Source organism: Marinobacter sp. C2H3 (assembly GCF_037080155.1).
Lineage (GTDB): Bacteria > Pseudomonadota > Gammaproteobacteria > Pseudomonadales > Oleiphilaceae > Marinobacter.
The window spans coordinates 229,804-286,873 of sequence record NZ_JBBBNZ010000001.1; the positions used below are offsets into that span (position 1 = coordinate 229,804).

General features: G+C 64.9%; 51 protein-coding genes (2 of these 51 running past the window's edge). 28 read left to right on the forward strand and 23 right to left on the reverse strand.

Annotation, left to right across the window (positions count from 1 at the left end; genetic code table 11):
* On the forward strand, positions 1 to 1,780 hold the 3' portion of the coding sequence (uvrD, locus tag V3388_RS00965; protein WP_336365649.1) for a DNA helicase II. Its footprint begins 386 nt before the window's first position; the window shows 1,780 of its 2,166 coding nt (coding positions 387-2,166); its start codon lies off the left edge, out of view; the stop codon is at positions 1,778 to 1,780.
* Between the two features lie 82 nt (positions 1,781 to 1,862).
* Here the strand turns inward: uvrD and corA are convergent, their stop codons facing one another.
* Positions 1,863 to 2,816: a magnesium/cobalt transporter CorA gene (corA, locus tag V3388_RS00970; RefSeq protein WP_336365650.1), complete on the reverse strand. Its 954-nt coding sequence runs from the start codon at positions 2,814 to 2,816 to the stop codon at positions 1,863 to 1,865.
* Between the two features lie 49 nt (positions 2,817 to 2,865).
* The gene (locus V3388_RS00975) at positions 2,866 to 3,666 is read right to left on the reverse strand and encodes an undecaprenyl-diphosphate phosphatase (RefSeq protein WP_336365651.1); all 801 of its coding nucleotides are present in this window, start codon (positions 3,664 to 3,666) and stop codon (positions 2,866 to 2,868) included.
* 168 nt (positions 3,667 to 3,834) lie between these two features.
* Between V3388_RS00975 and V3388_RS00980 the strand changes: the two genes are divergently transcribed.
* Entirely contained in the window at positions 3,835 to 5,022 is a 1,188-nt protein-coding gene (locus V3388_RS00980) for an MFS transporter (protein ID WP_336365652.1), read from the forward strand.
* A gap of 6 nt (positions 5,023 to 5,028) precedes the next feature.
* Here the strand turns inward: V3388_RS00980 and V3388_RS00985 are convergent, their stop codons facing one another.
* A complete protein-coding gene (locus tag V3388_RS00985; RefSeq protein WP_336365653.1) occupies positions 5,029 to 5,433 on the reverse strand; it encodes an acyl-CoA thioesterase in 405 nt (134 codons plus the stop codon).
* A gap of 300 nt (positions 5,434 to 5,733) precedes the next feature.
* On the opposite strand from V3388_RS00985, the gene phoU reads away from it, so the two are divergent.
* From phoU to pstB, 5 genes are all read left to right on the forward strand, one after another.
* A complete protein-coding gene (phoU, locus tag V3388_RS00990; protein WP_336365654.1) occupies positions 5,734 to 6,456 on the forward strand; it encodes a phosphate signaling complex protein PhoU in 723 nt (240 codons plus the stop codon).
* Positions 6,457 to 6,696: 240 nt separating this feature from the next.
* Positions 6,697 to 7,737: a phosphate ABC transporter substrate-binding protein PstS gene (pstS, locus tag V3388_RS00995; RefSeq protein ID WP_336365655.1), complete on the forward strand. Its 1,041-nt coding sequence runs from the start codon at positions 6,697 to 6,699 to the stop codon at positions 7,735 to 7,737.
* A gap of 132 nt (positions 7,738 to 7,869) precedes the next feature.
* Complete coding sequence (gene pstC / locus V3388_RS01000) at positions 7,870 to 8,847, forward strand: phosphate ABC transporter permease subunit PstC (RefSeq protein ID WP_336365656.1); 978 nt, start codon at positions 7,870 to 7,872, stop codon at positions 8,845 to 8,847.
* A gap of 1 nt (position 8,848) precedes the next feature.
* Positions 8,849 to 9,691 carry a phosphate ABC transporter permease PstA gene (pstA, locus tag V3388_RS01005; RefSeq protein ID WP_336365657.1) on the forward strand — a complete coding sequence of 281 codons (843 nt, stop codon included), beginning with the start codon at positions 8,849 to 8,851 and terminating at the stop codon, positions 9,689 to 9,691.
* 50 nt (positions 9,692 to 9,741) lie between these two features.
* A complete protein-coding gene (gene pstB, locus V3388_RS01010) occupies positions 9,742 to 10,611 on the forward strand; it encodes a phosphate ABC transporter ATP-binding protein PstB (RefSeq protein WP_336365658.1) in 870 nt (289 codons plus the stop codon).
* Positions 10,612 to 10,656: 45 nt separating this feature from the next.
* Here pstB and V3388_RS01015 read toward each other — a convergent pair whose 3' ends face one another.
* The 5 genes from V3388_RS01015 to mnmH form a co-directional block, all read right to left on the reverse strand.
* Positions 10,657 to 11,022, reverse strand: a complete 366-nt coding sequence (locus tag V3388_RS01015; RefSeq protein WP_336365659.1) for a histidine triad nucleotide-binding protein — start codon at positions 11,020 to 11,022, stop codon at positions 10,657 to 10,659.
* A 30-nt stretch (positions 11,023 to 11,052) separates the two neighbouring features.
* Positions 11,053 to 12,342: an FAD-dependent monooxygenase gene (locus V3388_RS01020; protein WP_336365660.1), complete on the reverse strand. Its 1,290-nt coding sequence runs from the start codon at positions 12,340 to 12,342 to the stop codon at positions 11,053 to 11,055.
* 66 nt (positions 12,343 to 12,408) lie between these two features.
* The gene (locus V3388_RS01025) at positions 12,409 to 12,966 is read right to left on the reverse strand and encodes an aminoacyl-tRNA deacylase (RefSeq protein ID WP_336365661.1); all 558 of its coding nucleotides are present in this window, start codon (positions 12,964 to 12,966) and stop codon (positions 12,409 to 12,411) included.
* A gap of 167 nt (positions 12,967 to 13,133) precedes the next feature.
* Positions 13,134 to 13,970 (reverse strand): mechanosensitive ion channel family protein, encoded by an 837-nt coding sequence (locus V3388_RS01030; protein WP_336365662.1) that lies wholly within the window; start codon positions 13,968 to 13,970, stop codon positions 13,134 to 13,136.
* Between the two features lie 73 nt (positions 13,971 to 14,043).
* Entirely contained in the window at positions 14,044 to 15,147 is a 1,104-nt protein-coding gene (gene mnmH, locus V3388_RS01035; protein ID WP_336365663.1) for a tRNA 2-selenouridine(34) synthase MnmH, read from the reverse strand.
* A 158-nt stretch (positions 15,148 to 15,305) separates the two neighbouring features.
* Between mnmH and V3388_RS01040 the strand changes: the two genes are divergently transcribed.
* A complete protein-coding gene (locus V3388_RS01040; RefSeq protein ID WP_336365664.1) occupies positions 15,306 to 15,968 on the forward strand; it encodes a class I SAM-dependent methyltransferase in 663 nt (220 codons plus the stop codon).
* A gap of 500 nt (positions 15,969 to 16,468) precedes the next feature.
* Here the strand turns inward: V3388_RS01040 and V3388_RS01045 are convergent, their stop codons facing one another.
* Positions 16,469 to 16,849: a VanZ family protein gene (locus tag V3388_RS01045; RefSeq protein ID WP_336365665.1), complete on the reverse strand. Its 381-nt coding sequence runs from the start codon at positions 16,847 to 16,849 to the stop codon at positions 16,469 to 16,471.
* Positions 16,850 to 16,946: 97 nt separating this feature from the next.
* Here V3388_RS01045 and cysZ point away from each other — a divergent pair, with 97 nt between their 5' ends.
* From cysZ to V3388_RS01115, 14 genes are all read left to right on the forward strand, one after another.
* Positions 16,947 to 17,708, forward strand: a complete 762-nt coding sequence (cysZ, locus tag V3388_RS01050; RefSeq protein WP_336365666.1) for a sulfate transporter CysZ — start codon at positions 16,947 to 16,949, stop codon at positions 17,706 to 17,708.
* Between the two features lie 259 nt (positions 17,709 to 17,967).
* The gene (gene rapA, locus V3388_RS01055; RefSeq protein ID WP_336365667.1) at positions 17,968 to 20,820 is read left to right on the forward strand and encodes an RNA polymerase-associated protein RapA; all 2,853 of its coding nucleotides are present in this window, start codon (positions 17,968 to 17,970) and stop codon (positions 20,818 to 20,820) included.
* Positions 20,821 to 21,005: 185 nt separating this feature from the next.
* Entirely contained in the window at positions 21,006 to 23,453 is a 2,448-nt protein-coding gene (locus V3388_RS01060) for an acyl-CoA dehydrogenase (RefSeq protein ID WP_336365668.1), read from the forward strand.
* A 272-nt stretch (positions 23,454 to 23,725) separates the two neighbouring features.
* Positions 23,726 to 23,932, forward strand: a complete 207-nt coding sequence (gene cspE, locus V3388_RS01065) for a transcription antiterminator/RNA stability regulator CspE (RefSeq protein WP_076724994.1) — start codon at positions 23,726 to 23,728, stop codon at positions 23,930 to 23,932.
* Positions 23,933 to 24,072: 140 nt separating this feature from the next.
* Positions 24,073 to 24,810 (forward strand): lysophospholipid acyltransferase family protein, encoded by a 738-nt coding sequence (locus V3388_RS01070; RefSeq protein ID WP_336365669.1) that lies wholly within the window; start codon positions 24,073 to 24,075, stop codon positions 24,808 to 24,810.
* Positions 24,811 to 24,899: 89 nt separating this feature from the next.
* The gene (locus tag V3388_RS01075) at positions 24,900 to 25,472 is read left to right on the forward strand and encodes a glutathione S-transferase family protein (RefSeq protein WP_336365670.1); all 573 of its coding nucleotides are present in this window, start codon (positions 24,900 to 24,902) and stop codon (positions 25,470 to 25,472) included.
* Positions 25,473 to 25,777: 305 nt separating this feature from the next.
* Positions 25,778 to 27,193, forward strand: a complete 1,416-nt coding sequence (locus tag V3388_RS01080) for a carbohydrate porin (protein WP_336365671.1) — start codon at positions 25,778 to 25,780, stop codon at positions 27,191 to 27,193.
* 32 nt (positions 27,194 to 27,225) lie between these two features.
* Entirely contained in the window at positions 27,226 to 28,494 is a 1,269-nt protein-coding gene (locus V3388_RS01085; protein ID WP_442915592.1) for an ABC transporter substrate-binding protein, read from the forward strand.
* A 5-nt stretch (positions 28,495 to 28,499) separates the two neighbouring features.
* On the forward strand, positions 28,500 to 29,492 hold the full coding sequence (locus V3388_RS01090; RefSeq protein ID WP_442915593.1) for a carbohydrate ABC transporter permease: 993 nt from the start codon (positions 28,500 to 28,502) through the stop codon (positions 29,490 to 29,492).
* Positions 29,489 to 30,331: a carbohydrate ABC transporter permease gene (locus V3388_RS01095; protein WP_336365672.1), complete on the forward strand. Its 843-nt coding sequence runs from the start codon at positions 29,489 to 29,491 to the stop codon at positions 30,329 to 30,331. Before V3388_RS01090 ends, V3388_RS01095 begins: the two co-directional genes overlap by 4 nt.
* 15 nt (positions 30,332 to 30,346) lie before the next feature.
* Positions 30,347 to 31,957 (forward strand): alpha-amylase family glycosyl hydrolase, encoded by a 1,611-nt coding sequence (locus tag V3388_RS01100; protein ID WP_336365673.1) that lies wholly within the window; start codon positions 30,347 to 30,349, stop codon positions 31,955 to 31,957.
* A gap of 50 nt (positions 31,958 to 32,007) precedes the next feature.
* Complete coding sequence (locus tag V3388_RS01105; protein WP_336365674.1) at positions 32,008 to 33,138, forward strand: ABC transporter ATP-binding protein; 1,131 nt, start codon at positions 32,008 to 32,010, stop codon at positions 33,136 to 33,138.
* A 34-nt stretch (positions 33,139 to 33,172) separates the two neighbouring features.
* Complete coding sequence (locus V3388_RS01110; protein WP_336365675.1) at positions 33,173 to 34,240, forward strand: LacI family DNA-binding transcriptional regulator; 1,068 nt, start codon at positions 33,173 to 33,175, stop codon at positions 34,238 to 34,240.
* A gap of 28 nt (positions 34,241 to 34,268) precedes the next feature.
* Positions 34,269 to 35,225, forward strand: a complete 957-nt coding sequence (locus tag V3388_RS01115) for a carbohydrate kinase family protein (protein ID WP_336365676.1) — start codon at positions 34,269 to 34,271, stop codon at positions 35,223 to 35,225.
* Here V3388_RS01115 and V3388_RS01120 read toward each other — a convergent pair.
* The 3 genes from V3388_RS01120 to V3388_RS01130 form a co-directional block, all read right to left on the reverse strand.
* On the reverse strand, positions 35,209 to 37,800 hold the full coding sequence (locus V3388_RS01120; protein ID WP_336365677.1) for an EAL domain-containing protein: 2,592 nt from the start codon (positions 37,798 to 37,800) through the stop codon (positions 35,209 to 35,211). The genes V3388_RS01115 and V3388_RS01120 overlap by 17 nt on opposite strands.
* Before the next feature lie 125 nt (positions 37,801 to 37,925).
* Positions 37,926 to 38,624 carry a 16S rRNA pseudouridine(516) synthase RsuA gene (rsuA, locus tag V3388_RS01125; RefSeq protein ID WP_336365678.1) on the reverse strand — a complete coding sequence of 233 codons (699 nt, stop codon included), beginning with the start codon at positions 38,622 to 38,624 and terminating at the stop codon, positions 37,926 to 37,928.
* Positions 38,624 to 39,874 (reverse strand): lytic murein transglycosylase, encoded by a 1,251-nt coding sequence (locus tag V3388_RS01130; RefSeq protein WP_336365679.1) that lies wholly within the window; start codon positions 39,872 to 39,874, stop codon positions 38,624 to 38,626. The genes rsuA and V3388_RS01130 overlap by 1 nt, the downstream gene beginning before the upstream one ends.
* A gap of 223 nt (positions 39,875 to 40,097) precedes the next feature.
* Between V3388_RS01130 and V3388_RS01135 the strand changes: the two genes are divergently transcribed.
* Positions 40,098 to 41,003, forward strand: a complete 906-nt coding sequence (locus V3388_RS01135; protein ID WP_336365680.1) for a response regulator — start codon at positions 40,098 to 40,100, stop codon at positions 41,001 to 41,003.
* Here the strand turns inward: V3388_RS01135 and phoR are convergent, their stop codons facing one another.
* The 5 genes from phoR to V3388_RS01160 form a co-directional block, all read right to left on the reverse strand.
* Positions 41,004 to 42,368: a phosphate regulon sensor histidine kinase PhoR gene (gene phoR, locus V3388_RS01140; RefSeq protein WP_336365681.1), complete on the reverse strand. Its 1,365-nt coding sequence runs from the start codon at positions 42,366 to 42,368 to the stop codon at positions 41,004 to 41,006. It abuts the gene before it with no gap.
* Positions 42,369 to 42,411: 43 nt separating this feature from the next.
* Positions 42,412 to 43,104, reverse strand: coding sequence for a phosphate regulon transcriptional regulator PhoB (gene phoB, locus V3388_RS01145; RefSeq protein ID WP_336365682.1), 693 nt, complete (start codon positions 43,102 to 43,104; stop codon positions 42,412 to 42,414).
* Positions 43,105 to 43,180: 76 nt separating this feature from the next.
* Positions 43,181 to 44,068 carry a 4-hydroxybenzoate octaprenyltransferase gene (ubiA, locus tag V3388_RS01150; RefSeq protein WP_336365683.1) on the reverse strand — a complete coding sequence of 296 codons (888 nt, stop codon included), beginning with the start codon at positions 44,066 to 44,068 and terminating at the stop codon, positions 43,181 to 43,183.
* Positions 44,069 to 44,137: 69 nt separating this feature from the next.
* The gene (locus V3388_RS01155) at positions 44,138 to 44,710 is read right to left on the reverse strand and encodes a chorismate--pyruvate lyase family protein (protein ID WP_336365684.1); all 573 of its coding nucleotides are present in this window, start codon (positions 44,708 to 44,710) and stop codon (positions 44,138 to 44,140) included.
* Positions 44,691 to 45,248 (reverse strand): hypoxanthine-guanine phosphoribosyltransferase, encoded by a 558-nt coding sequence (locus V3388_RS01160; RefSeq protein WP_336365685.1) that lies wholly within the window; start codon positions 45,246 to 45,248, stop codon positions 44,691 to 44,693. Before V3388_RS01160 ends, V3388_RS01155 begins: the two co-directional genes overlap by 20 nt.
* A 305-nt stretch (positions 45,249 to 45,553) precedes the next feature.
* Here V3388_RS01160 and V3388_RS01165 point away from each other — a divergent pair, with 305 nt between their 5' ends.
* From V3388_RS01165 to V3388_RS01175, 3 genes are all read left to right on the forward strand, one after another.
* Positions 45,554 to 45,721 carry a rubredoxin gene (locus V3388_RS01165; protein WP_336365686.1) on the forward strand — a complete coding sequence of 56 codons (168 nt, stop codon included), beginning with the start codon at positions 45,554 to 45,556 and terminating at the stop codon, positions 45,719 to 45,721.
* 17 nt (positions 45,722 to 45,738) lie between these two features.
* Complete coding sequence (locus V3388_RS01170; RefSeq protein ID WP_336365687.1) at positions 45,739 to 46,893, forward strand: NAD(P)/FAD-dependent oxidoreductase; 1,155 nt, start codon at positions 45,739 to 45,741, stop codon at positions 46,891 to 46,893.
* A 92-nt stretch (positions 46,894 to 46,985) separates the two neighbouring features.
* A complete protein-coding gene (locus tag V3388_RS01175) occupies positions 46,986 to 47,849 on the forward strand; it encodes an acyl-CoA thioesterase (protein ID WP_336365688.1) in 864 nt (287 codons plus the stop codon).
* A 39-nt stretch (positions 47,850 to 47,888) separates the two neighbouring features.
* Here V3388_RS01175 and V3388_RS01180 read toward each other — a convergent pair whose 3' ends face one another.
* From V3388_RS01180 to V3388_RS01190, 3 genes are all read right to left on the reverse strand, one after another.
* Positions 47,889 to 50,417, reverse strand: coding sequence for an EAL domain-containing protein (locus V3388_RS01180; protein ID WP_336365689.1), 2,529 nt, complete (start codon positions 50,415 to 50,417; stop codon positions 47,889 to 47,891).
* A 105-nt stretch (positions 50,418 to 50,522) separates the two neighbouring features.
* Entirely contained in the window at positions 50,523 to 50,993 is a 471-nt protein-coding gene (locus V3388_RS01185; protein WP_336365690.1) for a flavodoxin domain-containing protein, read from the reverse strand.
* A gap of 61 nt (positions 50,994 to 51,054) precedes the next feature.
* On the reverse strand, positions 51,055 to 52,161 hold the full coding sequence (locus tag V3388_RS01190) for a GGDEF domain-containing protein (RefSeq protein WP_336365691.1): 1,107 nt from the start codon (positions 52,159 to 52,161) through the stop codon (positions 51,055 to 51,057).
* Positions 52,162 to 52,341: 180 nt separating this feature from the next.
* Between V3388_RS01190 and V3388_RS01195 the strand changes: the two genes are divergently transcribed.
* Together V3388_RS01195 and V3388_RS01200 are read left to right on the forward strand one after the other, a co-directional pair.
* Positions 52,342 to 53,904 (forward strand): inorganic phosphate transporter, encoded by a 1,563-nt coding sequence (locus tag V3388_RS01195; RefSeq protein WP_336365692.1) that lies wholly within the window; start codon positions 52,342 to 52,344, stop codon positions 53,902 to 53,904.
* 126 nt (positions 53,905 to 54,030) lie between these two features.
* The gene (locus tag V3388_RS01200) at positions 54,031 to 54,297 is read left to right on the forward strand and encodes a hypothetical protein (RefSeq protein ID WP_336365693.1); all 267 of its coding nucleotides are present in this window, start codon (positions 54,031 to 54,033) and stop codon (positions 54,295 to 54,297) included.
* 19 nt (positions 54,298 to 54,316) lie between these two features.
* Here V3388_RS01200 and panP read toward each other — a convergent pair whose 3' ends face one another.
* From panP to V3388_RS01215, 3 genes are all read right to left on the reverse strand, one after another.
* Positions 54,317 to 55,975: a pyridoxal-dependent aspartate 1-decarboxylase PanP gene (gene panP / locus V3388_RS01205; protein WP_336365694.1), complete on the reverse strand. Its 1,659-nt coding sequence runs from the start codon at positions 55,973 to 55,975 to the stop codon at positions 54,317 to 54,319.
* A 183-nt stretch (positions 55,976 to 56,158) separates the two neighbouring features.
* Positions 56,159 to 56,503 (reverse strand): DUF503 domain-containing protein, encoded by a 345-nt coding sequence (locus V3388_RS01210; RefSeq protein WP_336365695.1) that lies wholly within the window; start codon positions 56,501 to 56,503, stop codon positions 56,159 to 56,161.
* 279 nt (positions 56,504 to 56,782) lie between these two features.
* Positions 56,783 to 57,070 carry the 3' end of an isovaleryl-CoA dehydrogenase gene (locus V3388_RS01215; RefSeq protein WP_336365696.1) on the reverse strand. Its footprint extends 1,398 nt past the window's final position, so only the last 288 of its 1,686 coding nucleotides appear in the window; its start codon lies off the right edge, out of view; the stop codon is at positions 56,783 to 56,785.

Below are 57,070 nucleotides of genomic sequence, written 5' to 3' on the forward strand. Positions count from 1 at the left end.
GAACCAGATTGACGAGAGCCAGTGGCCGCCGAAACAGGCCCAGTGGTTCATCAACGCCCAGAAGGACGAAGGCCTGCGGGCCGATCACATCCAGGAGAATCCGGGCGACCATTTCACCGCCACCATGCTGAAGATCTATCGGGGCTACGAGGCCCTGTGCCATCAGGGCGGGCTGGTGGATTTTGGCGAACTGCTGCTGCGTTCCCACGAACTCTGGCTGCACCGGCCTGAGCTGCGGGCGCATTACCAGTCGCGTTTCCAACACATTCTGGTGGACGAGTTCCAGGACACCAACACCATCCAGTACGCCTGGCTTCAGGTACTGGCCAGTAACCGGGTGCCGCTGACGGTGGTCGGTGACGACGATCAGTCCATCTACGGCTGGCGCGGGGCCCGGGTGGAGAACATTCAGCAGTACCAGCAGGATTTTCCCAACAGCCGGCTGGTTCGGCTGGAGCAGAACTACCGGTCCACCCGGACCATCTTGAGAGCCGCCAACGCGGTGATCGCCAACAACCAGGGGCGGCTCGGCAAGGAGCTGTGGACCGACGGCCCCGAGGGCGAGCCCATCAGCCTGTACGCGGCGTTCAACGAGCAGGACGAGGCCAACTACATCGCCGACAGCATCGGCGCCTGGGTGGACCAGGGCAACCTGCGCAGCGAGGTGGCCATCCTTTACCGCTCCAACGCCCAGTCCCGGGTGCTGGAAGAAGCCCTGATGCGCCAGGGCGTGCCGTACCGGGTGTATGGGGGCCTTCGTTTCTACGACCGGCAGGAAATCCGCAACGCCCTGGCGTACCTGCGCCTGGTGCACTATCGCCGGGACGATGCCGCCTTCGAACGGGTGGTGAACATTCCCACCCGGGGCATCGGCGCCAAGAGCCTGGCGGAGCTGCGGGCGTACGCCACCGAGCAGGGCATTTCCCTGTGGGAATCCGCTGAACGATTGCTGGCGGCGGGCCAGATCAAGGGCCGGGCCCGCACGGGCCTGGAGGCGTTTCTCGGCATCATCAACCGGCTAACGGACATGGCCGACGGCGCGTCCCTGCAGGGCCTGATGAAACAGGCGCTGGAGGAGAGCGGGCTGAAGGATTACCACGCCAGTGAAAAGGGCGAGAAGGGCCAGGCCAGGGTGGAAAACCTGGAGGAACTGGTCAACGCGCTCTCGGACTACGCGGTGGAGGAAGGCGTGGACCCGCTGGCGGAATTCATTGCCCAGGCGGCGCTGGACGCCGGCGAAGCCCAGGCGGATGCCCACGAAGACAGCGTGCAGCTGATGACCCTGCACTCCGCCAAGGGCCTGGAGTTCCCGCTGGTGTTCCTGGCGGGCGTGGAAGAGGGCCTGTTCCCCCACAGCATGTCGCTGGAAGAACCGGGCCGCATGGAAGAGGAACGTCGGCTGGCCTATGTCGGCATCACCCGCGCCATGAAACAGCTGGTGCTCACCTACGCGGAATCCCGTCGGCTATACGGCCAGGAAAAGTTCAACGCCCTGTCCCGCTTCGCCCGGGAGATTCCCGGCGACTGCCTGCAGGAAGTCCGGTTGCGAAACACCGTCACGCGACCGGCGATGGTCGAACGCCCGAACGAGAGCCTGTTCAGCCAGGACTCCGCCCAGCAGTCCGGCTTCAGCCTTGGCCAGCGGGTTCGCCATCCGAAGTTCGGTGAGGGCATTGTGATGAATTCCGAAGGCACCGGCCACCACACCCGGGTGCAGGTGAATTTTGATGAGGGCGCCAAGTGGCTGGTGCTGGCGTATGCGCCGCTGGAGGCTTGTTAGGTCAGAATCAACAGCCGGGGTCAGATGAAAACGGGGTCAGATGAACGCTTTCATCTGACCCCGTTTTCATCTGACCCCAGGTTCACAACCAACCCTTGCGCTTGAAGTACCAATAGGGCGCGATGCCCGCCAGCACCATCAGCCCGATCGCGCCCGGATAGGCGAACCGCCACTGCAGTTCCGGCATGTGCACAAAGTTCATGCCGTAGATGCTGGCCACCAGGGTGGGGGGCAGGAACACGACGGCGGCAATGGAGAAGATCTTGATGATCTGGTTCTGTTCGATGTTGATAAAGCCCTGGGTGGAGTCCATCAGGAAGTTGATCTTGTCGAACAGGAAGGTGGTGTGGGACATCAGGGTTTCGATGTCCCGGTTGATCTCCCGCAGGGTTTCCCGCAGCTCGTTGTCTTTACTCAGGTGGCGGAGCAGGAACGAGATGTTGCGCTGGGTGTCCATCAGGCACAGGCGGGTTTTCCCGTTGCTGTCCTCCAGCTTGGCCAGCCGATTGATGGCTTCATCCAGCTCGGCGTCTTCGTCCTCCAGCACCAGATAGCTGACGTCCTCCAACTGGCGATGCAGGTCTTCGAGGCCGTCGGCGTGGTTCTCCACCTTCTGTTCCAGCAAGGTCACCAGCAGTCCCGCCGGGTCCTGGGCTTCCACCTGGCCGCGCCGGGCGCGCATGCGCATCAGGCGGAAGTCCGCCAGTTCGCCCTCTCGCACGGTGATCAGGCAGTGGCGCTGGAGGATGCAGGCGACGGATACGGTGGAGTGCCGGCCGTCCGCCTGGGTCAGGAACAGGGAGTGCACATGAATGCCGGCCTGGTCGACGAAACAGCGGGCGGACGCCTCGATTTCCTCGACGTCGTCGAATTCTGGCACGTCGGTTTTCAGCATGCCCTGGAGCAGCTGTCGTTCGTCCTCGTCCGGTTCGTGGGCGTCAATCCAGTCCGCCTCGTGCAGGCGCGCGCGAATGGCGTCGGCGGGAATGTCCAGCTCCTTGATCAGGCCATTCACAATCTTGAAAAATCTCAGCATGGTCCGGCTCCCAGGTTCAGGCTCGGTTTCAGGCTAGCGTGCCATTCGGTTATTGCAACAGAACGGCGTAGATCACGGCGGCCAGGATGACCCGGTAGATCACATAGGGCCACATGCCCACGGTGCTCAGCCCTTTCAGGAAGAAATGGATGGTAATGATGGCCATGGCAAACGAGGTGACGCCGCCCACCAGAAATCCGCTCCAGTCGACGGCCACACCCGAGGTGGCGGCTTCCAGCAGTTTGACGGAGGCGGCCAGCACGATGATCGGGATGGACAGCAGGAAGGAAAACCGGGAGGCGGCCTCCCGTGTCATGCCCAAAAACAGGCCCGCCGTCATGGTAATGCCGGAGCGGGACGTGCCCGGAATCAACGCCACCGCCTGCGCCAGGCCAACGATCAGCGCGTCTTTCCAGTTCAGCGATTCCAGCGGGCGACGATGTTTGGGCAGCCAGTCCGCCGCCCCCAACAGCAGGCCAAACACCAGCGTGGTCAGGCAGATGACTATCGGTGCCCGCAACACGGTGTCGATCAGGTCCAGCAGTGCGAGCCCCGCCAGCCCCGCCGGGATGGTGCCAATCACCAGGTAAAGCGCCAGCGGGCCCTGGCCCACCAGTTTGCGGCGGCCCAGGGACACCAGGCCGTCCCGGGCGATGCCGAACACGTCCTGGCGGAAGTAGAGCACCACCGCCAGCAGCGTGCCAAAATGCACGGACAGGTCAAAGCCGACGCCCTGGTCGCTCCAGCCGAAAAACACCGGGGTCAGGATCAGGTGGGCCGAGCTGGAAATGGGCAGGAATTCGGTCAGCCCCTGAAGCAGGCCGAGGTAAAGCGCGTGCATGAAATCCATGGCGTTGAGTCCGGTCCGGGCGTTGAGCGGGAAGCAGCAGGCGTGGATAGTAGCAGCCCAATCTGAGGGCGTCATTAAGGCTTGGTTAGGAACCAACCAAAGTCGCATTCCGCCCCGGGTAGCCGCCGGATACTGTGGTTCAGGCCGCCCCTAACAAAGACCAACACCATGATGGAATGGCTCCGGCGTTACCCCTTGCCCGTGATTGTCCTGGCGCAACTGTTCGGGACCTCCCTGTGGTTCAGCATCAACGGTGTCTGGCTGTCCCTGTCCGCCGAGCTTGGGCTGGGGGAGCGCGACCTTGGCCTGATGACGCTGTCCGTTCAGGCCGGGTTCATCACGGGCACCCTGGTGCTGGCCGTCACCGGGCTGGCGGACCGCTTTGGAGCCAGCAGTCTGTTCGCGGTCGCGGGGGTGCTTGGCGCCGCGGTGAACGGCGGCTTTGTTCTGGCCGCCGGCCACAGCCCGGCGGATTGGCTGCTGCGCTTTGCCACCGGCCTGTGCCTCGCGGGCATTTACCCCGTGGGCATGAAGCTGGTGATTGCCTGGACGCCCCGCCATGCCGGCGCCGCGCTGGCCTGGTTGGTGGGCATGCTGACCCTGGGCACGGCCCTGCCGCACCTGATGCGGGGCGCCACCCTGGGGATGCCCTGGCAGTGGCCGATGCTGGGCGCGTCGGTGTTGGCGCTCATCGGCGCGGGGTTGATCCGGTGTCTGGGAGATGGGCCGCACCTGCCCGCAAGCACCGGACCTGTCCCCCTGAAACAGGGGCTGGTGGCGCTGAGGCAAGCCCGATTCCGCGCGGTGGCCGGGGGTTACGTGGGCCATATGTGGGAGCTGTACGCGTTCTGGATGCTGGTGCCCCTGCTGGTGGGCAGGGAGCTTCAGCGGCTGGCGCTGCCGGGCAGCCTCGTTCCCTGGTTCAGTTTCGGGATTATCGCCTTTGGCGCCGTGGGCTGTGTGGTGGGTGGCCTGCTCAGTCGGCGTATTGGCAGCGCACGTGTCGCCCGTGGGGCGCTGTCGTCGTCTGCGCTGCTGTGCCTGGCGTATCCGTGGCTGGGCGGGGCGTCCCCCTGGTTATTGCTGGGGTTGCTGTTCGCCTGGGGCGTCATGGTGATTGCGGATTCGCCCCAGTTCTCGGCACTGGCGGCGGCCACGGCCCCCAAAGCGTATGTCGGCTCATCGCTGGCGGTGATGAACGCCATCGGCTTTGGCATAACCCTGCCGGCGATCGGGTTTACCAGTACCCTGTGGGACAGCCTGGGGGTATGGGTGGTGGCGCTGCTGTGGCCAGGCCCCTGGCTGGGACTACTGGCATTCCGACGTCTGGGAACGCTTGCCGGAAACAGCGCCTGATCGGGCTCAACCCGCCTGGTCGGGCACTTCCCGGATGCGGCCGTGCTCGTCGATGGCCACATACACGAACTGCGCCTCGGTGACCTTACGGGGCGTCTGGGCAATTCGATCCAGGGTCCAGACTTCCACGTGAATCTTCATGGAACTGCGGCCGATGTCTTCCAGCTCGCAGTAGCAGCCTACCTGGGCGCCGATTCGCACCGGTGACAGGAATTCCATCCGGTCCATGGCCACGGTGGCGTTACGCCCCCGGGAAATCCTACCCGCCAGGGTGGCGGCGGCAATGTCCATCTGCTGGACCAGCCAGCCGGCAAAGACATCGCCGTTGGCATTGGTGTCCGCCGGTAGGGGAACGACTTTCATCGCCAGTTCGCCCCGGGGTTTGGGTTTGTCATCGTCGTAATCGGTCATCGCGCGCGCCTGTGTTCCGTTTCTTATAATCGCTGATAGCCCGCATATTAGCGGCCTGCCAGCGCGCTGCAAGTCCTTTCGCGCGCCGGGGCGGGAATGGGTGGAAGCCGCCATCAGTTTGTCACATGGCTTTGGTAGGAATCGACCCATGGGCGTTATTCCCGGCCGGTTTGCGCAGGCGCTGGCGCCTCCTCTACTATTAAGGCAATGCCGGCCTAGCCGTTCGTTCAGGGCCCCGCCCCGGGGGTGGATCCGATACGGGTCCGTGCCTGCACCGTCATCTTTTGGAGCACACGCGTTATGTCAGACAAAAAGGATATGAACTACGGGAACCACATCTCCGCCAGTTTTAACGAGGACCTGGCCGAGCTGAAGGCCGATTTTCTCAAGATGGGCGGTATGGTGGAGTCCCAGATCGAGGCTGCGGTGACAGCCCTGGTCACCGACGATGGCCGGCTGGGCGAGCAGGTTCGGGACGGTGACAAACAGGTGGACCGCCTGGAAATGCTGATCGATGAAGAAGCCACCAACATCATCGCCCGCCGCCAGCCTGCCGCCCGGGACCTGCGCCTGGTGATCGCGGTCATCAAGATGGTGGCTGACCTGGAACGTGTGGGCGATGAGGCCAAGAAGATCGCCAAGCTGGCCATTACCCTGGCGGAAGAGGGCAAGGCACCCCGGGGCTACGTGGAGGTACAACACATTTCCAACCATGTGCGCGGCATGCTCCGGGACGCGCTGGATGCCTTCGCCCGTCTGGATCCGGAGCCCGCCATCGCGATCATGAAGGAAGACAAACGGGTGGATGAAGAGTACAAGGCCGCCGCCCGTTCTCTGCTGACCTTCATGATGGAAGACCCGCGCAACATCTCCAAATGCATGTCGGTCATGTGGATTCTGCGGGCCCTGGAGCGGGTGGGCGATCACGCCTGCAACATCGCCGAGAACGTCATCTACATGGTGGAAGGCGAGGACGTTCGCCACAGCTCGACCAAGTGGGCCGAGCAGGTCGTGGGCAACTGATCGCCGCCCTGTAAACCGCGTGGGCGGGGCCTTCCGGCCTCGTCCGGCGCGTGTCCCACGGAATCCTCCCGCCCGCGTTTTACCGTCTATACTCTCCTGACATCTCTCGTCATAAAACTGACATATTCCTGCTGGATACTGCTCGCAGGTCACGACATGTCAGCAACCGGCTGGCACACGGCCACCAGCTACACCGGACTGAGTGTGGCAGACGTATCCAACTGCTTTAGGAGAGAGTTCATGAAATTCGACAGAAAGCTGATTGCAGGTGTCTTCGCCGCTGCCGCCGTAACGCTGTCTGCAGCCGGCCACGCCGCCAGCGTAGACAAGGTGACTGGTGCGGGTTCTTCCTTCGCCTACCCGATCATCTCCAAGTGGGCCAGCGCCTACAAGGACAAGACCGGCGTTGAAGTGAACTACCAGTCCGTGGGTTCCGGTGCCGGTATCAAGCAGATCAAAGCGGGCAACGTGGACTTCGGCGCCTCCGACGATCCCATGACCGTTGAAGACCTGAAGGAAAACGGCCTGACCCAGTGGCCGCTGATCATGGGCGGCATCGTGCCGGTTGCCAACGTACCGGGCGTGAACCCGGGCGACCTGGCCATCGACGGTGAGACCCTGGCCGCCATCCTGATGGGCAAGATCACCAACTGGAACGATCCGGCCATTGCCAAGCTGAACCCGGACGCCAACCTGCCGGACCTGCGCATCACCGTGGTTCACCGTTCTGACGCCTCCGGCACCACCGCCATTTTCACCAACTACCTGTCCAAGGCCAGTAAAGAGTGGAAGGACAACGTCGGTGAAGGCAAAACCGTTAACTGGATGTCTCAGGGCAACCTGGGCGGCAAGGGCAACGAAGGCGTTGCGTCCTACACCGGCCGCATCAAGGGCGCCATTGGCTACGTTGAGTACGCCTACGCCCTGGAAAACAAGCTGACCTACATGGACATGATCAACCGTGACGGCAACCGCGTTGCACCGACCAGCGACAACTTCGCGGCCGCCGCCGCCGGCGCCGACTGGAAAGGCACCCCGGGCTTCCGCGTGGTCCTGACCGACCAGCCGGGCGAGAACAGCTGGCCGATCACCGGCTCCACCTTCGCCATCGTTCACACCGATCCGGAGAACCCGGCTAAGGTGAAAGCGGTTCTGGACTTCTTCAAGTGGTCCATGGCGAACGGCCAGGATGCGGCGGCAGAACTGCACTACATCCCCATCCCGGAAAGCGTTGCCAAGCTGATCGAAGCGTCCTGGAACGAAAAGATCAACCTGAAGTAAGCGGGTTGATGGACGAAAAAGGACGGGCGCTTTCGCCCGTCCTTTGTTGTTGTGGCATAATCCCTCGACCCGAAAATGGCCCCGGTGGCCGTCGTTCATCCTGAAACCGTGTTGATCCAGGCGGGAGAACCCATGGCAGTGCCCGAAACGCAATTCTCGAAACCGTCCCGACAGGCCATAATGGGGGCGCTGGGTGACCGGCTCTTCAAGGGCGCCGCGCTCTTCTTTGCCACCCTGGTTCTGGTGGTGCTGGCCGCCATCATCATCATGCTCTTCAAGGACGCCTGGCCGGCCTTTCAGACCTTCGGTCTCGACTTCTTCATCAGCGACAAGTGGGATGTGGTCAACGATCAGTACGGTGCCCTGATCCCCATCGTTGGCACCCTGGTGACCTCCTTTATCGCCATTCTGATCGGCATCCCCGTGAGTTTCGGGATTGCCCTGTTCATCACCCTGATGGCACCGGAATGGCTCAAGCGTCCCGTTGGTATTGCGGTAGAGCTGCTGGCGGCGGTGCCGTCCATCATCTACGGCATGTGGGGCCTGTTCTATTTTGCACCCTGGTTCTCGGAAAACCTGCAGCCACTGCTCACCGATACCCTGGGTGAGCTGCCCTGGTTCGGCCAGTTCTTCCAGGGCCCACCTATCGGCGTGAGCCTGTTCACCGCCGGGGTGATCCTGGCCATCATGATCATTCCGTTCATTGCCTCAGTCATGCGAGACATGTTCGAGGTGGTGCCCAAGGACCTCAAGGAATCCGCCTTCGCCATGGGCTCCACCACCTGGGAGGTGGTGTGGAAGGTGATCCTGCCCTACACCAAGGTGGGCGTGATCGGCGGCATCATGCTCGGTCTCGGCCGCGCCCTGGGTGAGACCATGGCGGTCACCTTCGTGGTGGGCAACGCCCAGGAACTGATGGCCGGCCTGTTCTACCCAGGCTCCACCATCGCGTCCACCCTGGCCAACGAATTCAACGAGGCCGACGGGCTGCACATGTCCTCGCTGATTGCCCTTGGCCTGATCCTGTTCATCATCACGTTCATTGTTCTGGCCATTTCCAAGGTGTTCCTGAACCGCCTTGGACGGGTGCAGGAAGGACGGAGTAGCTGACATGACCCGATACCAGCGCCGTAAGGTCGTCAACGCGTTCAACCTCGCCGCCTCCATCGCCGTGACCCTGTTCGGTCTGGTGATGCTGGGCTGGATCCTGTCCATCCTGTTTGCCAAAGGCTTTGCCCACATCAACTGGGCGGTGTTCACGGAAATGACGCCGCCGCCGGGCGAGGCCGGCGGCCTGCTCAACGCCATCGTCGGCACCCTGATGCTGACCGTGGTCGCCGTGCTGATCGGCACGCCCGTCGGCATCATGGCCGGAACCTACCTGGCCGAATACGGCGGCAAGTCGCGCTTTTCCAACGTGGTCCGGTTCATTAACGACATCCTCCTGTCGGCGCCGTCCATCGTGGTTGGGGTGTTTGTCTACACCCTGCTGGTTAGCCCGGTCGGGCACTTTTCCGGTTGGGCCGGCGGCGTGGCACTGGCCATCCTGGTGGTGCCGGTGGTGGTGCGCACCACCGAAGACATGCTGAAGCTGGTTCCCCCGCAGATTCGCGAGGCAGCGGCGGCCCTGGGCGCACCGCGCTGGAAGGTGACCGTGCACGTGGTCTACAAAGCGGCCCTGAGCGGCATGATCACCGGCCTTCTGCTGGCCACCGCCCGCATCATGGGGGAAACCGCGCCGCTGCTGTTCACCGCCCTGAGCAATAACTTCTGGTCCACCGACATGAACCGGCCGATCGCCAACATGCCGGTGGTGATCTACCAGTACGCCCTGAGCCCCTATGAAGATTGGCAGAACCTGGCCTGGGCGGCCGCGCTGCTGATCACCATCAGCGTGCTGGCCATGAACATCTTTGCCCGTTACGGCCTCAAGAGCCGTAACCAGAAGCCGTGATTTCGACTCCTCAGGCAGCGCCAGAGACTGACACTATGAAGGCAGCGACTATGACTCAAGAATCGTCTACCGATCAGGACCTGACGCGGTCCCGCTTGACCGCTGGAGCGGCGGCCGGCCAGGCCGACGATCTGCTCGAGAAAACCGACTATATCCGTTCGGTGGCGGACCCGAAGATCCAGCTGCGGGACCTGAGCTTCTACTACGGCAAGTTTAAGGCCCTGCACGACATCTCCATGGGCATCCCGGACCGCAAGGTAACCGCGTTCATTGGCCCGTCCGGCTGCGGCAAGTCCACCCTGCTGCGCATGTTCAACCGGATGTACGATCTGTACCCCGGCCAACGGGCCGAGGGCGAGCTGATCCTGGACGGCGAGAACATCCTGGGCCCGGGTATTGATGTGAACATGCTGCGGGCCCGGGTGGGCATGGTGTTCCAGAAGCCGACCCCGTTCCCCATGTCGATCTACGACAACGTCGCCTTTGGTGTGCGCCTGTATGAGAAACTCAAGAAGTCCGATCTGGACGACCGGGTGGAGTGGGCGCTGCAGCGGGCGGCGCTGTGGGATGAGGTGAAAGACAAGCTCAAACAGACCGGGGGCGCCTTGTCCGGCGGCCAGCAACAGCGCCTGTGTATTGCCCGGGGCATCGCGGTGAAGCCGGAAGTGCTGCTGCTGGATGAGCCGACGTCAGCGTTGGACCCGATCTCCACCGGCAAGATTGAGGAGCTGATCTACGAGCTTAAGGACGATTTTGCCATCGCCATCGTCACCCACAACATGCAGCAGGCGGCCCGGGTATCGGACTACACCGCGTTCATGTATCTGGGGGATCTGATGGAGTACGACCACACCGACACCATCTTCACCAATCCCGACCGGAAAGAGACCGAAGACTACATCACCGGCCGGTTTGGCTGATCCGGCGCCGGCGCTTGGCCGGGGCGCAACGGCCCCGGTCAGGCGTCACGCCTGCTTCATTTTGTCGGTATAGGGGGGCCAGCCCAGGGGCTTGCCCGCCAGCAGGTGCAGGTGAATGTGAAACACCGTCTGCCCCGCGTTTTCCCCGCAGTTCATGACCGTCCGGTAGCCGTCCTCGGCAAAACCCATCTCCCGGGCCAGCTTGCCCGCCACCCAGTAAAGATGCCCGACCAGTTCCCGGTCACCCTCTTCGATGTCGTTGGTGGTGGCGATGGCCTTTTTGGGAATGATCAGCAGATGCACCGGCGCCTGGGGGTTGATGTCCCGGAAGGCGAGGCTCAGCTCGTCCTCGTGGACGATGTCCGCGGGGATTTCCCGGTTGATGATCTTGGTAAAAATGGTCTCTGACATGCTGCCTCCTGAAGCGGGTAAAGGGAACGGTTAGCGGGCGCCGGGCCAGGCCGGCAGGTGTTCGGCCATCCTGCGCAGGGTCGCCGGCAGTGGATCGTCCAGGCCCATGGCGTATCGGGCCACCTGATGACGGGCGAAGGGCAGGGCCCGGGCGGCTCCCAGGCCCAGGTTGCGCAGCAGGTGCACCGGCGGGATGCGGTTGCTGAACAGATGATAGAACGCGTCCATGGCCAGCATCATGCGCCGGTTGGCGGGACGGCGCTGGCGCTCATAGCGGGCCAGCAGCGCGGGGGCGGCAGGATCCTGGCCGGAGCGCCGGGCGTCTTTCAGCAGCGATTGCAGGCATTCCGCGTCCTGGAAGCCCAGGTTCACACCCTGGCCGGCCAATGGGTTGATGGTGTGGGCCGCATCGCCGACCAGCACCACGCGGTCTTGGTGGTAGGCCTTGGCGTGCTGCCGGGCAATCGGGAAACTGGCGCAGCCGTCAATGGCGGCGAGCTGGGGCAGGTCGTCGGGAAACGCCCGTTGCACCGTTGCCATCAGCTCCGTGGTGTCCAGTGACTTGAGCCGGGCGAGGGTCGCCGGGTCGTCATACCACACCAGCGAGCCGTGGCTGCGGCCGTCACCGGCCCCGTGCAGGGGCAGGAACGCCCTGGGACCGGTGGGGTAAAAGCCCTGCCAGGTGATGTCCTCAACCGGGCCGTGGTAGCGCACCGACAACACCATGGCCTGTTGGGCGTATTGGTCCCGGGTCACGCCGATACCGGCCAGCTCCCGCACTCGGGACTGTGCACCGTCTGCGCCGACCACCAGGGCCGCCCGCAGGGTGTCTCCGCTGTCCAGGCGCAGTTGCGCGGCGTTGTTGTCGTGCGCCAGTCCGGACACCCGTGTGCCGGTGTACAGGGTCACGTTCGGCTGCGCAACCGCCTGGTCCCACAGGGCCAGCTGGGTAATGCGGTTTTCGACGATGTGGCCAAGGTGGCTGCGGCCGAGCGCCGAGGCAGTGAACGTCACTTCCGCGAGGCGTCGCGGCAACAGCGCCGCGAGCGGGTGAGAGGTTTCGTCCCAGACAGCGAGCCGCCGATACGGGGTGGCCCGGCGCTCGAGAATGCCGGGCCAGGCGCCGAGGGCGCGCAGGTAGGCTTCACTGCCGGCGCTCAGGGCCGAGACACGGAGGTCGGGTGGGTCGTCGGAAGAAAACGGCGAGGGCGCCGCCGGATCGATCAGCGCCACCCGGTAGCCGTCGCCGGCCAGGCCAATGGCCAGGGCGGCGCCGACCATGCCGGCGCCGACAATGGCAATGTCGTGGGTGTGAGTCATAGCAGGGTCCTGTCTGATGCCGTCAGTTTACGCGATGCCGACGGCGAGACAAGCGCCCCGCCCGGATCACAGGCCGGCGGTATCCACCAGCGGACGGCGGCCCGGCGCGTCCGGCTGGCGACGGCCTCGGGCCAGCCAGGACGGCTTGCGGGCGCCTGGGCGAACGAAGCCCTGGTGCAGCACCATGGGCTGCACCAGGGCCAGGTAGTCCGCCATCTTCATATGCACGGATTCGGTGTGGCTTCCGGCGGCAAACGCCAGCTCCGGTTGCTCTGTGAGGGCCTCCGCACAGTACACCGTCATTCCGAACAGGTTACCGAAGGGCGGCATGGCGCCCACTTCGCACGCCGGGAAACGATCCTTGAAGGCCTGTTCGTCCGCCAGGTCGACAAAATCCGATTCCAGAATCCGCGACAGTCGGTCCCAGCGGATGCGCCAGGTGGCCGGCATCACCACCATGGCCATCTTGCCGTCCAGCTCAATGATCACCGTTTTGGCGACCCGGTCACCGGCAATCTGGACGTGATGGGCAAGTTGTTGAGCGGTAAAGGCGGGGGGGTGGGACAGGCACAGGTAATCGGTGCCCGCGGCGTCGAGGTATTCCTTCAACTGCTGTACCGGCATCGTGACATCCTCCAACCAGCAATGACAGCGTTTCGGAGCCATTGATTGTCGGTGTGCCGGGCCCCGTTGGCGTCGGTGGCCGCCGGTTACGGCCGGCCACCGTTACTGCTCAGCTTAGACGAGCATACGCCATTTGCGAGCGGTCGGATGATTTCCTGCGACCGGGTTCACTCGCTGTGGTTGTAGATGTGCACATCCCGCTGCGGGAACGGAATGCTGATGCCTTCCTCGTCGAAGGCCTTCTTGACCTTTTCCTGCATGTCCCAGTAGACCGGCCAGAGATCGTCGGTCTTGGTCCAGGGGCGCACGATGAAGTTCACCGAGTTATCCCCCAGTGAACCGACGGAGATTCGGGGCGCCGGCTCGGGCAGTACCCGCTCGTCGGCGTCCAGGCAGCGCTTGATGATGGCGCGGGCCTTGTCAATGTCGTCGCCGTAGGCAATGCCGAACGTCATGTCGCAGCGGCGGGTATCGTAATAGCTGACATTGACCAGGCTGGCATTGGCCAGGCTCCCGTTGGGAATCACAATGCGGCGGTTATCGAAGGTATCGACAATGGTGTAGAGGATGGAGATCTCTTTCACGGCACCCAGGAAGCCCTGGGCCTCAATGGTGTCGCCCACCTTGAACGGCTTGAAGATCAGGATCAGCACGCCCCCGGCGAAGTTGGCCAGGCTGCCCTGCAGAGCGAGGCCGATGGCCAGGCCGGCGGCACCGATGATGGCGACGAACGAGGTGGTGGCAATGCCCACCATGGAGGCCACGGAAATCAGCAGCAGGATTTTCAGGACCGCGTTGATCAGGCCACACAGGAACTTGGTGAGGGTGGGGTCTTTCTGGCTCAGTTTGACGTCCAGGATGTGCACAAACCGGTTGATCAGCCACAGCCCGATCACCAGTGTGAGAATGGCCAGCACCACTTTCGGGGCGTAGGTCATCACCAGCGACATGGCCTGGTCCAGCAGTTTGGAGGCACTGCCATCAGCGCCAAAGAGGTTTTCCATAAAGAACTCCTTGTTCGTGAGGTCAAATCAGCGCGCCGGCTCCGCCCGCGCGGAACAACAGCGATTCATAACGTTACGCCGGTTGCGACGCACCGGCTCGCCCGATCAGTTCATCGGGGCCTCCCCGGACAATTACTCGCCCGGCCTTCTGGCTGAGCTGGTAGTCGTACATCGGGTCATAGTAATCGGTGAGCAGGGCTTCAATCCAGGCGTCATGGCCCCTGGTGTCGCCGGAGCTGGCCTGCTGGTCCAGCGCCGCCTCCATCTGCGCCCGCAGCTGCTGGTGGCGCTCGCCACCCAGGCGTCGTTTGATGCGGTCCAGGGCTGCCAGCAGGTAATCACGGAAATTGAGCCAGCCGGCGTCCGCGCCGTCCCGTTCGACATACGCGGCGAGCATGTCATCCACATAGTCTTCGCGGATCACGGCAACGCGTTCGCTCATGGGCCGCTCAAGCACCAGCAGGGGCGCCTCCGCCATGCGCGCCCGCAGGCTGTCCGGGAGCACGCACCGGCCAATCAGGCGGCTCTCATCCTCCAGATAAATGGGGCCGCCGACCCGGTGATGGGCCTTGAGCATCGCTACCGCCAGACGGTTTTCAAAATCAATCTGGGTCGGCTGCGGGGTGACCTGGCGGCCAAAGGTGGAGCCGCGATGGTTAGCCAGGTTTTCCAAATCCACCGGATTCGGCAGCCGGGCCAGTACCCGCGTTTTGCCCGTGCCGGTTCGTCCGCTCAGTATCCGGAATTCGCTGTCGGCAATGAGGGATTCGAGCTGGTCAATGAGGAACCGTCGCAGAGCCTTGTAGCCGCCTTTGACCAGTGGATAATCCAGGCCTGAGTCCCGGATCCACTGCTGGGTGAGCCGCGATCGGAGGCCGCCCCGAAAGCAGAACAGATAGCCGTCCGGATTCTGGGCGACAAACCGTTTCCAGGCTTCAATCCGCTGCGCCTTGATGTCCCCGGAGACCAGCTGGTGGCCCAGCTCGATGGCTTTGTCCTGCCCCTTCTCCTTGTAACAGATGCCAACGCGATGGCGTTCCTCGTCATTCATCAGCGGCGCGTTCACTGCGTTCGGAAAACTGCCTTTGGCGAACTCTACCGGCGCACGGACGTCCATCAGCGGCACGTCATCGAGAAACAGGTTCAGGTAATGGTCGGTGTCGGGTCTGCTTGGCATGTTCGGACCTGAAATGGGCGAATGAACTCGGGGGCAAAATAACGGCGGTGTTTGCCGTAAACCGGCCTGAGTATACCGAAAGCGATGGGGCTCTGCTCGGGGTACAATGCTCCCGCCACCGCCCCTGAGGCCAGACGTAGACAGAACAAGGAGCCCCCATGACCCCGGACCTGTTGAACCACCACCTGCAACAAACCCTGAGCCGGGGGCGCGTGGCGGTGAGCCACCCGGCAGGTTGCCCGTCAATCCCGTTGTACCTGTTTGATCCGTCGGTTCTGGAGGGGCCGTTGAGCCATGATGAGGCCCAGGCCGTGGTGGCTGAGCCCGCCTACTGGTCGTTCTGTTGGGCCAGCGGGCAGGTGCTGGCCCAGTGGCTGCTGGACCACCCGGAGACGGTGGCAGGGCGGACGGTCCTGGATGTGGGCTGCGGCTCCGGGGTGGTGGCGGTTGCCGCGGCGCTGGCGGGCGCAAAACGGGTCATCGCCTGCGATCTGGACCCGGCGGCCCTGGCCGCGGCCCGCGCCAATGCTGCCCTGAACGGCGTTGCCGTGGACACCTGCGACGACTGGCACCGGCGGCCTGACGGCATTGACGTGATTACCGCTGCGGACGTGCTGTACGACCCGGACAATCGGCCCTTGCTGGGGGTGTTTGCGGAGGCGGCACCGGAGGTGTGGCTGGCGGACTCCCGGGTGCGGGATCTGGGGGATGCGCGCTACGTGCACCGGGTAACGGTGGAGGCCAGGACCTGGCCGGATCTGAACGAGTTTGAGGAATTCAACCGGGTGCGGCTGTATCGGGCGGGGAACGCGCTGGGATGACATCGGGCGCGCCCCTTTTGCCGGGGGTGAGCAGGTTTGCCGGGGTAAGCAGGGTGGCAGAATCCCGACAAAAAAAAGGGCAACCAGCGGTTGCCCTTTTCGGAATAGGTCGGCGCATCCTTGCGCGGTGGCAACAATCCGGTTGCGTGTCCGTTCATCCGCTCCGTGGAGCCAGCGTCCGAGCCAGCCGTCCAGAATATTCTCCCTCAAGCGAGGCGTCCCTGATTCCTTGCCTCTCCCTGCAGTCCGTGCCGGGGTGCGTCCGATGCGTCGTCCTTTTCCCTGTCATCCTTGATATAGAGACTATACCAATCCCCCGATGACAAACCTGTGAAGGAGGTCGGATGATCCGGCCCCGCCATCGGTGCTGAAATAAATAATCAAATATAATCAACTGCATGGCGCGTTTTTGGGCACTTCAAGACGGTTCGCGCACGTGAGGTCACTGCGATCACCTACGCGGTTGTAGGAAATGTCTCACACGACGACGGGCGTTCTTCTCAAACGCCCGTTCGAACGCGGGACAGTCCCGGCCAGGGCAGCAGGCCCAGGGCCACGCCAACACCGTCGGTGGCGAGGTCCCAGAGGTCAAAATCCCGGTAGGGGAGGTTGGCCTGCACCAGCTCAATAGCCAGGCCAAACGCCAGCAGCGGAAGAATAAACTGCCAAGATGGCCGGGCGGGCCAGGATAAGCGGCACAGCAGGGTCAGTTCGACGAACGCCAGGAGATGATTGAGCTTATCGCTTGGCAACGATGGCATCGGGTAGGCCGGGTTCAGCGTGGCGAGGATGACGATGGCAATGAGCGAGATCACCAGGGCAGTGCGCCACAGGGAGCGATGATTGATCAGGGCGTCAAAGCTGCGTTGTAAGTCTGCCATGGGGAGTTTCCGCGATGGGGGTCGGGCTGTGGGCCAATGGTCAACATGATATGCTTGGCGCCCCGTCACTGTCATCGCTGCGGAGGATCGGCCGGTTATGCTCAAGGGTAATTTCTTTCAGGGCCTGGGCTACCTGGGTGAGGGCTTCCGGTTGATCCGGCAGCCGGGCCTGCGCCTGTTCGTGCTACTGCCCCTGATTATTAACGTCATTCTGTTTGCCCTGCTGTTCTACGGCATGGCCCAGGGGTTTTCCTCACTGATCGCCATGGCCATGGGTTGGCTGCCGGACTGGCAATGGCTGCAGGCCCTGAGCTGGCTGTTCTGGTTGCTCTATGGGGCGGTGATTCTGCTCATGCTCGCCTACGGCTTTGTGATTGTCGCGAACCTGATCGGTTCTCCCTTTTACGGTTACTTGGCGGAGCTGACCGAAAAGCTGCTGACCGGCCAGGAAGTGAGCACGGACGCCGGCTGGGCCGGCATCGTCAAGGACATTCCCCGGGCCCTGTGGCGGGAAGTCCAGAAAATTGGCTACTACCTGCCCCGGGCCATCGGGCTCCTGGTGATCGGCCTGATTCCCGTCGTCAATCTGGTGGCGGCCCTGCTGTGGTTCCTGTTCAACAGCTGGATGATGGCGCTGCAGTACGTGGACTACCCGGCGGACAACCATAAGGTCAGTTTTCCCGCCCTGCGCCGGCAGTTGGGCGATACCCGCCTGTCCGCCTTCGGGTTTGGCATGCCGGTGGCGCTGGCCTCCATGGTCCCTTTGCTGAACCTGATCGTGGTGCCGGCGGCCGTGTGCGGCGCCACCGCTTATTGGGTAAGGGAGCGGGACCCGGGCGCGAACATCCAGCCGGGCTGATGTTCCTTCGCGCGGCGTATTGCACAGAGTAAGGAAGCGAGGGAGAGGGCTTTCCAGAACCGTCCTCCGCCAGGGGTGGAGTGCGAAGCACTGCACGGGCAAGTCATGGACGACTTGCCCAGGGCCTTTGGCGCGACGCAGGAGCGATTAGCGCCAAAGGGCGGAGGCCGAGCGTACAGGGACGTATTCACAGCGTGTTCTGGAAAGCCCTCTCCCTCGCTTCCGAGGCACATACTCAACATTCTGTTTTGGAGGTTTCTTGGAAGCATCGGAATTTGTGATCGGTCAGCGTTGGGTCAGCCACAGCGATACCGGATTGGGGCTGGGCATCGTCACCGACGTGGACGGACGACGGATCACCCTGGGTTTCCCGGCGGCGGACGAAGAGCGCACCTACGCCATTGATAACGCGCCCCTGTCCCGGATCATCTACCAACTGGGCGAGACCATCGAAACCTTCGACGGCCAACGCTACATCGTACGCGCGGTCGAGGACATTGGTGGCGTGCTCATGTACCACGCCGACGACGGCGAGAACCTGCACGAAATCTCCGAGGTCAAGCTGGCCGGATCGGTGGATTTTTCCGCGCCCCACCAGCGCCTGTTTGCCGGCCAGTTTGATCGCAACGGCGCGTTCCGCCTGCGCTACGCCACCGTGCACCACCTGGACCGCCTGCGAGCCTCTGCGGTGCAGGGGCTGATTGGCGCCCGCACCCAGCATCTGCCCCACCAGGTGTATATTGCCAACGAGGTGGCCCGCCGCCACGCGCCCCGGGTGCTGCTTGCCGATGAGGTTGGCCTGGGCAAGACCATCGAGGCGGGCCTGATCCTTCATTACCAGCTCCACACCGGGCGTGCCCGCCGGGCCCTGATCGTGGTGCCCGAATCGCTGATGCACCAGTGGCTGGTGGAAATGCTGCGGCGCTTCAACCTGCGATTTTCCATCGTCGACCAGAGCCGCTACGACGCCCTGAAAGCCGACGAAGACGACATCGACGCGCTGGTGAACAGCGTGTTTGGCGACGACTACAGCGAGAACCCCTTCGAGGCCGAGCAACTGGTGCTGTGCAGCCTGGATTTCCTCACCGAGAGCCAGCGGGCCCGGGACGACGCCCAGGCCGCCGGCTGGGACCTGATGGTGGTGGACGAAGCCCATCACCTGGCCTGGAGCCCGGAGCAGGTGAGCCCCGAGTATGCCGTGGTAGAGACGCTGGCGGCCCGGGCCGCAGGTCTGCTGCTGCTCACCGCCACCCCGGAGCAGGTGGGGGTGGCCAGCCACTTTGCCCGGCTGCGTCTACTGGACCCCGCCCGGTTCCACGATCTGGACACCTTCCGGCAACAGGAGGCGGACTACGCTGCCATCAACGCTGTGGTGCAGCGGCTGGACGCCAGCGGATCCGTCTCCGCGGACGACCGGCCGGTGCTCGAGCGCTGGCTGGGTGACGAACTCGACGGCCTGGCGGCCGCCGGCACAGACGCCGTGATTGAGGCGCTGCTGGACCGTCACGGCACGGGCCGCGTGCTGTTTCGCAACACCCGGGCGTCTATTCAGGGCTTCCCGGAGCGCCGGCCGGTGCCGTCGGCCCTGCCATGTCCCGAGCTGTACGATGCGTGCCGGGACGGTCTCGACGCCTTGACGCCGGAGCAGAGCGCGGACGAAACCCGCTGGCTCGCTGAAGACCCCCGGGTGGCGTGGCTGGAGCAGACGTTGAAGCGCCTGCGCCCGGACCGGGTGGTGGTGATCTGCGCCCACGCCAGTACCGCCATGGCCCTGGAACGGCATCTGCAACTGCGGGCGGGTATTCGCAGTGCGGCTTTCCACGAGCACCTGAGCCTGGTGGAGCGGGACCGTGCCGCCGCCTATTTTGCCGACAGCGAGCAGGGTGCCCAGGCGCTGATCTGCTCCGAGATCGGCAGCGAAGGACGCAACTTCCAGTTCGCCCACCACCTGGTGCTGTTTGATCTGCCGGCCAACCCGGATTTGCTGGAGCAGCGCATCGGCCGGCTGGACCGGATCGGTCAGCAGCATCCGGTGGACGTTCACATTCCCTATCTGGAAGGCACCGCCCAGGAGCGCCAGTACCGCTGGTTCCACGATGGCCTGAACGCGTTCGCCGAGAGCGGCGCGGTCGGCGTGGCGGTGCAGGAGGCGGTGCGCGCCGACTGGCAGGCGGTGATCGACGGCGCCCCGGCGGCCCTGCCGGCGCTGGTGGAGGCCACTGCCGCCGAAGCCGAGCGCCTGCGGCAGCTGCTCCGGGAAGGCCGGGACGCGCTGATCGAGCGCAACTCCTGCCGTCCGGAGCCGGCCGCTGAGCTGATCCGCCAGATTGAGGCGGAGGAATCCTCGGATGATGTCCGAGATTACCTCATAGAGGCCTTCGACATTCTCGGCGTTGAGGTGGAAGACCATGGCGAGCAGTCCGACGTGATCCGGCCCGGCGAGCATTACCAGGCGGGCGTCGTGGCCGGGCTGCCGGACGATGGTCTGGCGGTCACCTGGAGCCGGGAACAGGCGCTGGAGCGGGAGGACCTCACCTTCCTGAACTGGGAGCACCCCATGGTCAGCGGTCTGATGGATTCCGTACTCAGCGCCGGCATGGGCAAAGCGGCCCTGGCCAGCCTGTCGGTCAAGGCGCTGCCGCCGGGCACGCTGCTGCTGGAGGCCCTGTTCACCGTGCACTGCCCCGCGCCGGAGGCCTTGCAACTGAGCCGGTACCTGCCGCTGTCACCGCTGCGGGTGATGGTGGACGTGAACGGCCGTGAATTGTCTGCCGCGCTGCCCCACGAGCGGCTGAACGAGCTGTGCTCGAATATCCGACGGCGTACCGCCCAGGCCATCGTGCCGCAGATCCGCCCTCAGGTGGAAACCATGGTGGACCACGCCGAGCGCCTGTCCGAGCCGCACCTGGCAACCCTCCGTGAGAGCGCCCTGGCGCGGGTGGACGAGGCCCTGCTACCGGAAATCCGTCGGCTGGAGGCGCTCAAGCGGGTGAACCCCGCGATCCGTGACGAGGAAATCGACTACTTCCGGCGTCAGCTGGGGGCCGCCCGGGAGGCGGTCGGCCGGGCCAGCCTGTCCATGGAAGGCATCCGGGTGATCGTGACCGCGTAAGCGGCCGCCGGGCCAGCGCGACCTGTCTGAACGTGCCGACTGTGCGACAGTCGGTGGCCAGGTTTCATCCGATGGGGTAGCGTAGGCGTACCCCTGTACGTGAAAACCGAAAGCATCCCCGATGCCGGGTCGTGCCCGCGGGGCCGGCCCGGTCTGCAATCCATGGAAGAAGGAGAGAACCCAAGATGACGCTGATTCTATTGGTCATAGCACTGGCCGGCCTGCTGGTGGTACTGCGTCGTGAAGCCGGTGCGGCCCCCGCCATCGGCGTGCTGGCGGTGACCGGCGTGCTGGCCTGGCTGTTCGCCTCGGGCCTGCTGGCACTGGTGCTGCTGATCGGCGCCGCCATCACCGCGGTGGCGGGCCTTCCGGGCCTGCGTCGCAGCTGGCTGACGCCCCGGGTTTTTGCCCTGTTCAAGAAAGTCGCCCCCAAGGTATCGGAGACGGAAAAAGTTGCCCTGGAGGCCGGTACCGTCGGTTGGGACGGCGAGCTGTTCACCGGTCGCCCGGACTGGTACCGGCTGCTGAACCAGCGCCACACCGGTCTGTCCGAGGAAGAGCAGGCGTTCGTGGATAACCAGTGCACCCACGCGGTGTCCCTGTGCAACGCCTGGAACACCGCCGTAGAGCGGGCGGACCTGCCGGAGCCGCTGTGGGACTATCTGAAGAAAGAAAAGTTCTTCGGGATGATCATCCCCAAGGAATACGGCGGCCTGGGCTTCTCCGCCAAGGCCCAGACAGCGGTGCTGCAACGGCTGGCCACCAATGAAATGCTGATGGTGACCGTGGGCGTCCCCAACTCCCTCGGCCCCGGTGAGCTGCTGGTCAAGTACGGTACCGACGAACAGAAAGACTATTATCTGCCGCGCCTGGCCGACGGCCGGGAAATTCCCTGCTTTGGCCTGACCGGCCCCCGGGCGGGCTCGGACGCCACCTCGCTGCCGGACACCGGCATCGTGTGCAAGCAGGAAGTGGACGGCAAGGAAGTGCTGGGCCTGCGCCTGAACTTCGAAAAACGCTGGATCACCCTGGCGCCCGTGGCCACCGTGGTGGGTCTGGCGTTCCGCATGTTCGACCCGGACGGCCTGCTGGGCGACACCAAGGACTACGGCATCACCTGCGCGCTGATCCCCCGGGACACCGACGGCATGGAAATCGGCCGCCGGCACTGCCCTATTGGCACGCCGTTCATGAACGGGCCCATTAGAGGCAAGGACGTGTTCATCCCGCTGGATTACATCATTGGCGGCCAGGACATGGCCGGCCAGGGCTGGCGCATGCTGGTGGAGTGCCTGTCGGTCGGCCGCTGCATCACGCTGCCCTCCGGCGCCGCTGGCGCCGCCGCGTTCGCGGTCGGCACCGCGGGCGGCTTTACCCGGGTTCGCCGCCAGTTCAATACGCCGGTGGCGGAGATGGAAGGGGTTCAGGAAGCCCTGGCCCGCATCGCTGGCAAAACCTACATTGCCCAGTCGGCGGTGAACCACACCGCCAACATGATCGACAATGGCCAGAAACCGGCCGTACCCTCCGCCATCCTCAAGTATCACCTGACCGAATTCCAGCGGGGCATCATGGCGGACGCCATGGACGTACATGGCGGCAAGACGGTCACCCTGGGGCCCCGCAACTATCTGGGCATTGGCTACAGCGGTGCGGCGGTGTCCATCACCGTTGAAGGCGCCAACATCATGACCCGCAGCCTGATGATCTTCGGGCAGGGGGCCATCCGCTGCCATCCCTGCGTGCTCGATGAGCTGGCGGCGAAGGACAACGACGACATCAACGCCTTTGATACCGCGTTTTTCCGCCATGCCGGTCTGATCTTCGGCAACGCCGCCCGGGCCTTCACCCAGGCCCTGGGCGTTGGCCACGCGGACGTGCCGTTCGACCACGCCAGCCGTCGTTACGCCCAGGCCGTGGCACGGTTCAGCGCCGCCTTCGGCCTGTGTGCCGATGCGGCCATGACCACCCTCGGCGGCGAGCTGAAGATGCGCGAGCTGATTTCCGCCCGGTTGGGGGACATGCTGTCGAACCTGTACCTGGCCTCCATGGTGCTCAAACAGTGGCACGAGACCCAATCGGTCGCCGGCGAGAAGGAACTGATGCAGTACAGCCTGACGCTGCTGCTGCACCGCACCGAAAACGCCCTGGATGAGTTTCTGCAGAACCTGCCCAACCGTCCGGTGGCGGCGGCCCTGCGGGCGCTTACCTTGCCGTTGGGACGGCGCTGGAAAGCGCCGGGTGACGGGCTGACCCACGCCCTGGCCAAGGCCATCAGCACCGACACGCCGCTGCGGAAGAAACTGTTGGCGTCGATCTGGACCGGCGAAGCCGAGGACGCCGAGGAAAATCCGGTGGCTCGTTATAACCGCCTGCTGGCCGGCTACGATAAGGCCGAACAGCTTTACCGCAAGGCCAACAAGGCCTATGCCAAAGGCGAGTTGCCGGCAACCGCGCTGCATCCGGAGGAGCGCTTCGAGGCGGCGCTGGCCGCCGGGGTGTTCACCGAGGACGAGGCCGGCTTCATGCGCACCTACGAGCAGGAGGTGCTTGAGATGCTGACGGTCGACGACTTTGCGTTCGACGCGTTTGCCCGCGATCGGGACACCCTGATCGACCACAACCCCGCCTGAGCCGGCGCCGGCGGCCCGATTCCGGGCCGCCGGCATTCATGGGTAACAGTACCTATTCAGCGTCCGGAAAATTCCCTTGGCAAAGCCGGAATTCCCGAGTAGAGTTGGTCCTCAAGGAAAGATTAGCAAAGCATTTCATGAATAAGACGTACCTGTAGTAGTCAGTAGTGCCGTCCTGTTTTTGATTCCGCGAGTCCTGTTTTTCCGCAAACGCCGCTCAAACGCTGTTCGCGTGCGAGGGCACATTAATGATTGAGTTCAGGAAGTTGAGTATGTCTACTGTTACCGGTACCGTTAAATTCTTCAACGAAGCCAAAGGCTTTGGTTTCATCACCCGTGAGAATGGCCCGGACGTTTTCGTTCACTACAGCGCCATCCAGGGTTCCGGCTTCAAGACCCTGGCCGAAGGCCAGCAGGTCGAGTTCACCGTCACCCAAGGCCAGAAAGGCCCGCAGGCGGAGAACGTGGTTGCCCTGTAATCCGTAAGGATTCGGCACCTCAGAAAAGGCAGCTTCGGCTGCCTTTTTTTGTGATTTTTTATCGAATGTGACATCTTTTCGTCCCTGATGGCCACCACATTAAAACGGGGCCGTGGTATTGACCAGATTCGGGACACCCCATGTTACTGCGCCTTGTCAAAGCGGCCTGGATTATCGCCTGGGCCATCCTCATGACCCTGATTCTGTTTGCGCCGATTACCCTGGCCGCCCTGCTGGGCAAACGGGGCGATGCGGCGTTCCGGGGCACACAGATTTACGCCTGGGTGATCCTCACCGTCTGCGGCATCCGCCTGCGGGTGCATGGACGCGAGCACATCCAGCCCGGGCAGCGTTATGTGATTCTCAGCAACCACGCGTCCTACCTGGACCCGCCGGCCCTGGTACTGGCCCTGGGCCTGCAGTACCGGTGGGTGATCAAGAAAGAGCTGCGCCGCATCCCCCTGTTTGGCCTGGCTCTGGAAACCTCCCGCAACCTGTTTATTGATCGCTCCCGGGGCGCGGATGCCCTGGACAGCATCAAGCAGGGCGTCGCCCAGCTGCCGGACGGCACCGGCATTCTGCTGTTCCCGGAAGGTACCCGGTCCCGGGATGGCAACCTGCTGCCGTTCAAGCGGGGCGGGTTTGTGATTGCCCGGGACGGGGGCTTGCCGATTCTGCCGGTGACCGTGGCGGGCTCCCACCGATGCCTGGCCAAGGGGCGTGCGGCGTTTACCCCGGGGGTTATTGACGTGGTGATTCACCCGCCGGTGGCGGCGGGGGGCATCCCGATGGATGCGTTGATTGCCCAGGTGCGCGACACCGTGGCCAGCGCCCTGCCGGAAACCGGCGGGAGCACCCCGGAGCCTGTGCTAAAGTAAATCACCTGGCGCCCGGGGCCTGCCCCGGGGCTGGCCGACAACGAATTGGCCCTGGACTCCCTGCCGGGGCCCCAACCACCGGAGCCGTTATGAAACTGATCGGATCAAGCACCTCTCCTTACGTTCGTCGCATCCGCATTTTGCTGGGCGAGGAGCCGCACGAGTTTGTGAACCTGGACATCTACGGCGAGGGCAGGGACGAGCTTCGCCGTAACAACCCGGCGCTGAAGATTCCCATGCTGGAGGACGATGGCCAGGCGCTGTTCGATTCCCGCATCATCGCCCGTTACCTGAGCGCCCGGCAGAACCTGGATCCGCTGACCTGGGACCAGGAAAACCAGCTCACGCTCATCGACGCCGCCAACGATTCGGCGGTGGCGCTGCTGCTGTCCAAGCGCTCCGGACTGAATATCGATGAGGACGTGCTGTACTTCAATCTCCAGCGGGAGCGCATCATGACCACCCTGCGCACCCTGGCGGCCCAGGTGGACGACGGCCAGTTTGACGCCTGGAACTACCCGGCGATCTGCCTGTACTGCCTGGTGGATTGGCTCGATTTCCGCGGCTTGGTGGACTTTTCCGAGGCGGCCAGCCTGATCGCCTTCCGCGACCAGCGCCGGGACAACCCCTGGGTGGCCCAGACCGATCCCCGCCAGGCCTGATGCCTGCACCTTGCATTTAAGTTGAAATTAAGTGGCCCCGACGGTTGCACATCGCCGGGGTCGTTTTTATCTTTGGTCATGACTTAATCATTTAAGATCGGGTTTGAACATCACCCCGGCTCAATCGGTTGGGTCATACACGGCTTGATGCGCCGGTCATGGCGCCCAAAGAAGGAGACACTTCACACACTGACCCCCGCAGGACCCACTGTCAGGTCCTCTTTTTTGGGGTCGTGACTTAATGCATTAAGTCATCAATGACTGGCATCACATAACCTTTACAACAACAAAAGAGGTTCCGACAGATGATGGTTCGCAAGGTAGTACACCGCGCGTCTCTGGCAGTGGCTGTGGCCGCCGCCGTCACCGCTACGCCGCTGCAGGCGGCCGAAAGCCAGGCGTCGATTGAAGAGCGCCTGTCCAACCTGGAAAAACAGCTGGCCGAGGTGAAGCCCCAGGCCACCGGCGAGGAAGGCTTCGCCTTCAACACCTACGCCCGTTCCGGCCTGCTGCTCAATGATGACCTCAAGAGCGCGCCGGGCACCCCTTATCTGACCCCGGCCGGTTCCGTCGGCGGTGCGGTCGGCCGTCTGGGCAACGAGCCCGACACCTATCTCGAGGCGGTCCTCAACTACCGCCAGGTGGCCGAGAACGGCACCAAATCCCACTACCGGCTGATGATTGCCGACTCCACCACCTCCAGCAACGACTGGACCGCCGGCGACGGCGCCCTGAACGTGCGCCAGGCCTACGTGGAGTTCAGCGACATTGCCAGCTTTACCGGCGTGTTCCGCAACGCCTCCATCTGGGCCGGCAAGCGCTTTGACCGGGACAACTTCGACATCCACTGGCTCGACAGCGACATCATTTTCCTGGCGGGCCTGGGCGCGGGTGTCTACGACCTGCAGTGGACCGATGGCTTCAAGTCCAACGTGTCGGTATACGGTCGCAGCTTTCTCGATTTTCCATCAGACCCCCAGCTGGCGGGTGAAACCGACAGCACCGACAACATCATCCTCACCGCCAACAATTTCTTCGGCCCGGTGCAGTGGATGGTCAGCGGCATGACCGCCCAGGATAACGACCAGCGGGTAGTTGGTGGCGTGCAGGGGACCGCTGCGGATACCGGTTTCCACACCATGCTGGCCTATCACGGCGACAGTTTCTTTGGCCTGTCCGACGGCAACTTCAAGGCCGCGGTCCTGCACGGCGAGGGCCTGGGTGCGGAGGTCAAGAGCCTGGGCGCCGACGGCAACCTGAACGAGGATGCCAGCAGCACCCGCCTGGCGGTGTACGGTACCACCTACCTCTCTGACCATTGGCGCATCGCCCCGGCGATCCTGGCCGAGACCAGCAAGGACCGCTACATCAACGGCGACGAGTACAACTGGCTCACCTTCAACACCCGCCTGGCCAATGAGCTGACCGCCAACTTTGAGATGCAGTACGACGTGTCCTGGCAGACCATGGACCTGACGCCGAAGGGCTATCTGGGCCGGGCCGACGTCAACGGCAACTATACCCGCTTCACCATTGCGCCCACCTTCAAGCCCCAGGTCGGTGGCTTCTGGAACCGTCCGGAGATCCGCGTGTTCGCCAGCTATTCCACCTGGGATGACGAGCTGGACACCTATTCGTCCACGGACGCCCTGGGCGACTCCGCCACCGATTTCACCAGCGGCCAGTGGACTGTGGGCGCCCAGATGGAAATCTGGTTCTGACCGGACAACAACCCGAACACGAGGTGATGATCATGTCACGAATGACCATAAAACACTGGCTGCTGGGCGCCGCTGCGGGCCTGATGGCCGCCGCCGCACAGGCCGAGACCATTACCATTTCCTGCGGGGCCGTAGGTGCCGAGCGCCAGCTTTGCGAACAAGGTGTGAACGCCTGGGCCGAGAAAACCGGCAACGAGGTCAAGGTGGTGTCCACCCCGAACTCGGCCACCGAGCGGTTGTCGCTGTACCAGCAGCTGCTGGCGGCGCAATCGCCGGACGTGGATGTGTTCCAGATCGACGTGGTGTGGCCGGGCATGCTGGCCAACCACATGATTGACCTGACGCCCTACATGAAGGGCGCGGAGGACGATTTCTTCCCGGCGCTGATCCGAAACAACACCGTGGACGGCAAGCTGGTGGCCATGCCCTGGTTTACCGATGCGGGTGTTCTTTACTACCGCAAGGACCTGTTGGCCAAGTACGATCAGCCGGTGCCCCAGACCTGGGACCAGCTCACCGACGCCGCCCACGTGGTGATGAAGGGCGAGCGGGACGCCGGCAACGACAAGTTCTGGGGCTACGTCTGGCAGGGTCGGGCCTATGAGGGGCTGACCTGCGACGCCCTCGAATGGATCGCCAGTTACGGCGGCGGCACCATCATTGGCGCCGACGGCAAGGTCACCGTCAACAATCCCCAGGCCAAAGCGGCGCTGACCCGCGCCAGCAGCTGGATTGACGACATCTCGCCCCGCAGCGTGCTGAACTACACCGAGGAAGAAGCCCGGGGCGTGTTCCAGTCCGGCAACGCCCTGTTCATGCGCAATTGGCCCTACGCCTGGAGCCTGGCCCAGAGCGACGACAGCCCGGTGAAAGGCAAGGTGGGCGTGGTGGCCCTGCCCAAGGGCGGTGACGACGGCCAGCACGCCGGCACCCTCGGGGGTTGGCAGCTGGCGGTGTCCAAGTACTCAAAGAACCCGGATCTCGCGGCAGACCTGGTGCGTTACCTGACCAGCTACCAGGAACAGAAGCGCCGGGCGATCGAGGGCAGTTACAACCCTACCATCCCGGCCCTGTACAAGGATCAGGACGTGCTGGCGGCGGTGCCGTTCTTCGGCAAGCTGTACACCACCTTTGAAAACGGCGTGCCGCGCCCGTCGTCGGTCACCGGCGACCAGTACGGCCGGGTCTCCAACGCCTTCTTCAACAAGGTGCACAACGTGCTGTCCGGTGACGCCGATCCGGACACGGCCCTGGCCGCCCTTGAGCGGGAACTGCGGCGTCTCGGGCGCCGGGGCTGGTAACCGCCATGGCCCGCGCAACCCCGTCCCCGGCGCCCAGCGCGCCGGGTTCCACCCAGGCGGTCAACGCCGTCGGCCGTCGCCGGGCCGGTAGCAAGGTCCGGCGCCAGCGCCTGCGGGCCGCCTGGGGCTTTCTGATTCCCATGCTGGTGGTGCTGGCGGTGGTGGCCGGCTGGCCGCTGCTGCGCACCATCTGGTTCAGCTTCACCGACGCCAGCTTTTCGGACATCAGCCAGTACGGCTGGGTGGGCCTGGACAACTACCTGGTCTACGACGACGGCATGTGGTTCGGCGTGCTGGCGGACCCGGTCTGGTGGCATGCGGTCTGGAACACCGTGTTCTTTACCGTGGTGTCCGTGTCCCTGGAAACCGTGCTCGGATTGATCATCGCGCTGACCCTGAACGTGCAATTCCGGGGCCGGGGCTGGATTCGCGCCGCCACACTGATTCCCTGGGCCATTCCCACCATTGTCTCCGCCAAGATGTGGGGCTGGATGCTCAACGACCAGTTCGGAATCATCAACCACCTGCTGATGGCCCTCGGCATCATCGCCGAGCCCCTGAACTGGACCGCCAACGCGGACCTGTCCATGTGGGCGGTGATCATGGTGGATGTGTGGAAAACCACGCCGTTCATGGCGCTGCTCGCGCTCGCGGCCCTGCAGATGCTGCCTTCGGACTGCTACGAGGCGGCAAAGGTAGACGGCATCCACCCGGTGCGGGTGTTCTTCCGGGTCACTCTGCCGCTGATCACGCCGGCGCTGATGGTGGCGATCATCTTCCGGGTGCTGGACGCCCTGCGGGTGTTCGATGTGATCTACGTGCTCACCTCCAACAGCGAGGACACCATGTCGATGTCCGTGTACGCCCGGCAGCAGCTGGTGGAGTTCCAGGACGTGGGCTACGGCTCGGCCGCCTCCACGGTGCTGTTCCTGATCATTGCCCTGGCCACCATCACCTACCTGTACCTGGGCCGCAAACAGATCGGAGGTGACGCATGAGTGCCCGTACCCTTCAGCGTCTGCTGGCGCGCGCGGGTTTTGCTGCGCTGCTGGTGGCCATTGTGCTGTTCACGGTGTTCCCGTTTTACTACGCGATTCTGACCTCCCTGAAAACCGGCTCGGAGCTGTTCACCGTCAACTACTGGATCCAGTCGTTTGATCTGTCGAACTACGCCGCCGTGCTCGGCCAGAGCTCGTTTGTCCGCAGCATCGGGAACTCGGTGATGGTGTCGTTTGCCACCGTCGCCATCGCCCTCGGGTTTGGTCTCACCGCCGCCTACGCCCTCGGGCGGGTGCGCTTTCGGGGCCGGGGCACCGTGCTGATGATCGTACTTGGGGTCTCCATGTTTCCCCAGGTGGCGGTGCTGTCCGGCCTGTTTGAGGTGATCCGCAGCCTGGATCTGTACAACGATCCGCTGTCGCTGATCTTCTCCTACACCATCTTCACGCTGCCGTTCACGGTGTGGATTCTCACCACGTTCATGCGGCAGTTGCCCAAGGAACTGGAAGAGGCCGCCATCGTCGACGGTGCCTCCCCCATGACCACCCTGTTCCGGGTGTTCGTTCCGCTGATGTGGCCGGCCATGGCCACCACGGGGCTGCTGGCGTTCATTGCCGCGTGGAACGAATTCCTGTTTGCCCTGACCTTCACCCTCACCAACGACCAGCGCACGGTGCCGGTGGCCATCGCCCTCATTACCGGTGGCTCCCAGCACGAGCTGCCCTGGGGCAACCTGATGGCGGCTTCGGTGATCGTGACCGTGCCGCTGGTGGTGCTGGTGCTCATTTTTCAACGACGCATCGTGTCCGGCCTGACGGCGGGCGCGGTCAAAGGTTAACTAAGGAGTGTGTGTATGACCCAGCCATGGTGGAAAGGCGGCATCATCTACCAGATCTACCCGCGCAGTTTCCTGGACACCACCGGGGACGGCATTGGTGACCTGCGCGGTGTCACCGAAAAGCTGCCTTACGTGGCCTCGCTGGGGGTGGACGCGATCTGGCTGTCGCCGTTTTTCACCTCGCCGATGAAGGACTTTGGGTACGACGTGTCCGACTACCGGGGCGTGGACCCGATGTTCGGCACACTGGCGGACTACCAGGCGCTGGTGGCCGAGGCTCACCGCCTGGGCCTGAAAGTGGTGATCGATCAGGTGCTCAGCCACACCTCGGACGTACATCCCTGGTTCGAGGAAAGCCGCCAGAGCCGGGACAACCCGAAGGCGGACTGGTTTGTGTGGGCCGATCCGAAGCCGGACGGCACCCCGCCGAACAACTGGCTGTCGATCTTCGGCGGCAGCGCCTGGGCCTGGGACAGCCGGCGCGCCCAGTACTACCTGCACAATTTCCTGACCAGCCAGCCAGACCTGAACTTCCACAACCCGGCGGTACGCCAGGCCCAACTGGACAACCTGCGGTTCTGGCTCGACCTGGGCACCGACGGCTTCCGGTTGGACACGGTGAACTTCTACTACCACAGCCAGGGCCTGGAGGATAACCCGCCGGTGCCCCGGGACCAGCCCAAGACCTTCGTCGCCAGCGGGGTGAACCCCTACACCTACCAGCGCCACGTGCACGACTTGAGTCAGCCGGAAAACCTCGGCTTCCTGGAGGACCTGCGGGCGCTGATGGATCAGTACCCGGATACCACCCTGGTGGGAGAGATCGGTGATGACAAGCCGCTGGAGCGGATGGCCGAGTACACCCGGGGCAACGGCCGGCTGCACATGGCCTATTCCTTTGACCTGCTCTCGGACCGACACGGCACCGAGTGGGTCCGGGACGTGGTGCGCCGGTTCCAGCACGGCCTGGGCGAGGGCTGGCCCTGCTGGGCCCTGAGCAATCACGACGTGGTGCGGGTGGTGTCCCGCTGGGGCGATGGCGTGGACGATCCGGACGCCTACGCCCGGGTGCTGCTGGCCCTGCTGCTGAGCCTGCGGGGCAGCGTGTCCCTGTACCAGGGCGAGGAGCTGGGCCTGCCGGAAGCAGATGTCCCCTTCGAGGCGCTGCAGGACCCATACGGCATCGAATTCTGGCCCGCGTTCAAAGGCCGGGATGGCTGCCGGACCCCCATGCCCTGGAACGATGCCCCGGGCGCCGGCTTCACCGCCGGCCAGCCCTGGCTGCCCATTGATCCGGCGCACCGGGCCAGGGCCGTGTCCGTTCAGGACGCGGACCCCGGTTCCATGCTCAACCACAGCCGCCGGTTGATTCGCTGGCGCCAGCAGCAGCCGGCCCTGGTGTCCGGCCGCCTGGAACTGCTGGAAGACACCGGCGATGCCCTGTGCTGGGTACGCCGGGGCGGCGGCCAGGCCCTGCTGGTGGCCCTCAACCTCACTGGACAGTCCCTGCGGGTGCCCGTGCCGGTGCCCGTGATGGCGGTCCGGGACGAACCCGGCTTTGGCGGCCACATTGACGGCGATGACCTGGTACTGCCGCCGTACCAGGCGCTGTTTGCCGATATCTGAACGTTTGGGCGCCCGGCCCCGGTCGGGCGCATCACAGAGGAGTCTCCACCATGGCGTGTGTGGAACTGAAAAACATCAACAAGACCTTTGGAAAAGACGAGATCCTGCCGCGGGTGAACCTGCGCATTGAAGACGGGGAGTTCGTGGTGTTCGTGGGCCCCTCCGGCTGTGGCAAATCCACCCTGCTGCGGTTGATTGCCGGCCTGGAGGAACCCACCGGCGGAGACATCGAGATCGACGGCCAGGTGGTCAACGAACAGTCCCCGAAGGAGCGGGGCGTGGGCATGGTGTTCCAGTCCTACGCGCTCTATCCCCATATGTCGGTGTATGAGAACATCGCGTTCGGCCTGAAGCTGGGTAAGGCCAACAAGGGCCGGATCCGGGAGTGGGTGACCCGCACGGCGGAGGTACTGCAGTTGGAGAAGCTGCTGGACCGTAAACCCCGGGAGCTGTCCGGCGGCCAGCGCCAGCGGGTCGCGATCGGCCGGGCCATGGCCCGGGAACCGAAGATCATGCTGTTCGACGAGCCGCTGTCCAACCTGGACGCCAGCCTCCGGGTGCAGATGCGCACCGAGATCGCCAAGCTGCATGACCGCCTGCATTCCACCATGATCTACGTCACCCACGATCAGGTGGAAGCCATGACCCTGGCGGACAAGATTGTGGTGCTCAATCGCGGTAACGTGGAGCAGGTGGGCTCGCCCGTGGAACTGTACGAGCGTCCCGCCAGCCTGTTCGTCGCCGGGTTTATCGGGTCCCCGAACATGAACCTGATGGCCGCCCGGGTTCTTGATCCGGCCGGGCGCCGACTCGTCATCACTGGCCTGGGCAACCTGACGGTGGCCCGGGACCTGTCCGGTCTCAGCGCTGAGGCGCCGGTGACCGTCGGCGTTCGCCCGGAACATCTCGAGGTGGTGCTGTCTGGCCCCGACCAGGGGCTGGAAGTGGTCAACGTCGAGTATCTGGGCAACGAGGCCTATGTGTACGTGGATTTGCCGGCCATGAACGACCTGATGGTGGTGCGCCATCCGGTGCCGTGCCCGATCCAGCCCGGCCACCGGGTGGCGGTGACGGTGGACGCCGCGCGGGCCCACGTCTTTGACGGCCGGGGCCAGGCGCTGCCGGACCTGGCCGGGTCCGATGTTGCCGAATCCAAGTCGGCAAGCGCCGCCAGTCATTGAACAGAGCCAACGGTGTATACGGAGAACGGAGCCTGTGACCATTCCATCGGTAAGCCCCCGCGGAGGCAAACGCCTGACCGTGAAGGCCATGGCGGAGCTGCTGAACGTCTCCACCGCCACCATTTCCAATGCCTTCAACCGCCCGGACCAGCTGTCCGAAGCCAAGCGGCGCTGGATTCTGGAGGAGTGCCGCCGGCTCGGTTACCTGGGCCCGAACGCCGCCGCCCGAAGCCTGCGCACCGGCCGCACCGGCATTGTTGGCGTCATGCTGGCGGACAACCTGGCCTACTCTCTGACCGATCCGGTCGCCAACGAATTCCTGCACGGTGTTGCCGAGGAGTTCGACCGCCGGCAGCTCAACCTGCTGCTGCTGTCCAGTCACGACGACGACCCGTGCCGCAACCGGCTGCAGGAGTCCATGGTGGACGGCTTCATCATCTACGGCTGGCTGCAGGAGTCGGCCACCTACGACCGCCTGCTGCGCCACAACAAGCCGCTGGTGGCGGTGGATTTTGATCTGGAGGGCTGCACCTGGGTGAACGTGGACAACTACGACGGCGCCCGCCGCAGCGCTGAGCATGCCTTGGCGACGCCGCCCTCGAACGTGGCCATTCTGGGGCTGCGCCTGGTGGACAGCGATCGGGTGTGTCGGGTGCGGGACCGGGAGCTGTTCAACGAGGTCCGGGCCATTTCCGTACGGCGCCTGCACGGGTACCTGGACGCGCTTTCGACGGCCGGCCATACCGTGTCACCGGAACGGATCTGGTCCACCCCCACCAACAACCACCAGGACGCCTACCAGGCCGCCCGGGAAGCGTTGACTTCCAGCCCCCGGCCGGACCTGCTGCTGTGCATGAGTGACCGGATTGCCCTGGCCGCCATCCAGGCGGCGTTGCAGATGGGCCTGCGGGTGCCCGAGGACCTGCGGGTGGTGGGTTTTGACGGCATTCCCGAGGGCGCCAACATCCACCCGTCCCTGACCACGGTGTACCAGCAGAGCGCCGAAAAAGGCCGCACCGCCGCCCGCATTTTCCTGGGGGAACAGGAGGATCGGAACGTGCTGCTCCGCACCCGCCTGCTGGTGCGGGAAAGCTGCCCCTGACAACCGTTCCCGATCCGGAGCCAACACCATGTCCGACATTCTCTGCTTTGGCGAAGCCCTGATTGACCTGCGGGCCGAGCCCGACGGCGATGGCCTGAGCTGCCTGCCCCAGCCCGGCGGGGCGCCCGCGAACGTGGCGGTGGGGGTGGCCCGCCTGGGCGGGCGCGCGGCCTTCGCCGGGCAGGTGGGTGACGATGCCTTCGGTCACAGCATTCGTCGGGCGCTGGCCGGCTACGGCGTCAATCTGAACGCCCTGGCCGTTACCGGCGAGGCCAACACCGCCCTGGCACTGGTGTCTCTGGACGGTGCCGGGGAGCGCAGCTTCCGTTTCTACCGGCAGGACACCGCGGATCTTCGCTACCGGGCCGACCAGTTGCCGGCCTCGGCCCTGGCGGACGCCGGGCTGTTCCACCTGTGTTCCAACACCCTCACCGAACCGGCCATCCGGGATACCAGCCATACGCTGGTCCGCCGTGCCCGGGACGTCGGCTGCCTGATCAGCCTGGACGTGAACTTTCGGCCCGGGCTCTGGCCCCGGCCCGCCGAGGCGGCCGGCGTTATTGAGACGCTGGCCGGAAGCGCCGATCTGGTGAAATTCAGCCGGGAGGAACTGGAGGCCCTGTATGGCGCAGAGCACCCTCGGGTGATCGACGGTCTGCTGGCCCGTGGGGTGCACTGGGTGGTAGTGACCGATGGCCCGGGGCCGATAACCGCGTTCGCCCGGCCGGAGGTCTGTGCCGGGCCGCTGACGGTACCGGCTCCGAGCGTCACCGCGGTGGATACCACTGCCGCCGGGGATGCCTTCGTCGCCGGCCTGCTGTTCCGGCTCCGGGCCGACGGCGTGACGGCGAACCGCCTGCCCCGGTGGCTGGCGGAACCCGGTCAGGCGCGCGAGGCGCTCGGGTTTGCGGCCCGCTGCGGTGCGGCGGCCGCCACCCGCCCGGGGGCCTTCGCCGCCATGCCCGCCCTTACCGATCTCGGGTGAGTGTCGCCAAGGGCGCCGGCCGCCCCCAGTAGTAGCCCTGACCGAACAGACCCGGGAACTGGGTCAGCCATTGGGCCGTGGCGTTGTCTTCCACCCCTTCGACCACCACCTTGAGGTTCAGGGTGGTGCCCAGGTCCAGGGCCATGCGCAGCACCGTGCGCCGGCGTTCGTCGTCGAGGATGCCCTGGAGCAGGCTTCGGTCGATCTTCAGCTCGTCGAGACGGAAGCCCGCGAGCATGCCCAGGGACGACTGGCCGGTACCAAAATCGTCGAGGGACAGGCGCACGCCGGTTTCACTGAGCCGGGCCAGGGTGCAGGCAGCCAGGGCCGGATCCGCCATGACCGCGGTTTCGGTGATTTCCAGGATCAGCCGGTCCGGGGCGAGCCCATGACTTGCTACGGTGCCAGCCACAAACGCCACGAAGTCCGGACGGGCCAGGTCCGTGGCGGAAACGTTCACGGCGACGGCCACGTCCGGCCCGAACCGTTCGGCAAGGCGGTGGTAATCCTGGCACGCCTGCGCCAGCACCCAGTTGGTCACCTTGGGAATCAGCCCCACCTGCTCGGCCACCGGTATCCACTGGTCCGGGGGAATCTGCCCGAACTCCGGATGGCGCCACCGGGCCAGGGCCTCAAGGGACATCACCTCGCCATCGGCAATGCGGACCTTGGGCTGGTACTCCAGCCAGAGCTCCCGTTTGCGAAGGGAGCCTTCGAGCTCCAGCATCAGGATCTGCTGGCGGTACTGGTGTTCGGCAATGGCGGGATCGTACACGGTGATTCCGTCGCCGTCGGCCAAGGAAGCGAAGCCGGCGCTGGACACCAGCTCCGGGACGGTTACCCCGTGTTCCGGCGCGTAGGCCACGCCCACCGTCGGTCCCCAGGAAAAACTGAAACGGCCTTCCCGGAACTGGGCCCGCAGCCAGCGGGTCACGCTCTCCAGGGCGCGGCCGTCGTCCGGCTGGTCACTGTCGTCCCGCCGGTACGCGAAGGCGTGGTTCGCCAGGTCGAGAGACGCCACGGCAAAGCCGTTGATGGGAATCAACCGGTCTCCCAGGGTGCGCCGGATAAACGTATTGAGATGGCGCAGGTACTGTTTGAGCAGCGTTTCCGTGGTGCGGTAACCGAGCACCTGCTGCAGTTCATTGATGCGGGACAGCCGGATCATGCAGATGGCAAACGGCTGCTCCGGCCGCTCCCGCTCGCTCAGCGCTTCTTCAAACATCACCCGGTTCGGCTTTCCGGTGATCCGGTTGGTTTTCAGCAGCCGGTCGACGTCCTTTTCCACCCGGGCCCGAAGCCGCCGTTCCTCGCGGAAGCGTTCGTCGCTCCGCTGCTGGCGCTTGCGTTCCTGAATCACCGACCGGGCCACGCCGCTGGTCAGGATGAGTGAGCCCAGCGCGGCCCCGAGGAAATACGCCGAGTCGGTAAACGGGTTGACCGGGAACAGCCCCACGACCCGGGCCGATGACAGCATGGCCCCGACCAGGATTACCAGTATGGCCAGCGCCAGTGCCCCGGCGTTCGGCTTGTCCCGGTGGTGCACCAGCAAGCCGAGAATCACTGTGCCGGTGATGGCGCACAGCACCAACAGGGAATGCTGGCCCAACCAGTCCAGGCCGAACGGCGCCGCAAGCAGGTGGACGCCGGCCAGAATGCTGAACCCGCGCAGCAGGCGGGCGCCCCGGGAGCCGGTGTCCAGGAACAGGATGGTGAACTCGCACAGGGCGACCAGGCACAGCGGCAGGCAGGCGCCAATCAGCGTGTTCAGGGCCGGGAGACCGGGCCACAGCAGCCAGTAGCCAATGCCGTCCATGATCAGTTGGCTGAGGATCACGCCCGTCAGGAAGACGCTGAGCCAGCCGAGCCCCAGGGACCCCAGGCGCGCCGCGGCACTCAGGGTCAGCAGCAGGGCGAACGCCAGCAGGCCGGTGATGAGCATCTTCCAGACCAGCCCGATCACCGTGCCCGCGCCGGGTGAGGTGTTGTCGCCCAGCGCGAGGGGGAGAACGGTGGCGCCGTTGTTGCGGACCTCCATCATCAACGTGGAGCGCCCCGGCGGCACCGTGATGGGCCAGACCCAGTCCGGCAGGTCCACCAGCCGAGGCGTGCCGGAGCGATCGCCCAGCACCGGCAGGAACTGGCGCTGTCCGTCCGGTGTGATCAGCACCGGTCGAAGAACGTCAAGAAACGGTGCCGTGACCACCAGATGCTGTCGCCGGCTGACCGTGTCGGTGTTGCTCAGGTGGATTCGATAAGTGACCGGGCGGTAGGGAAAGCCGAGGCCGGAGTGGCTGGGATCAATGCGGGTCCAGGCATCGCTGTGTTCCGCAGCAGGAGTGGCCAGCACCGAGTCCAGCGGTTGCATCTGATAGGCCAGGTCCGGCAGCAGCTGGACCGGTGACGGCGAGGCGCTGGCCGCGGCGTGCGTCGGATACAGCCCGTGACCGGCGACTGCGGTGCCGCCGGGCCAGTTGGTGACGCCGAGAATGTAGGCAAACCCCACCAGAAGCAGGGCCAGGGGTAGCCAGGCGTGAGTGGCCGTCAGCAGACGAGCCGTACGGGGCGAGTCCATGCAGCGGGGTCCTTGTCGACTCGGGCGTTTTACGCAATTTTACAGGCTGTTACGTTCTGTAAAATATTGATTATGCAGTAATTTTACCCGGTTTTACAGAATCCTGCATGGGGAATCCTGGTTGGTCAGGCAACGCTGGTGATTTCGTCCTGGGACAGGGCACGGAAATCGCCCGGCGCCAGCGCCGGGTCCAGCGCAATCGCGCCTACCCGCAGGCGGTGAAGCGCGGTGACCCGGTTGCCGACCGCGCCCAGCATGCGCTTGACCTGGTGGTAGCGGCCCTCGGCGATGGTGAGTTCGATGCGGTCCGGCGCGAGCTGCGTCACAATGGCCGGTCGGGTAGGCCGATCTTCCCCGTTCAGCACCAGGCCCTCGGCCAGTTGCCGGGCGGCGTCGTCGGTCAGGGGTTCGGCCAGGTCGACCCGATAGGTTTTCGGGCAGTCCCGGCGAGGGGACGTGATGCGGTGGGACCACTGGCCGTCGTCGGTGAGCAACAGCAATCCGGTGGTGTCCCGGTCCAGCCGGCCCACCAGGTGCAGGCCGCGGGCGAGGTCTGGGGGCAGCAGGTCGAGCACGGTGGGGTGGTCGCTGTCCCGGGTGGCACTAACCACCCCGGCGGGCTTGTGCAGCATCAGGTAGCGGGGCCCGGCGGCGGCCAGGGGCTGGTCATCAAGGCAAACCCGATCGGCTTCCGAGACTTTGCGGGCGGCGTCCCGGCAGGGCACGCCGTCCACGGTCACCCGGCCGGCCCCAACCGCGCGCTTCGCCTCCCGGCGGGACAGGGCGCTGCGCTGGCTGACGAATTGGTCCAGGCGGTCCGGCATCAGGGCTGATCAATCACCCGGAGGCTGGCCAACAACTGCTGGCCGGGGTAGCCGTCCGGCACCAGGCCCTTGGCCTGCTGATACTGCCGAATGGCCGCGCGGGTGGCGGGCCCGAGGATCCCGTCCGGCTCACCCGCGTCAAAGCCAGCGTCGTTCAGCGCCGTCTGCAGCTGGATCACCCGGCTTCTGGACAGGCTGGGCACGTCTTCCGGTGGTGGCTGTTGCAGCTTGCCGGCGCCGGCAATCCGGTCCGCCAGGTAGCCGACGGCCACCGCGTAATACTCCGACTGGTTCCAGCCCATGATCACCCGGAAGTTGTGGTACACGAGGAAGGCCGGGCCGCGATGGCCGGCAGGCACCAGCAGCTTGGCCTTTACCGGCTCGTCCGCCAGCGCGTTGCCGAAGGCATCGGTGATGCCTTTTTTACGCCATTCGCTCAGGGGCAGGCGCCGTCCATCGGCCAGGCTGTAGTCGAAACCCTCGGGAAGGCGCACCTCCCGACCCCAGCGATAGTCCCCGTCCCAGCCCATGGACTGCAGGAAGTGGCCGGCGGACATCAGAGCGTCCGGCAGGCTGTGCCACAGATCGCGCTTGCCGTCGCCGTCGGCGTCCACCGCGTGGGCCAGGAACACGGTTGGCATGAACTGGACATGGCCCATGGCGCCGGCCCAGGAGCCTTCCATCTGGTCCGCGGGAATGTCGCCCTCGTCGATGATTTCCAGGGCCGCCATCAACTGGCGACTGAAAAACTCGCTGCGGCGGGGATCGCAGGCCAGGGTGGTGAGGGCGCTCGGCACGGACATCTTGCCGAAGTATTTGCCAAAATTGGTTTCCAGGCCCCAGAACGCCACCAGATAGGGCCCCGGGACGCCGGTTTCCCGGGTGATCCGCTCGAGCAGGTCGGCGTGTTCCCGGAGCAGTTCCCGGCCCTCGGTCACCCGGTCGTCGTTGACCCGGCGGTTCAGGTAATCGGCAAAGGTGGTGGTGAACTCTGGCTGCCGGCGGTCAAGGTCAATCACCCGCTGAAGGTACTCGGCGTTGGCCATGACCGCCTGCGCCGTTTGCGGGCGAACGCCCTCGGCCACGGCCCGTTGTTCCAGGCGCTGCTTGCAGGCACCGAAGTCCTCGGTGGGGGTGGCCTCAGGGGTGGCGGCGTCGGCTGCCCCGGCGGCGTGGACGGTGCCGGCGCCGATCAATGCGGCGGCCAGGGCCAGTGAGCGTTGCAACGTCCGTGCGGATGGTGTGAACACGCGATACCTCGAATCCCGGTGAAATCAGTTCCCAGGCCCATGGTAGCGCGTTTCGGCCCCGCGAAAATACTGTCGTGAACGGCAGCGGATAGGGGGTGCCAAACGGGTCCTGGATTGTGCCTTTTTGTTGCGGTGGGCGGCCATCAGGCCGCCCTTTGTTCTATAGTTGGTCGACAAAGACCGTCCGGTCCGGCGGTCAGGATGGATTCAGAGGTAGCGATTGATGGCAATACTCAGAGCGCTGGTGGTGGACGACGCCAGTTTTGTGCGGGATCTGGTCAAGCGTACCGTGCGCCAGCGGTTCCCGGTGATTGATACGGTGGACGCCCAGAACGGGCGCCGGGCTCAGTCCCTGATGAGTCGAACCACCTTTGATCTGATCCTGTGCGACTGGGAAATGCCGGAAATGTCGGGGTTGGAGCTGCTTCAGTGGATGCGTCAGCAGCCCCAGTACGAGAAAGTCCCGTTTATCATGATTACCAGCCGGGGCGACAAGGATCACGTCGTCGAGGCGGTCCGGGAGGGCGTCTCGGAGTACCTCGGGAAGCCCTTCAGCCCGGATGGCCTTAGCCGCAAGATCATCAAGGTGATGGGCCGGCGCCTGAAGGACGCCATGGACCGCTCCGGCAAATCCATGGCCAGTCCGGCGGACGCGTTCAAGGAATCGGCAACGTTACTGACCCAGGCGTCCTCGGCCGGCGTGCCGACCACACCGGCACCGGCGGCGCCATCATCACCTCCGCCGGCCGCCCGCGAACCTGCGCCGGAGGTCGGTGCCGATGCCCCACGGGCCCGCGGCGGCCGGGCCAGCACCATGAGCCTGGCGTCGGTCCGGTTTGCCGACCGCTCGCTGGCGTCGGTGGTCAAGGACATCAACCTGACCGAGGTCCGGGTCATCGCCCGCCGGGACCAGGCGTTCCCCGGTATCCTGGATCAGGCGGTGGTGGACATCGACATTGGTGAGGGCAAGATGGCGCGGCTGAACGGCTACGTGCATCAGCTGCAGGCGGTGGACAAGCGCCAGGATACGGACTTTGTCAGCGTCACCATTCGCTTTGTGGACGAAGACCCACAAAAGCTCGAGGACTTGTCCCGGTTCGTCGCCCGCTTCCGGGCCGGCGCCCGCTGATCATTGCCGCCCGGGCGGCAATGATCCGCTTTTCGGGGTCGCGGTGCCCTGGGGCGCCGGGGCCTCGCCCGCTTCCACCAGCCGTTCCTTCGGGAAATGACAGACAAACTCGCTGCCCTCGCCGGGCCGGCTGTGGATGTCCAGCCGGCCATCGTGGTTGATCAGCACGTGCTTGACGATGGCCAGGCCCAGGCCGGTGCCGCCGGTGTCCTTGTGGCGGCTGGGGTCGGCCCGGTAGAAGCGTTCGGTCAGCCGGGGGATGTGCACCGGATCGATACCGATGCCGGTGTCTTTTACCGTCAGGTAACCGCCGTTCCGGTCGGTGCGCCAGCTCACGTCAATCTCGCCACCGGCGGGGGTGTATTTCACCGCGTTGAACACCAGGTTGGAGAAAGCGCTGCGCAGTTCGCTTTCGTCGCCCCGCAGCCACTGGTCACTTTCGAGGCTCAGGCGGATCTGATGCTGGCGGTCACCGCTGAGAGTGCGGGCATCCTGGACAATCTGGCCCACCATCTGGCCCACGTTGATGCGGGCGTGGTGCAGGGTATGTTCACCGGTTTCGATGCGGGACAGCAGGATAAGGTCGGTAATCAGGGCCTCCATCCGGCTGGCCTGGCCGGTCATGGCGTCGATGGCGCGGCGCCATTTGGCGGGTAACTGGTCGCTGTTGTCCGACATGGTTTCCAGGTAGCCGCTGATCACCGTCAGCGGCGTGCGCATCTCGTGGGACACGTTGCCGACAAAATCCCGCCGCATCTGCTCGAGCTGAAACAGCCGGGTGACGTCCTTGGCCACGATCAGGCGGTCGTCGTCACCGAACAGGCTGATCTGGACCTGCAGCCGCAGGTGGGGGCGGGCCGGAGAGCGGATTTGCAGCGGCTCCCGGTAGTCCCTGGCGTCGAAGTAGGCCTTGAAGGCCGGGGTGCGGATCAGGTTATGGACGATCTGGCCCCGGTCGGTGCCCCGCCGGAACCCCAGCAGGTACTCGGCGGCGTCGTTCCACCATTCCATCTTGCCATGGCTGTCCGTCATCACCACGCCGTCGAGCATGGCGTTGGTGGATTCCTGCACCCGGTGAATGCGGGCCCGCAGCCGGTCTTCGATCTGCTGGTGGACGCGCTCCTGCCGGTGCAGGCGGTCAAACAGCTCGCCCCAGAGGCCGACGCTGTGGGGCGCGTCGGCGGACAGGCCAGCATGTCCCAGCCACCGGCTCAGGCGGCGCAATTGCACGAGGGTCCAGCTGAGGTACAGGGCGAGCGCTACCAGCAGCGCCGGCAGCAGCTGGCCCAGGTACAGGCCCAGGCCGGCCGCCACCGCCAGCCCGAATGCCAGGAAACGCACATGTCGGGACCAGTCGTGTTGCATAGGGGTGGTGCCTTGTTCTGGTTGGCCGGAGCCGGGTTGGCCGTCAGTCCGAGCGGGTTGAGAACCGGTAGCCGGCGCCCCGGACGGTCTGGATCAGGTAGTCGTAGCGTTCCCCCAGGGCCTTGCGCAGCCGGCGGATGTGCACGTCCACGGTGCGTTCTTCCACGTAGACGTTGCCGCCCCAGACCTGGTCCAGCAGCTGGGACCGAGTATAGACCCGTTCCTGGTGGGTCATGAAGAACTGCAGCAGCCGGTATTCGGTGGGGCCCATGGTCACTGCCCCTTCCGGGGTGGACACCCGGTGGCCCACCGGGTCCAGGGTCAGGCCTTCCACGTCGATGGGGGAATCCACGCCCGGGGGCGTGGCCCGCCGCAGCACCGCCTTCAGGCGGGCGACCAGTTCCCGGGGGCTGAACGGTTTGGTGATGTAATCGTCCGCGCCCACTTCCAGGCCCTGGATTTTGTTGTCTTCCTCAACCTTGGCGGTGAGCATGATGATGGGAATGTCGGCGGTGGCTTCGTCGCGCTTCAGGCGCCGGGCCAGTTCGACGCCGCTGGTGCCGGGCAGCATCCAGTCCAGCAGCACCAGGTCGGGCTGCTTGTCCACAATCAGGGCGTGGGCTTCGCGGGCGTCCGCGGCTTCGAGGTAATCGTAGTCCGCCATTTCCAGCGCGACGGCGATCATCTCCCTGATCGGAGCTTCGTCGTCGACGATCAGCACGGTTTTTCCATTCATGGGGGTGACCCTGTTTCAGCCGTCAATTGGTTACCGGACTATTACAACGCCCGAGTATGACAGCTCTGTGACAGTCTCAGCGCACCAGTGTATCCACAAACAGCCCGGCAAACACCGCGAAACCCGCCCAGTTGTTGTTCAGAAAGGCTTTGAAGCACTCTTCTCGGGCGCGGTTCCGGGCCAGGAACTGGTGGTAAACAAACAGGCCGGCCATAACCGCGACCCCCAGGTAATAGAAGACGCCCAGCTCCGTCCGGTGCCCGACCAGCACCAAAATCAGGATCACCAGCGCCTGCAGAGCGCCAATAATGGCCCGATCGGCCTCGCCGAACAGGATGGCCGTGGACTTGATGCCCACCTTCAGGTCGTCGTCCCGGTCCACCATGGCGTAGAGGGTGTCGTAGGCCACGGTCCAGAGCACATTGGCGGTGAACAGCAGCCAGGTAACCTGGCTCAGTGCGTTGGCCTGGGCCGCCCAGGCCATGGGAATGGCCCAGGAAAAGGCAGCCCCGAGGAACAGTTGGGGCAGGTGGGTGTAGCGCTTCATGAACGGATAAATGAAGGCGAGCACCAGGCCACCGAACGACAGGTACAGCGTCAGGGTGTTCGTGAACAGGACCACCATCAGGAACGACACGAGGCTCAGGCCCAGGAACAGGGCCACCGCCTCCCAGGCCCGGATACGGCCGGCGGTCAGCGGCCGGTCCTGGGTGCGCTTGACGTGGCGATCCCAGTCCCGGTCGGCAAAGTCGTTGATGGCGCAGCCGGCGGCCCGCATGAAAAACACGCCCAGGGTGAAGATGATCACATTGGCCAGGTCCGGTTGGCCGTCGGCGGCCAGCCACAGGGACCAGTAGGTGGGCCAGAGCAGCAGCAGGGAGCCGATGGGCCGGTTGATGCGCAGCAACTGGGCGTAGTCGGTCAGCCGGCGGACCAGCGGTTCGGGCAGGGCATTGGCGGGCATGGGAAGGAGCTCTCGGCGGCGGATGGATGGCACAGACCCGATCGATTATAGCGGCCCGGTCGCGCCGGGTTAACCGGTGTGCCGGTTTGTGATCAGGCTGGGTAGCAGGTATTCCCCCACCAGCAGGCCGTGGCGCCCGTTGTGGAACATGGACCGCCGGGCCAGGATGGCGTCTCCCGGATGCCGGGGTTGGCACAAACCGGTTTCCAGCGGTCCCCGTTGCCAGTCCGGGCTACTGAACAGGTAGGCGCCCAGCGGCTTGCGGCCGAGCTGGCGCAGGCGCCGCCCCCGCCCGTTCAGGCAGGCCAGGGGCACCAGGGTCCGGGCCAGGACCCAGGGCGAGCCGTCGCCGCACAGGGCCACTTCCCGCACCCAGGCCAACTGCCGTTCAGGAAGCCCCAGGTGTCGCGCCTCTTCCAGAGTGGGGCGGCCGAAGCCCTCGTGGCGCACGTCCACGTGGAAGCGCTCCCGGCAGACTCGCTGCAGCGCGCGGGTAAAGGAGCCTTCCACGGTGAGCCAGTGCCGGGCGGCCCCGTGCACCTGCGGGTCGATCAGCCCGGCGGAAGCCAGGGACGGGTACCAGCGGGTGGCTGGCACCCCGGTGGCGGGCTGGTGGTGGCGGTTACAGTCCCTTGACGGCATAAATGCCCGGGGCGTTGCGCCAGTAACCCTTGTAGTCCATGCCGTAGCCAAACAGGAAGCGGTCTTCCACATCCAGGCCGGTGAAGTCGGCTTTCAGGCCCGGACGGGCCTTGCGGTCGTGCTGTTTGTCCACCAGAACGGCGGTGAGCACCTCGGCGGCGCCATGGGCCCGGCAGTAGTCGGCGATGGCGCAGAGGGTAGTGCCTTCATCCAGGATGTCATCGATGATCAGCACGGTACGGCCGGTCATGTCCGCATCCGGCTGCAGCTTCCACTCCAGGATGCCGCCGGTGGTTTCCTGGCGGTAGCGAGTGGCGTGGAGGTACTCGGCCTGTACCGGAAAACGCAGCTGGGGCAGCAGCTGACCGGTCAGGATGAGCCCGCCGTTCATCACGCAGAACACCAGGGGGTTGGCGCCGGACAGGCGGGCGGTGATCTCGTCGGCCAGTGAGTGGATGGCGGCCTGTACCTGCGTTTCATCCACCAGGCAGTCGGCTTCGGCCATGACCTGGTTCATTTCGGCGACGGTGTCGTTCATACCTGAGGATCCTGTCTAAAACGGGCGATTATACCGAACCGGCGGGCGGGAAGGGAGGGGCGACCGGCCCGGGTCGGTCGGTCATTACCGCGATTGGCACAAATCTACCCGCGTCCGCGTCCGTAATGGCATTGGTGCAGGCGGCGCCCGCCGGTATCATGGGCGCGGTTGAACGGATCGCTTGCGCGAGGGTCCAATTGAAGATACGGTTAGCAATCGTTCTACTGCAAGATTGTTAGACAATTATTCGTTGGCTGTGCCAACCCCGGGCCGGCGGCCGGTCCCGGACGATCAGGAGAGACTTGATGAGAAAGTGGCAGTGCGTTGTGTGTGGCCTGATTTATGACGAGGCCGAGGGCTGGCCGGAAGACGGCATCGAACCGGGCACCCGTTGGGAAGACGTGCCGGAAGACTGGGTCTGCCCAGACTGCGGCGTGGGCAAGGAAGACTTTGAAATGATCGAGATCGACTGACCAGGGAGGTCCAGCGCATGTCCGAACACGGCCCCATTGTCATCGTTGGTACCGGCCTGGCCGGGTATTCCCTGGCCCGGGAGCTTCGAAAACTGGACAAGGACACGCCAGTGATCCTGGTCAGCGCCGACGACGGCGTGAGTTACTCCAAGCCCATGCTGTCCACGGGTTTCACCAAGGGTAAAGACGCCGATGGCCTGGCCCAGGCGGACGTGGACGCCATGCAGGCCCAGCTGGGCATCGAAATCCGCCCCCACACGCAGGTGACCGGCATTGACGTTGACGCCCGCCAGTTGCAGTTGGCGGACGGCGCCCTGAGCTACGGCCGGCTGGTGCTGGCCTGTGGTGCTGACGTGCTGAGGCTGGACATTCCCGGCGACGGCGGCGATCGGGTGTTCTCCATCAACGACCTGGGGGACTACCGGCGTTTCCGGGACACCCTGGGCGAAGGCCGCCGGGTGGCGATCATGGGCGCCGGGCTCATCGGCTGCGAGTTTGCCAACGACCTGCGCAATGGCGGCATCGAGGTGGACGTCATCGCCCCCTGTGATGCGTTGATGCCGGGGCTGCTACCGGACGCTGCCGCGAACGCGGTACAGCGGGCGCTGACCGATCTGGGGGTGCGTTTTCACCTGGGCGAGGTGGTCGAGCGCATCGACCGGGCCGACGACGGCGTGTGCCTGAGCCTGTCGGACGGCTCGACCCTGGACGCCGACCTGGTGGTGTCCGCCATCGGCCTGCGACCACGCACCGCCCTGGCGGCGGACGCCGGGCTGGCGGTGAACCGGGGCATTCAGGTGAACCGGGCGCTGGAAACCTCGGCCCCGGACGTCTACGCCCTGGGGGATTGCGCCGAGGTGGACGGCCACGTGCTCCTGTACGTGCTGCCGCTGATGGCCTGCGCCCGTGCCCTGGCAAAAACCTTGACCGGCGAGCGCACCGAGGTGAGCTACGGGGTGATGCCGGTGATGATCAAAACCCCCTGCTGCCCGACTGCGGCCTACCCGCCGCCGGCGGACGCGGCTGGCGACTGGCAGACCGACGCCGACGGCAACAGCGTGCGCGCCCGGTTCGTGAGCCCGGACGGCGAACTGCTGGGCTTTGCCGTTACGGGGGATTTCGCCGTGGAGAAGCAGGCTCTGGCCAAAGAGGTCCCGCCCCTGCACGGCTGAGCCGGGCGGGCGCGGGCCGCGTAGTCGTTGCCAAATGGCCGGGCTTCGGGTAGAAAACTCCTTCGTGAGCTAATGAACCGACAGGAGCAGGCATGCTAGAAGTCACACAACGGTTGGTGGAGTTGCTGGATCTTTCGCCCATTGGCGACGATCACTTCCAGGGCGACAGCGAAGATCTTGGCTTTCCCAACGTGTTCGGCGGCCAGGTCCTGGGCCAGGCCCTGATGGCCGCCAGCCGAACCGTGGAGGGCCGCCTGTGCCATTCCCTGCACGCCTACTTCCTGCGCCCGGGCAACCACAGCATGCCCATCGACTACGAAGTCCAGCGGGTGCGCGACGGCGGCAGCTTTTCCGTGCGCCGGGTGATTGCCCGTCAGGACGGCAAGGAAATCCTCACCGGGTCCATGTCGTTCCAGGTGGAGGAAACCGGATTTGACCACCAGTTCCCCATGCCCGAGGCCCCGGCGCCGGACACCCTGACCTCCGAGCAGATGCTGGGCCAGCGCCTGGCCAGCAAAGTGCCCGAGCGGCTTCGGGACAGCCTGACCCGTGACCGTCCCATCGAGATTCGCCCGGTGGCGCCGGGCAACCCGCTGTCCCCGCAGCCGAGCCCACCCTACAAACAGAACTGGTTCCGGGCCCAGGGGCCGCTGCCGGACGATCCCGTGCTGCACCGCTGCCTGCTGACCTACGCGTCCGACTTCCAGTTCCTGGGCACCTCCATGAACCCCCACGGTGTGTCCTTCATGAGCCCCAACATGCAGGTGGCCAGCCTGGACCACGCGATCTGGTTCCATCGGGACTTCCGCATGGATGAGTGGCTGCTGTACGACAAGGACAGCCCGAGCGCGTTCGGCGGCCGGGGCTTCAACCGGGGCAACTTCTACAACCAGAACGGCGTGTTGGTGGCCTCGACCACCCAGGAAGCGCTGATCCGCCAGCGCAAGCCCCGCTGACCGACCCTCCCGACCACGTCGCTCCCGTACCCGGGCCGCTCAGCGCGTGCCCTGGTGCTGCGCCTGATCCCGCTGCTGGGTGCCGAGCCAGTCAATAAAGCCCTCCAGCGGCAGCGGCGGCGTCAACAGGTAGCCCTGGATCATGTCGCAGCCCATGGCGCGCAGGGCGTCGGCGGTGGCGATGTCCTCCACGCCCTCGGCGACCACCCGGTAGCCCAGGGAGTGGCACATATCGATGGTGGTCTGGACGATCACCCGGTCCTCGTTCTGGGTGGTCAGGTCCCGCACCAGGGACCGGTCAATCTTGATCTCGGTGGCGGGCAGCTGCTTGATGTAGGACAGGGACGAGTAGCCGGATCCGAAGTCGTCGATGGAAATCCGGATGCCGGCCCCGGCCAGCAGGTTCAGTGCGTTCAGGGCGTTGGCGGGGTCGAGCATCATGGAGGTTTCGGTCACTTCAAAGGTCACCGCGCCCTGATGGCGGTGATGGCTTCGCATCAGCCGCTGCACGTGCAGGGCAAAATCCGCTTCCCGCAGGTTGTTGGGGGAAATGTTCACCGACAGGTCCAGGGTGTGACCGGCCTCAAGCAGCGCCGTGCGCAGGGTCAGCGCCTGCTCCAGTACCCAGCGGGTCAGGGGCTTGATCAACCCGGTCTGTTCCGCCATCTGCACCATCTGGTCCGGCCGGATCGACGACGCCCGGGCGGGCCAGCGAATCAGCGCCTCCATGCCCACCACCGTGTCCGTGCGCAGGTTCAGCTTCGGCTGCAGGTACAGCGCCAGCTCGTTCTGTTCCATGGCGCGCCTCAGCTCTGAGGCCAGGGTCAGGCGGTCGGTGCTGTAGGCGTCCCGGCTGGTCCGGTAATAGGCCAGCCCCCGGTCCCGGGCCCGGTCCGAGTCTTCGGCGATGATCGCCCGGCGGATCAGGGTGTTGGCGTCGTTGCCGTGCTCCGGGTGAATCGCCACCCCGATGCGGGGCTCCAGGGGAATCTGCATGCCCAGGTAGTCGATCGGCCGGCGGATACGCTCCAGGCAGCGCAGTACGGTGCGGGCGGCGGCTTCGGCGGTGCGGGCGTCCGCCAGCATGGCAAACGATTGACTGTCCATGGCCGCCAGATAAAAGGTCTGCCGATCGGTCCGCGCCACCGGCAGGATGCCCGGGACCTCCCGGAGGATGGCGTGGTACTCCCTCGCCGCCAGTTCCAGGATCCGGTCGGTGTTGTGGTGCCCCAGGGTTTTGGTGACCGAGGGCAGGTTATCCAGGTGAATCACGCACACGCCCAGACGCTGGTCGGGATGGTGGCGCAGCCGGTCGGCCAGCGTCATTTCAAAGCTGGCCCGGTTCGGCAGGCCGGTCAGGGGATGGTGCAGCGCCTGGTCCATCAGCCGCCGTTCTACCTGGCGCCGGGCTTCCAGGGCGTTCAACTCGGCGGCCTGGGCCAACACTTTGTCCTGGCGTTCCCGATAGATACGGATCGCCAGGGCAAGGGCCAACAGCATCGCCTGGAGGGCTGACCCCATTTCAATGCCGTACACCGTGAGCACGTTGGTCGGCAGCAGGGCGTACTTGTTGAACGCGGTGATCGCGCTGCCCAGGGTGAGCGCGCCCCAGGCCAGGGTGTAATACATCGCCTGACGGTTGCCCCGCAGCCATTGCTGGGGGCCCAGCAGGGTCAGCAGCAGACAGCCGGGAATGGACAGCGCCACCACCAGGCGGATGGCGGTGTTGTAGTCCAGCACGAAGGTGGCCAGTGCGGCCAGGCCGTTAATGACCATCATGGCCCGCAGAGCCCAGTCCATCCGGGGGCTGAAGCGCTGCAGGTCCAGGAAGGTGCCGGAGAACCACAGGGTGACCAGCATGGTTAGGGGAATGCTCAACAGCATGGCCTGGTTCTGCACCGCCGGGGAGTCCGGCCAGAGTAACGGGTAGGCAATGCCGTTGAGGTAGGCAATGATCAGCAGATACCCAAACGTGGACAGCACGTACAGCAGATACACCCGTTCGCGCAGGGCGATAAAGATGAACAGGTTGAACACGATGATGGTGAACAGGATGCCGTAGTAGACGGCGTGGGCCAGATCCTCCCGGGTGGCCTGTTCAAAGAACGCCTTGTCGTTCCAGAGCGTCAGGGGCACCTGCAGCGCGCCCTGGCTGCGCACTTCCAGGAGAATGCGTTCGCCGCTGCCCGGGCGGTGGTCGAAGGGAAACAGGAAGTTGCGGTATTGCACCGGGCGGCTGGCAAAGGGCAGCCGGTCACCGGCCTGCTGCTGGCTCACCACCCGGCCGTTGCGCACCAGGAAGAAACGCAGGTGGTCGAGCTGGGAATAGCTGATTTCCAGCAGATTGAGGCGCGGGTTGTCGGGCACCGGGAACGACAGCCAGACGGTGTCCCGGATGTATCCGAAATTGGGGCTGGGCTGGGCCAGAGGCTGCCAGTCGCTGCGGGCCAGGGCCTGGTTGGCGCTCAGGTTGGTGTCGGGCGCCAGCCGCAGGTAATCCGGCTGGGGCACAAGCCGGCCGTCTGCCCCCTGACAGGGCCAGGACAGGGCCGATATCAGCAGGAGCATCAGCGTGGGCAACCAGCGGTTCGGTGTCACAGGGGCGTCGCGTGTGTCGTTGTCATTATGGCCCGAGTATGGCCGCTCGAAGCCGGTGGCTCAAGGCATCGGGGATTACGGCTGTCCGGTTGGCCCGGATGCCCACGTGCTGGCCCATTCCAGGGCCCAGGGCACGGCCTCCTGTTCCGGCTCCAGCACTTCCAGGGCGTCAATGGTCAGGGTCTGCCCGCATTTGCGGGCGCCGGTCTCGAGCAGTGCTTCCTCCATCAGGTTTCCGGCGCCGCAGAATGTGTCGCCGTAAGAGCTGTCCCCCAGAACGACGACGCCGAACGGCCGGCCCGGCTGCTGGGGAAGTTGGTCCCGCAGGTCCAGGTAAAACGGCAGCAGGTTGGGCGGCACCTCGCCCTGGCCGGTGGTGGAGGTGCACACCAGCAGCGGGCCTTCGGTGCCGGCGACGTCCGCCAGCTCGGGGTTTTCCAGCACGATGGCCGGGTGGCCCTCGGCTTCCAGTGCGCGGGCCACGGCGCGCGCGGTCATCAGGGCGCCCCCGTACACGGAGCCCACCAGGAGTCGGATGACGGTCATGACAGGACCTCGGATCGGTGATGGATGGCGGTGCCGATCATAGCGGGGCGGCGCGGGGCGCTCAAGGCAGGCCGGGGGCCGATCGGATCGGCTCGTCGTCCCGGCGTACCCGGGGGGCGATCTGGTTACGGCCGGCGGCCTTGGCGGCGTAAAGGTTCTGGTCCAGCTGCCGGAGCAGGTCGTCCAGGCTGGCACACTTGGCGATGGAGGCGACGCCCGCGCTGAGGGTGACCGTCACCGGGGGGGCGGTCTGGCCGAAGCGGGTTTGGGCCACCGCCTGGCGCAGGCGCTCGGCCAGGGTAAGAGCCTGCAGCAGGGCGGTATCCGGCAACAGGATCAGGAACTCCTCGCCGCCCCAACGGGCGGCGACATCGGTCTTGCGTATCACCTCGGCGGTGGTCGTGGCGAACTGGCGCAGAACCGCGTCGCCCATGTCGTGGCCGTGGGTATCGTTGATCGACTTGAACCAGTCCAGGTCCACCAGCACAACGGAAAAGTGGTGACCGGAGCGTTGGTAGCGGGAGAACTCCACCAGTAACCGGTGCTGCATGTCCCGGCGATTGGACAGACCGGTCAGTTCGTCTGTGCGGGCGGCATGCTCGTGGGTGGCGGCCAGCTCCACCAGCTCGTTACGGGCTTTCAGCCTGCCCGCCTCAAGAATGAAACAAAAGATCGATTCGAAGGCCAGGGTGGCGAAGAAGCGGATCTTGAAGTCGGTGGAGTAGTGGGCGCCCACGAACGGCAACTGGGGAAACTCGAACACGATGGCGGCCACCAGGCAACACAACAGCAGCACGGCGGTGCCGGTTTTCAGGTCCGTCAGGAAGAACAGCAGGGGCGGAAACACGTAGAACCAAAGAGGTCCGGTGTTGCTCTCGCCGCCGGAGGCGATGAGGTACACAAACAGCAGGGCGGCAATGAGGATCAGCGAGCGCTTCTGGCGCACCCGGTCACCGGTCACGGCGAAGCGGGCCATGGTCCAGAGCACCAGCAGGCTGAACAACCCCAGCACCCAGGCGTGCAGAAGGTGGCCTGCGAACCAGGATTTGAGGCCAATGCCCACCAGGAAAACGATGGCTGCGCCCGACAGTACGTTCAGCAGGCGTGAGACCTGGGCGTCCTCGCGGGCGCCGGCCGCCGCGTGGCTGGCGGACAGGAGTGGTTTCATCGGGGGTCGCTTCTGGTTGTAGTGTCGCCGAACGTTATAGATGCCATTATCCGCGAACACCGGTAAAAAACGGCGGGTTTGGTCACACTTGGCGCAGCCGGCAGCGTGTTTCAATTCCATGACAAAACTTTTATAGTGGCGGCCCCTAGTCGAGCTTGAAAACCGGAGGCTGCGCCCGCCATGGCCCGTTCCAGCGAATTTTTCGATTCCCTCCTCACCAGCCCCTCGACGGAACGATACCGGGTTGGCATCAGTCTGCTGTTTCTCCTGGGCATCTGGCTGGCGGTTGGCGCCATCGCCCAGGATACGCCCAACAATCTGCTGCTGGTGGCCGCTGCGGTGATCGGCGGCTACATGGCCATCAACATCGGTGCCAACGATGTCGCCAACAACGTGGGCCCGGCGGTGGGTTCTGGCGCCCTGTCCCTGGGCGCGGCGGTGTTGCTGGCGGCGGTGTTCGAGGCCAGCGGCTCGCTGATTGCCGGCGGCGAAGTGGTGGGCACCATCAAGGGCGACATCATTGATCCCGCCCTGCTGGACAGCGCCGATACGTTTGTCTGGCTGATGACCGCCGCCCTGCTGGCCGGCGCCCTATGGCTGAACCTGGCCACCTGGATGGGCGCGCCGGTGTCCACCACCCACTCCATCGTCGGCGGCGTGCTCGGCGCCGGCATTGCCGCGGGCGGCTGGGGCATCGCCAACTGGGCCGTCATGGGTAAGATCGTGGCCAGTTGGGTGATTTCTCCGGTGCTTGGCGGCGTACTGGCCGCGGCCTTCCTGTACGTGATCAAGAAAACCGTCCTGTACCGACCGGACGTCGTTGCCTCGGCCCGTCGGTTCGTGCCGCTGCTGGTGTCCATTATGGCCTGGGCGTTTGGCACCTACCTGATGCTCAAGGGCGTCAAGAAGCTGGTTAAGGTGGACTTCCTGCAGGCCTCCCTGGTCGGACTGGCGGCGGCCGTGGTGGTCTACTTTCTGGTGCGCACCCTGGTGCGCCGCCGGGCCGCGACCATGCAGAACCACCCGGACGCGGTCAGCTCCCTGTTCACCTGGCCGCTGATTTTCTCCGCCGCCCTGCTCAGCTTTGCCCATGGCGCCAACGACGTGGCCAACGCGGTCGGCCCGCTGGCGGCGATCAACGACGCCATCCAGCACGGCGGTGTGGCGACCGCCGCCGGCATTCCCCTGTGGGTGATGATGGTGGGTGCCCTGGGCATCGCGGTCGGCCTGATGCTGTTCGGCCCGCGCCTGATCAAGACCGTGGGCAGCGAGATCACCGAACTCGACAAGACCCGGGCTTTTTGCATCGCCCTGTCCGCCGCCCTGACGGTGATCGTTGCGTCCCAGCTTGGCCTGCCAGTCAGCTCCACCCACATTGCACTGGGCGGCGTCTTCGGGGTGGGCTTCCTGCGGGAGTACCTCAAGCGGAACTATGCGGCTCAGCTTCACGGCATCATCGAGCAGCACGGCCCGGACGAGCAGGCGCGCCTGCGGCCGTTCCTGGAGAATTTCCAGGACGCCAGCGTGGAGGAAATGGAAAAACTGCTGAAGCGGGCCAAGAAGAAAAAGCAGCAGGTGCCGCTGTCAAAATCCGAGCGCAAGCGCCTGAAGAAGATTTACCAGGAGGAGATGGTCAAGCGCTCCCACCTGATTCGTATTGCCGCCGCCTGGGTCATCACCGTGCCGGCGTCCGCCATCATGGCGGCGTTCCTGTTCTTCACCCTGCGGGGCCTGATGCTCTGACGCTGGCGCTACCTCGGCCTGGCCCCGGCCCGCTGGTTGAAGCCGGCGCTTTTGGCCATACTGTGTCTGTTAGACTAACCGGCGGCGGCGACCGGCGCCGCCGTCCACCGTTTCCGGGAGTATGGTATGAGTTCATCCGTTGAAAGCCGCCAGGCGAAGATGATTGCCGAGCTGCGTGTGTTCATCAAGAAGGTGCTGAGCGATCCGACCATTGCGGTCAAATCCGTGGACATTGCCCGTAAATACCGTAACGAGGCCAATGCCGACGAGCTGATGGCCCGGGAAATCAGCGCCAACACCACCATCCGCATTCCGGAGAACTGGAGTGAGGCGGACAAGATGTTCCTGGAGATCCTGCACGAGGTGCTGGACGACGAGGAAGCGCTCTACTGAGGTGGCGGTTGAGCGCGCCTCAGCCCGCCTGCCGCAGCACCGCCGACGCCATCTGATGCAGGATGCTCATTTCGTCGGCAATCCCTTCTTCCCGGGACAGCGCCCGCTGCTCCCGCAGAATATCCGCCAGGATCTCTTTCGTCGTCAGCGGGTTGGCGAGAACCACCCGGAACACGATGCACGGGAATCGGAAATAATGCACCGGCTCCAGACGGGTCCGTGACACAAACGCCTTGCCCCGCTCCCGCTGGGTTTTCTGGATAAACTTGGTGATCCGGTTCAGGCAGGTGTTCAGCTTTTCCGCCTGAAGCTCGTCGGCCATGGCCAGGGCCCGTCGCACCTCGGCCGGACAGTACCGGTAGGTGAGGATGTTCAGCTCCGGTTCGGTAATCAGCTCGAAGTCCGGCTCGTTGCGGATCATGTCCGCAAAGGTGTGGGCCTTTTCGATGCCCTGGTCAATCAGGATCTCATAACCCTCCCGCCCCAGAATGCGCAGCCCGGAGTGGATCAGCATGGACATGCCCGGGCGGGACCCTTCCAGGGTGGTGGTGCCGAGGTCCCGGGAGCCTTTGCGGATGATGTACTGGGCGTGATGCTCCACGGCCGAGGCCAGGCTTGGGTCCCGGAACACCACCAGGCCCGCGCCCATGGGCACGTACAGCTGCTTGTGGGCGTCGAAAGTGACGGAATCGGCCTTTTCGATGCCCTTGAGCAGCGGCTTGTAGGTGCGTGAGAACAGGGTGGGCCCGCCCCAGGCGGCGTCCACGTGGAAATGGGCACCGAACTCCCGGGCGATGTCGGCCACGGCATCCAGCGGGTCGACATTGCCGGTTTCGGTGGTGCCGGCCACGCCGCAGATGGCCAGGATCTTGATCTTCTGTTTCTGCAGCTCCAGGCACTTTTCCCGCAGGGCGTCCGGCAAGATCCGGTTGTGCTCGTCGGTGTCAATGGCCACCAGGGAGTCCCGGCCCAGGCCCAGCACGTCGGCGGCCTTGCGCAGGGAATAGTGGCCCCGTCGGGAGACCAGCACCGCGGCGCCCTCATAACCGTAGTAGCGAAGCGCCCGGAACAGCCCTTCTTGGTGCAGGCCACGGAAGCTGCCTTCGGGGGGAAAGGCCCGGTTGCGAGCGACCCAGAGGGCGGTGACGTTGGCGATGGTGCCGCCGGAGCACATGACGCCGAGGGTGTGGCGGGGGTCGTGCATCCATTTGCGGTAAAAGGCGCCGTCTTCCTGGTACACCAGCCGGTGGATCATGCCCAGCACCTGGCGCTCCATGGGAGTGAAGGCCTTGGAGGTTTCGGTTTTCACCAGGTTCTGGTTCAGGGCGATCATGATTTTCGACAGCGGCAGCATGAAGTAGGGCAGCGCTGACGTCATGTGGCCGATGAAGGCAGGGGAGGCGGTGTGCACGGAGTTGGCCACGAGTTTGTCGAGCAGGAACTGGGCCTGTTCGGAGACAAACACGGGTTTCTCCGGGATGTTGTACTCACCGAAATCTTTTTCGACGTCGGAGAGGTCCCGTTCGACCGCGACGATGTGGTCCTGCAGGAAACCGGCCAGGTTGCGGGAGATGTCCTGGTCGATCCGGCTGAGGGTCGATTCCGGCGCCTCGGGGACGGTGAACACGCGGTACATCGCCTCGACCGAGGCCTGGGCGGATTTTTTCTTTCCGGTCATAGGCACCACACAGGTTCAGTGGTCATCCGCGGGCCGGTTCCGGATGCCCGGCGGACGGGGCCGAGCCGTGGTCCGGCGTCGGCAGTGGGTATAGCTGCCTGGAGCGGCTACGCTCGCTTCCCTGAGGTTGCGTAGTATAAGGCGTGGTGTCCGGCCACGCCACCGGGCTGGCCGCGCCAGCGCTCAGAGGATTTCTCGCTGGACGTCGAGGATGGCGGCGTCGATGCGCTCTGCGATGGCTTTCTCGACCGCGTCGAGGCGCTGGCTGATCTGCTGGGAGGAGGTGCCCAGGGCGGCGATGGTCCAGGTGGCGCAGTCCAGGGCGTCGTGGTCCGCGGTTTCGGCGACGGCGAGGTCCGCCTCCCGGCCCCAGACGGCTTTCATGGCGGTGAAGGCCTTGCGTTTGGCTTTCAGGTCGTCGCAGCCGTAGAGCTGGAAGTGCAGGGTCAGCACGCCGATGTGGGGCGTGATCACCGGGGCGTCCGGCTGCAGGCCGTCTTTCAGAAGCTGTCTCAGTGAGTCTGGCATGTTTGATTCCGTGCAGGCACCGGCGGGGGCTTCCCTTCCAAAACCCGCTCCTTTGGCCCGTCCATGGGGCGCTTGAGCTCCGCCATCCCTGGCTCCGCACAGTTTTGGAAGGAAAGCCCCCGCCGGCGCTCAGAGTTCTCGTTGGCCGGCCGAAGGGCGCTGCTTAATGACCGAAGCCGCCAATTCGCCGTTCAGGGCGCGTCGCCCAGCATCAGGCAGTGATGCCGGTCATCGGCCCGTCAACGCCGCCCGGAGCGTCATCCGGCCGCGTCATTCGGGCTAGCCTACTACAGGCGTGGCCCGCTTGATAATGGCGGCGGCGTCGATGCCCGTGGGCAGGGTGCCGTAGTTGAGGCCACCGTTGGTGTCCAGGCGGCCGGCGCAGAACGCGTCCGCCACCTCGGCGGGGCTGTGGCGCAGCAGCAGGGAGGCCTGAAGGGCCAGGGCCAGGCGGTCGACCAGGTTGCGAGCCCGGTATTGGACGTCGCTGAGATCGGTGAAGTCACGCTGAAGGTTGTCCAGGAACCGGTCAAAGCGGCGATCGGCGCCCCGGGCCAGAGCGGCTTC

Coding starts and splice junctions, on each gene's coding strand:
- corA (WP_336365650.1), bottom strand. CDS start 2,816: ATGCTGAGATTTTTCAAGATTGTGAATGGCCTGATCAAGGAGCTGGAC.
- V3388_RS00975 (WP_336365651.1), bottom strand. CDS start 3,666: ATGGATTTCATGCACGCGCTTTACCTCGGCCTGCTTCAGGGGCTGACC.
- V3388_RS00980 (WP_336365652.1), top strand. CDS start 3,835: ATGATGGAATGGCTCCGGCGTTACCCCTTGCCCGTGATTGTCCTGGCG.
- V3388_RS00985 (WP_336365653.1), bottom strand. CDS start 5,433: ATGACCGATTACGACGATGACAAACCCAAACCCCGGGGCGAACTGGCG.
- phoU (WP_336365654.1), top strand. CDS start 5,734: ATGTCAGACAAAAAGGATATGAACTACGGGAACCACATCTCCGCCAGT.
- pstS (WP_336365655.1), top strand. CDS start 6,697: ATGAAATTCGACAGAAAGCTGATTGCAGGTGTCTTCGCCGCTGCCGCC.
- pstC (WP_336365656.1), top strand. CDS start 7,870: ATGGCAGTGCCCGAAACGCAATTCTCGAAACCGTCCCGACAGGCCATA.
- pstA (WP_336365657.1), top strand. CDS start 8,849: ATGACCCGATACCAGCGCCGTAAGGTCGTCAACGCGTTCAACCTCGCC.
- pstB (WP_336365658.1), top strand. CDS start 9,742: ATGACTCAAGAATCGTCTACCGATCAGGACCTGACGCGGTCCCGCTTG.
- V3388_RS01015 (WP_336365659.1), bottom strand. CDS start 11,022: ATGTCAGAGACCATTTTTACCAAGATCATCAACCGGGAAATCCCCGCG.
- V3388_RS01020 (WP_336365660.1), bottom strand. CDS start 12,342: ATGACTCACACCCACGACATTGCCATTGTCGGCGCCGGCATGGTCGGC.
- V3388_RS01025 (WP_336365661.1), bottom strand. CDS start 12,966: ATGCCGGTACAGCAGTTGAAGGAATACCTCGACGCCGCGGGCACCGAT.
- V3388_RS01030 (WP_336365662.1), bottom strand. CDS start 13,970: ATGGAAAACCTCTTTGGCGCTGATGGCAGTGCCTCCAAACTGCTGGAC.
- mnmH (WP_336365663.1), bottom strand. CDS start 15,147: ATGCCAAGCAGACCCGACACCGACCATTACCTGAACCTGTTTCTCGAT.
- V3388_RS01040 (WP_336365664.1), top strand. CDS start 15,306: ATGACCCCGGACCTGTTGAACCACCACCTGCAACAAACCCTGAGCCGG.
- V3388_RS01045 (WP_336365665.1), bottom strand. CDS start 16,849: ATGGCAGACTTACAACGCAGCTTTGACGCCCTGATCAATCATCGCTCC.
- cysZ (WP_336365666.1), top strand. CDS start 16,947: ATGCTCAAGGGTAATTTCTTTCAGGGCCTGGGCTACCTGGGTGAGGGC.
- V3388_RS01060 (WP_336365668.1), top strand. CDS start 21,006: ATGACGCTGATTCTATTGGTCATAGCACTGGCCGGCCTGCTGGTGGTA.
- cspE (WP_076724994.1), top strand. CDS start 23,726: ATGTCTACTGTTACCGGTACCGTTAAATTCTTCAACGAAGCCAAAGGC.
- V3388_RS01070 (WP_336365669.1), top strand. CDS start 24,073: ATGTTACTGCGCCTTGTCAAAGCGGCCTGGATTATCGCCTGGGCCATC.
- V3388_RS01075 (WP_336365670.1), top strand. CDS start 24,900: ATGAAACTGATCGGATCAAGCACCTCTCCTTACGTTCGTCGCATCCGC.
- V3388_RS01080 (WP_336365671.1), top strand. CDS start 25,778: ATGATGGTTCGCAAGGTAGTACACCGCGCGTCTCTGGCAGTGGCTGTG.
- V3388_RS01085 (WP_442915592.1), top strand. CDS start 27,226: ATGTCACGAATGACCATAAAACACTGGCTGCTGGGCGCCGCTGCGGGC.
- V3388_RS01090 (WP_442915593.1), top strand. CDS start 28,500: ATGGCCCGCGCAACCCCGTCCCCGGCGCCCAGCGCGCCGGGTTCCACC.
- V3388_RS01095 (WP_336365672.1), top strand. CDS start 29,489: ATGAGTGCCCGTACCCTTCAGCGTCTGCTGGCGCGCGCGGGTTTTGCT.
- V3388_RS01100 (WP_336365673.1), top strand. CDS start 30,347: ATGACCCAGCCATGGTGGAAAGGCGGCATCATCTACCAGATCTACCCG.
- V3388_RS01105 (WP_336365674.1), top strand. CDS start 32,008: ATGGCGTGTGTGGAACTGAAAAACATCAACAAGACCTTTGGAAAAGAC.
- V3388_RS01115 (WP_336365676.1), top strand. CDS start 34,269: ATGTCCGACATTCTCTGCTTTGGCGAAGCCCTGATTGACCTGCGGGCC.
- V3388_RS01120 (WP_336365677.1), bottom strand. CDS start 37,800: ATGGACTCGCCCCGTACGGCTCGTCTGCTGACGGCCACTCACGCCTGG.
- rsuA (WP_336365678.1), bottom strand. CDS start 38,624: ATGCCGGACCGCCTGGACCAATTCGTCAGCCAGCGCAGCGCCCTGTCC.
- V3388_RS01135 (WP_336365680.1), top strand. CDS start 40,098: ATGGCAATACTCAGAGCGCTGGTGGTGGACGACGCCAGTTTTGTGCGG.
- phoR (WP_336365681.1), bottom strand. CDS start 42,368: ATGCAACACGACTGGTCCCGACATGTGCGTTTCCTGGCATTCGGGCTG.
- phoB (WP_336365682.1), bottom strand. CDS start 43,104: ATGAATGGAAAAACCGTGCTGATCGTCGACGACGAAGCTCCGATCAGG.
- ubiA (WP_336365683.1), bottom strand. CDS start 44,068: ATGCCCGCCAATGCCCTGCCCGAACCGCTGGTCCGCCGGCTGACCGAC.
- V3388_RS01155 (WP_336365684.1), bottom strand. CDS start 44,710: ATGCCGTCAAGGGACTGTAACCGCCACCACCAGCCCGCCACCGGGGTG.
- V3388_RS01160 (WP_336365685.1), bottom strand. CDS start 45,248: ATGAACGACACCGTCGCCGAAATGAACCAGGTCATGGCCGAAGCCGAC.
- V3388_RS01165 (WP_336365686.1), top strand. CDS start 45,554: ATGAGAAAGTGGCAGTGCGTTGTGTGTGGCCTGATTTATGACGAGGCC.
- V3388_RS01170 (WP_336365687.1), top strand. CDS start 45,739: ATGTCCGAACACGGCCCCATTGTCATCGTTGGTACCGGCCTGGCCGGG.
- V3388_RS01175 (WP_336365688.1), top strand. CDS start 46,986: ATGCTAGAAGTCACACAACGGTTGGTGGAGTTGCTGGATCTTTCGCCC.
- V3388_RS01180 (WP_336365689.1), bottom strand. CDS start 50,417: ATGCTCCTGCTGATATCGGCCCTGTCCTGGCCCTGTCAGGGGGCAGAC.
- V3388_RS01185 (WP_336365690.1), bottom strand. CDS start 50,993: ATGACCGTCATCCGACTCCTGGTGGGCTCCGTGTACGGGGGCGCCCTG.
- V3388_RS01190 (WP_336365691.1), bottom strand. CDS start 52,161: ATGAAACCACTCCTGTCCGCCAGCCACGCGGCGGCCGGCGCCCGCGAG.
- V3388_RS01195 (WP_336365692.1), top strand. CDS start 52,342: ATGGCCCGTTCCAGCGAATTTTTCGATTCCCTCCTCACCAGCCCCTCG.
- V3388_RS01200 (WP_336365693.1), top strand. CDS start 54,031: ATGAGTTCATCCGTTGAAAGCCGCCAGGCGAAGATGATTGCCGAGCTG.
- panP (WP_336365694.1), bottom strand. CDS start 55,975: ATGACCGGAAAGAAAAAATCCGCCCAGGCCTCGGTCGAGGCGATGTAC.
- V3388_RS01210 (WP_336365695.1), bottom strand. CDS start 56,503: ATGCCAGACTCACTGAGACAGCTTCTGAAAGACGGCCTGCAGCCGGAC.